48 protein-coding genes, 1 tRNA gene and 1 pseudogene (1 of these 50 running past the window's edge) are annotated in these 54,519 nt (G+C 67.8%); 31 read left to right on the top strand and 19 right to left on the bottom strand.

Annotation, left to right across the window (positions count from 1 at the left end; translation table 11 throughout):
• The 5 genes and pseudogenes from DR046_RS02750 to DR046_RS02730 form a co-directional block, all read left to right on the top strand.
• Positions 1–122: pseudogene (locus tag DR046_RS02750) on the top strand (IS5/IS1182 family transposase); the annotation flags it as partial.
• A 1,308-nt stretch (positions 123–1,430) separates the two neighbouring features.
• Positions 1,431–4,169, top strand: coding sequence for a class I SAM-dependent DNA methyltransferase (locus DR046_RS02745; RefSeq protein ID WP_115379666.1), 2,739 nt, complete (start codon positions 1,431–1,433; stop codon positions 4,167–4,169).
• A complete protein-coding gene (locus tag DR046_RS02740; RefSeq protein ID WP_115379664.1) occupies positions 4,166–5,632 on the top strand; it encodes an ATP-binding protein in 1,467 nt (488 codons plus the stop codon). The genes DR046_RS02745 and DR046_RS02740 overlap by 4 nt, the downstream gene beginning before the upstream one ends.
• A 175-nt stretch (positions 5,633–5,807) precedes the next feature.
• Positions 5,808–7,874, top strand: a complete 2,067-nt coding sequence (locus DR046_RS02735; protein ID WP_115379662.1) for a pseudomurein-binding repeat-containing protein — start codon at positions 5,808–5,810, stop codon at positions 7,872–7,874.
• Positions 7,867–9,048 (top strand): GIY-YIG nuclease family protein, encoded by a 1,182-nt coding sequence (locus DR046_RS02730; RefSeq protein WP_115379660.1) that lies wholly within the window; start codon positions 7,867–7,869, stop codon positions 9,046–9,048. The genes DR046_RS02735 and DR046_RS02730 overlap by 8 nt, the downstream gene beginning before the upstream one ends.
• Positions 9,049–9,217: 169 nt before the next feature.
• On the opposite strand, the gene DR046_RS24790 is transcribed toward DR046_RS02730, so the two are convergent.
• Entirely contained in the window at positions 9,218–9,415 is a 198-nt protein-coding gene (locus DR046_RS24790) for a helix-turn-helix transcriptional regulator (protein WP_115379658.1), read from the bottom strand.
• A 734-nt stretch (positions 9,416–10,149) separates the two neighbouring features.
• Here DR046_RS24790 and DR046_RS02720 point away from each other — a divergent pair.
• A complete protein-coding gene (locus DR046_RS02720) occupies positions 10,150–10,572 on the top strand; it encodes a hypothetical protein (protein ID WP_115379656.1) in 423 nt (140 codons plus the stop codon).
• Positions 10,573–11,247: 675 nt separating this feature from the next.
• Here the strand turns inward: DR046_RS02720 and DR046_RS02710 are convergent.
• Together DR046_RS02710 and DR046_RS02705 are read right to left on the bottom strand one after the other, a co-directional pair.
• Positions 11,248–11,523: a hypothetical protein gene (locus DR046_RS02710; protein ID WP_135227244.1), complete on the bottom strand. Its 276-nt coding sequence runs from the start codon at positions 11,521–11,523 to the stop codon at positions 11,248–11,250.
• A gap of 52 nt (positions 11,524–11,575) precedes the next feature.
• Positions 11,576–12,769, bottom strand: a complete 1,194-nt coding sequence (locus DR046_RS02705) for a tyrosine-type recombinase/integrase (RefSeq protein WP_115379650.1) — start codon at positions 12,767–12,769, stop codon at positions 11,576–11,578.
• Positions 12,770–12,882: 113 nt separating this feature from the next.
• Between DR046_RS02705 and DR046_RS02700 the strand changes: the two genes are divergently transcribed.
• Positions 12,883–12,954: transfer RNA gene (locus tag DR046_RS02700), tRNA-Ser, on the top strand.
• A 443-nt stretch (positions 12,955–13,397) separates the two neighbouring features.
• On the opposite strand, the gene DR046_RS02695 is transcribed toward DR046_RS02700, so the two are convergent.
• From DR046_RS02695 to DR046_RS02660, 8 genes are all read right to left on the bottom strand, one after another.
• Positions 13,398–14,819 carry an MFS transporter gene (locus tag DR046_RS02695; RefSeq protein WP_115379763.1) on the bottom strand — a complete coding sequence of 474 codons (1,422 nt, stop codon included), beginning with the start codon at positions 14,817–14,819 and terminating at the stop codon, positions 13,398–13,400.
• Between the two features lie 77 nt (positions 14,820–14,896).
• Entirely contained in the window at positions 14,897–15,667 is a 771-nt protein-coding gene (locus tag DR046_RS02690) for a GntR family transcriptional regulator (RefSeq protein ID WP_135227243.1), read from the bottom strand.
• Positions 15,668–15,798: 131 nt separating this feature from the next.
• The gene (locus DR046_RS02685; RefSeq protein WP_115379646.1) at positions 15,799–16,512 is read right to left on the bottom strand and encodes a cysteine hydrolase family protein; all 714 of its coding nucleotides are present in this window, start codon (positions 16,510–16,512) and stop codon (positions 15,799–15,801) included.
• A gap of 29 nt (positions 16,513–16,541) precedes the next feature.
• Entirely contained in the window at positions 16,542–17,615 is a 1,074-nt protein-coding gene (locus DR046_RS02680) for an ABC transporter ATP-binding protein (RefSeq protein WP_115379644.1), read from the bottom strand.
• A complete protein-coding gene (locus DR046_RS02675; RefSeq protein ID WP_306418021.1) occupies positions 17,612–18,733 on the bottom strand; it encodes an ABC transporter ATP-binding protein in 1,122 nt (373 codons plus the stop codon). Before DR046_RS02675 ends, DR046_RS02680 begins: the two co-directional genes overlap by 4 nt.
• A 10-nt stretch (positions 18,734–18,743) precedes the next feature.
• Entirely contained in the window at positions 18,744–19,652 is a 909-nt protein-coding gene (locus DR046_RS02670) for an ABC transporter permease (protein ID WP_115379641.1), read from the bottom strand.
• A 24-nt stretch (positions 19,653–19,676) separates the two neighbouring features.
• Positions 19,677–20,633: an ABC transporter permease gene (locus tag DR046_RS02665; protein ID WP_115379640.1), complete on the bottom strand. Its 957-nt coding sequence runs from the start codon at positions 20,631–20,633 to the stop codon at positions 19,677–19,679.
• A 99-nt stretch (positions 20,634–20,732) separates the two neighbouring features.
• Entirely contained in the window at positions 20,733–22,328 is a 1,596-nt protein-coding gene (locus DR046_RS02660; protein ID WP_167766842.1) for an ABC transporter substrate-binding protein, read from the bottom strand.
• 389 nt (positions 22,329–22,717) lie between these two features.
• On the opposite strand from DR046_RS02660, the gene DR046_RS02655 reads away from it, so the two are divergent.
• The 4 genes from DR046_RS02655 (at position 22,718) to betA (ending at position 28,440) form a co-directional block, all read left to right on the top strand.
• The gene (locus DR046_RS02655) at positions 22,718–24,421 is read left to right on the top strand and encodes an asparaginase domain-containing protein (protein WP_115379636.1); all 1,704 of its coding nucleotides are present in this window, start codon (positions 22,718–22,720) and stop codon (positions 24,419–24,421) included.
• Positions 24,422–24,743: 322 nt separating this feature from the next.
• On the top strand, positions 24,744–25,334 hold the full coding sequence (gene betI, locus DR046_RS02650) for a choline-binding transcriptional repressor BetI (RefSeq protein WP_115379634.1): 591 nt from the start codon (positions 24,744–24,746) through the stop codon (positions 25,332–25,334).
• The gene (gene betB / locus DR046_RS02645) at positions 25,331–26,782 is read left to right on the top strand and encodes a betaine-aldehyde dehydrogenase (protein ID WP_115379632.1); all 1,452 of its coding nucleotides are present in this window, start codon (positions 25,331–25,333) and stop codon (positions 26,780–26,782) included. The genes betI and betB overlap by 4 nt, the downstream gene beginning before the upstream one ends.
• Positions 26,782–28,440 (top strand): choline dehydrogenase, encoded by a 1,659-nt coding sequence (betA, locus tag DR046_RS02640; protein WP_115379630.1) that lies wholly within the window; start codon positions 26,782–26,784, stop codon positions 28,438–28,440. The genes betB and betA overlap by 1 nt, the downstream gene beginning before the upstream one ends.
• Positions 28,441–28,521: 81 nt before the next feature.
• On the opposite strand, the gene DR046_RS24570 is transcribed toward betA, so the two are convergent.
• From DR046_RS24570 to DR046_RS02630, 3 genes are all read right to left on the bottom strand, one after another.
• Positions 28,522–28,647, bottom strand: a complete 126-nt coding sequence (locus DR046_RS24570; RefSeq protein ID WP_280652819.1) for a hypothetical protein — start codon at positions 28,645–28,647, stop codon at positions 28,522–28,524.
• A gap of 115 nt (positions 28,648–28,762) precedes the next feature.
• A complete protein-coding gene (locus DR046_RS02635; RefSeq protein WP_115379628.1) occupies positions 28,763–29,998 on the bottom strand; it encodes an aspartate kinase in 1,236 nt (411 codons plus the stop codon).
• Between the two features lie 104 nt (positions 29,999–30,102).
• Positions 30,103–30,561 (bottom strand): DUF2267 domain-containing protein, encoded by a 459-nt coding sequence (locus DR046_RS02630; protein ID WP_115379626.1) that lies wholly within the window; start codon positions 30,559–30,561, stop codon positions 30,103–30,105.
• Between the two features lie 67 nt (positions 30,562–30,628).
• Between DR046_RS02630 and DR046_RS02625 the strand changes: the two genes are divergently transcribed.
• Positions 30,629–31,417 (top strand): DUF2189 domain-containing protein, encoded by a 789-nt coding sequence (locus tag DR046_RS02625; RefSeq protein ID WP_115379624.1) that lies wholly within the window; start codon positions 30,629–30,631, stop codon positions 31,415–31,417.
• On the opposite strand, the gene DR046_RS02620 is transcribed toward DR046_RS02625, so the two are convergent.
• From DR046_RS02620 to glmU, 3 genes are read right to left on the bottom strand one after another with little or no spacing between them, the layout of a single operon-like run.
• A complete protein-coding gene (locus DR046_RS02620; protein WP_115379622.1) occupies positions 31,399–32,022 on the bottom strand; it encodes a DNA alkylation repair protein in 624 nt (207 codons plus the stop codon). The two genes, DR046_RS02625 and DR046_RS02620, sit on opposite strands and share 19 nt — an antisense overlap.
• Before the next feature lie 49 nt (positions 32,023–32,071).
• Positions 32,072–33,877: a glutamine--fructose-6-phosphate transaminase (isomerizing) gene (glmS, locus tag DR046_RS02615; protein WP_115379620.1), complete on the bottom strand. Its 1,806-nt coding sequence runs from the start codon at positions 33,875–33,877 to the stop codon at positions 32,072–32,074.
• Positions 33,878–35,227, bottom strand: a complete 1,350-nt coding sequence (gene glmU, locus DR046_RS02610) for a bifunctional UDP-N-acetylglucosamine diphosphorylase/glucosamine-1-phosphate N-acetyltransferase GlmU (RefSeq protein WP_115379618.1) — start codon at positions 35,225–35,227, stop codon at positions 33,878–33,880.
• 85 nt (positions 35,228–35,312) lie between these two features.
• On the opposite strand from glmU, the gene DR046_RS02605 reads away from it, so the two are divergent.
• Positions 35,313–35,984, top strand: coding sequence for an HAD family hydrolase (locus tag DR046_RS02605; RefSeq protein ID WP_115379616.1), 672 nt, complete (start codon positions 35,313–35,315; stop codon positions 35,982–35,984).
• Positions 35,985–36,032: 48 nt separating this feature from the next.
• Positions 36,033–37,202: a DegT/DnrJ/EryC1/StrS family aminotransferase gene (locus tag DR046_RS02600; protein WP_115379614.1), complete on the top strand. Its 1,170-nt coding sequence runs from the start codon at positions 36,033–36,035 to the stop codon at positions 37,200–37,202.
• Between the two features lie 21 nt (positions 37,203–37,223).
• Here the strand turns inward: DR046_RS02600 and DR046_RS02595 are convergent, their stop codons facing one another.
• On the bottom strand, positions 37,224–37,742 hold the full coding sequence (locus DR046_RS02595) for a hypothetical protein (RefSeq protein ID WP_115379612.1): 519 nt from the start codon (positions 37,740–37,742) through the stop codon (positions 37,224–37,226).
• 77 nt (positions 37,743–37,819) lie between these two features.
• The gene (locus DR046_RS02590; RefSeq protein ID WP_115379610.1) at positions 37,820–39,589 is read right to left on the bottom strand and encodes a hypothetical protein; all 1,770 of its coding nucleotides are present in this window, start codon (positions 39,587–39,589) and stop codon (positions 37,820–37,822) included.
• 153 nt (positions 39,590–39,742) lie between these two features.
• On the opposite strand from DR046_RS02590, the gene DR046_RS02585 reads away from it, so the two are divergent.
• The 17 genes from DR046_RS02585 to DR046_RS02505 all read left to right on the top strand — a co-directional run.
• A complete protein-coding gene (locus DR046_RS02585) occupies positions 39,743–40,906 on the top strand; it encodes an isovaleryl-CoA dehydrogenase (RefSeq protein WP_115379608.1) in 1,164 nt (387 codons plus the stop codon).
• A 90-nt stretch (positions 40,907–40,996) separates the two neighbouring features.
• On the top strand, positions 40,997–41,428 hold the full coding sequence (locus DR046_RS02580) for a DUF1622 domain-containing protein (RefSeq protein ID WP_115379606.1): 432 nt from the start codon (positions 40,997–40,999) through the stop codon (positions 41,426–41,428).
• Between the two features lie 94 nt (positions 41,429–41,522).
• Entirely contained in the window at positions 41,523–43,130 is a 1,608-nt protein-coding gene (locus tag DR046_RS02575; RefSeq protein WP_115379604.1) for a carboxyl transferase domain-containing protein, read from the top strand.
• Positions 43,131–43,418: 288 nt separating this feature from the next.
• Positions 43,419–43,820: an ASCH domain-containing protein gene (locus DR046_RS02570; protein ID WP_115379602.1), complete on the top strand. Its 402-nt coding sequence runs from the start codon at positions 43,419–43,421 to the stop codon at positions 43,818–43,820.
• 252 nt (positions 43,821–44,072) lie between these two features.
• A complete protein-coding gene (locus DR046_RS02565; protein WP_115379600.1) occupies positions 44,073–44,585 on the top strand; it encodes a hypothetical protein in 513 nt (170 codons plus the stop codon).
• A 76-nt stretch (positions 44,586–44,661) separates the two neighbouring features.
• Entirely contained in the window at positions 44,662–46,608 is a 1,947-nt protein-coding gene (locus DR046_RS02560) for an acetyl-CoA carboxylase biotin carboxylase subunit (RefSeq protein ID WP_115379598.1), read from the top strand.
• Between the two features lie 135 nt (positions 46,609–46,743).
• On the top strand, positions 46,744–47,409 hold the full coding sequence (locus DR046_RS02555) for a glutathione S-transferase family protein (RefSeq protein WP_115379597.1): 666 nt from the start codon (positions 46,744–46,746) through the stop codon (positions 47,407–47,409).
• Complete coding sequence (locus DR046_RS02550; RefSeq protein ID WP_115379595.1) at positions 47,402–48,259, top strand: hydroxymethylglutaryl-CoA lyase; 858 nt, start codon at positions 47,402–47,404, stop codon at positions 48,257–48,259. Before DR046_RS02555 ends, DR046_RS02550 begins: the two co-directional genes overlap by 8 nt.
• Positions 48,256–49,038 (top strand): crotonase/enoyl-CoA hydratase family protein, encoded by a 783-nt coding sequence (locus DR046_RS02545; protein ID WP_115379593.1) that lies wholly within the window; start codon positions 48,256–48,258, stop codon positions 49,036–49,038. Before DR046_RS02550 ends, DR046_RS02545 begins: the two co-directional genes overlap by 4 nt.
• Positions 49,039–49,180: 142 nt before the next feature.
• Positions 49,181–50,308 carry a lytic murein transglycosylase gene (locus tag DR046_RS02540; RefSeq protein ID WP_115379591.1) on the top strand — a complete coding sequence of 376 codons (1,128 nt, stop codon included), beginning with the start codon at positions 49,181–49,183 and terminating at the stop codon, positions 50,306–50,308.
• Positions 50,309–50,367: 59 nt separating this feature from the next.
• Entirely contained in the window at positions 50,368–51,030 is a 663-nt protein-coding gene (locus tag DR046_RS02535; protein ID WP_115379589.1) for an SH3 domain-containing protein, read from the top strand.
• 52 nt (positions 51,031–51,082) lie between these two features.
• Complete coding sequence (locus DR046_RS02530) at positions 51,083–51,448, top strand: NADH-quinone oxidoreductase subunit A (RefSeq protein ID WP_115379587.1); 366 nt, start codon at positions 51,083–51,085, stop codon at positions 51,446–51,448.
• A gap of 453 nt (positions 51,449–51,901) precedes the next feature.
• The gene (locus DR046_RS02525) at positions 51,902–52,435 is read left to right on the top strand and encodes a NuoB/complex I 20 kDa subunit family protein (protein WP_115379585.1); all 534 of its coding nucleotides are present in this window, start codon (positions 51,902–51,904) and stop codon (positions 52,433–52,435) included.
• A gap of 28 nt (positions 52,436–52,463) precedes the next feature.
• Positions 52,464–53,069, top strand: coding sequence for an NADH-quinone oxidoreductase subunit C (locus DR046_RS02520; protein WP_115379583.1), 606 nt, complete (start codon positions 52,464–52,466; stop codon positions 53,067–53,069).
• Positions 53,066–53,269, top strand: coding sequence for a hypothetical protein (locus tag DR046_RS02515; protein WP_245190763.1), 204 nt, complete (start codon positions 53,066–53,068; stop codon positions 53,267–53,269). The genes DR046_RS02520 and DR046_RS02515 overlap by 4 nt, the downstream gene beginning before the upstream one ends.
• Entirely contained in the window at positions 53,269–53,658 is a 390-nt protein-coding gene (locus tag DR046_RS02510; protein WP_115379581.1) for a nuclear transport factor 2 family protein, read from the top strand. The genes DR046_RS02515 and DR046_RS02510 overlap by 1 nt, the downstream gene beginning before the upstream one ends.
• Before the next feature lie 10 nt (positions 53,659–53,668).
• On the top strand, positions 53,669–54,519 hold the 5' portion of the coding sequence (locus tag DR046_RS02505; protein WP_370815531.1) for an NADH-quinone oxidoreductase subunit D. 385 nt of this gene lie beyond the right edge of the window; only the first 851 of its 1,236 coding nucleotides appear in the window; the start codon lies at positions 53,669–53,671; its stop codon lies beyond the right edge, outside the window.

Genomic DNA, 54,519 nt, shown 5'->3' with positions numbered 1-54,519 from the left:
GGAAGCTCAAGAACAGTCGCCGCGTGGCAATCCGCTACGACAAGACCGCCACCAGCTTCCTCGGCTTCGTCGACATCGCATGCATCCGCTTGTGGATCCGACGTTTTGTCAACACGGCCTAATATCCGGCAATGCATGTTTTCAACTTCATTCGTCCGAATCCGCGGCCCGCGATTATCGGTAAGTCGCCAAGGCATCAACGCGGCTTCCAGCGTTCATTTCTCTTGTAATTATTTCTCGAGGTTGCCGCGCTACATTTCTTCAAGCCTAATCCGTTAGGAAGCGCCTACTCCCGCTATTGTTACAACTGATCATTGCGTCTTTTGCATTGGTGAGACGCGATTCCTGTTCCCTGAATATGATATGTTCATAGCGCGACTTTATCCTGGCACCCGGCTACCATTTGGCGAAGCGGATTCCATCTCCCGGCCTTTTCCTCCTCCGTCCTCTTCTATTTCCGAAAGTCGACTGGCCTGTTGCGGCCTTGTGTTTCCCAGTCATACCAGTGCGTGTTTTGTCAGGTCATGTCTGACGTATCCTCCTTGGCTCGAGCCGTCGCATGCCGCTTCGCTAGAAGCCTCGCCTGAGTTATCCTAGCCCATGCGAAAAAATTTTGGAGAAGGCGGGGTCGGATGCCGATTTGGGTGGGCGCGCAGCGAGTTAGTCGCATCTCGGGCGATAACAGTGGCTGTCACTGTCCGTAATCCCGTTCCTTAGGCCAGAATGGCGGGCTGCCTGTCGAGATTGTCACTGGTAAAACGCGAATGATGTCACGCCTCCTATTCTAGTTATAGGGAAGGAGTACATGTTTTTTTCATATTTCAAGCCTACTTAGGTCTTTTCACTGTCTTGAATTAAATTGTCGCCAATTCTGGACTTTTGGGGTGCTATCATATTCAGATAAAGTAGTCCTCAAGAATAGGCCAGAGGTTGAAGCCCATTCCAAATTACTCCAGCCGCTTGATCTCCTATGCGAAAGCCTCAGAGCATCGGGCCTGATCTCCGGGTCCCAGTCGGTATAGGCGCCCCGACCGTGGTTCCCTGATTTCGGAGGTGTTGTCATCGCGAGAGCGTCGATGATGGTGGCGCGCTACAGGCTCGCGCGGCTGATCACGGGTGGCGGAGCGGCGGTTGTGGTCGGCCGCGACCGGACTGGGCCTGGCGCGGAAGGTCTGGGCGGATTGGTGTCCGATCCGACAGATAGCGCTGACGGTCAGCGCAATCTCCAACGGCTCGCCGTAGTGCGACAGCTTCGGCATGCCCGCCGTCCGACCCTCGATACGTCCGTGCAGCGAGCTGTCCTTATCCGACTCGGCGCGTACCCTGACGGCACACAAGAAGGGGAACAACCGCAATGCCCGCGACTTCCCCCGTGCGCTTGTGGCCCGGCCCTGCCATGGTGGCCGAGGGCGCGACGAACGGGGACGCTGATGAACGCAGTCGAGATCGAGCAGGCCATCACGGAGCTTGCCGAGAAGCCCTTCGATGCATCTGAGTTCCCCTTCGCGTTCCTCGAAGCCTTCGGGAATAAGGCCACGACACTCAAACGCTTGCGTAACGGCACGTCGAACAAGTCGGACCTCGGCGGCGTGCTCCAGACTGGCAATATCCACATCCTCACAACCGAACCTGGCGGCGTCCCCGCGGCGATGGAGGCGCTGCGCACGAGCCCGGCAACGCTCAAGAAGCAGCACAAGGTCCGGTTCATCCTCGCCACCGACGGCCAGACGCTGGAGGCCGAGGCGCTGAACACGGCCGACGCTCCTGTCGTCTGCGACTACGCGGACTTCCCGAACCATTTCGGCTTCTTTCTCCCCCTCGCCGGCATCTCCACCGTCGAGAAGATCCGCGAGAACGCCTTTGATATCCGCGCCACGGCGCGGCTCAACAAGCTCTACGTGAAGCTGCTGGAGGAGAACCCGGACTGGGGCAGCGATGCGCGGCGCCACGACATGAATCACTTCATGGCGCGGCTGATCTTCTGCTTCTTCGCCGAGGATACGGACATCTTCCGCTCCTCCGGCCTGTTCACCGCCACGGTCGAGCAGATGTCGGACGACTCCAACACCGACTGGGTCATCTCTGAGATCTTCCGCGCGATGAACACCAAGATCAAGGACCGCGCGGCTCTTGGCCTGCGCCCTTGGGCCGATGCGTTTCCCTACGTGAACGGCGAGATGTTCTCGGGCTCCGTGGAGGTGCCGAAGTTCTCTCGCCTTGCGCGGCGGTACCTGCTGCATATCGGCCATCTCGACTGGACGCAGATCAACCCGGACATCTTCGGCTCCATGATCCAGGCCGTCGCCGATGAGGGGGAGCGCAGCGCGCTGGGGATGCACTACACCTCCGTGCCGAACATCCTGAAGGTGTTGAACCCGCTCTTCCTCGACGACCTGCGACGGCAGCTCAGCGAAGCGGGCGACAACGGGCGCAAGCTGTTGAACCTGCGCAAGCGGATGGCGCGGATCCGGGTGTTCGACCCGGCCTGCGGGTCGGGCAACTTCCTGGTTATCGCCTACAAGCAGATGCGTGGGATCGAGGCGGAGGTTAACCGGCGGCGGGGTGAGCTCGACCGGCCGACAGACATCCCGCTGACCAACTTTCGGGGCATCGAGATCAGGGACTTCTCGGCCGAGATCGCGCGGCTGGCGCTGATCATCGCGGAGTATCAGTGCGACGTGCTGTACCGCGGCCAGAAGGAGGCACTGGCTGAGTTCCTGCCGCTCGACGCGCGCAACTGGATCACCTGCGGCAACGCCCTGCGCCTCGACTGGCTGGAGATCTGCCCACCTACGGGGACGGGGGCGAAGGTGCGCTCGGGCGACCTGTTTGGGGTCGAGCCGGACCAGGCAGAGATCGACTTCGAGAACGAGGGCGGAGAGACGTATATCTGTGGGAACCCGCCGTACCTTGGCGACAAGTATCAGAACCCCGAGCAGAAGTCCGACCTGGCTGCACTAGTGAGGGGCAAGCCGCAAAAGGCAATCGACTACATTACCGGGTGGATATGGAAGGCTTCTGAGTTCCTCCGGGGACAGAGCGCCTTCGCCTTCGTCACGACGAATTCGATCAACCAAGGGGTTCAAGTGCCAGCAGTATGGCCTCGTGTGTTCTCTGATGGCAACGAAATCGTTTTTGCTCACAAGGACTTTAAGTGGTCCAACAATGCAGCGAACAATGCAGGTGTCATCGTATCCGCAGTCGGAGTCGCTCCGGTAGGGCAGGCAGCCAAGACCATATGGGAAGGTGAGCTCGAAAGATCAGTATCTTCGATTAACGCCTATCTCGTCGATGGCCAGTCCCTAATCGTCGCTTCGAGGTCTCGCAGCATTTCTGGACTGCCTCTCATGAATGCCGGTAATATTCCTCGGGATAAAGGTAACTTCATGCTGACTTCGGAGGAAGCAGGCGAGATCGTCGAGGCCGAACCAATTGCACGTCGAATGATCCGGCGTATTGTGGGATCGAGTGAGGCAATTAATGGAACCTTGCGCTATTGCTTATGGATCGACGATGATGACTATGCAATGGCCATGAGAATTCCCCAGATTGCAAAGCGCCTGAATGCAATTCGCGCGTACCGGGAGGCTGGAAGTGAGCGAGGGAAGCTGGGTGTGAACACGCCGCATCGCTTCGAGCGGGTGATCGTCGCTCAGTCTATTCAAATTGTCGTGCCGCGCGTTTCATCCAACAGAAGGGAGTTTCTCCCAGTCGACGTCTTGCCATCGAATGTCATCGTCTCGGACGCAGCGATGGCGCTTTACGATGCGCCACTGTGGAACGTGGCCATCCTTCAGTCGCGCCTGCATCTAGCTTGGATAACAACCGTCTGCGGTAAGTTGAAGACTGACTTCCGCTACTCTAACACCCTCGGCTGGAACACCTTCCCTGTCCCCACCCTCACCCAAAAGAACCGAGACGATCTCACCGCCTGCGCGGAGCGCATCCTGCTGACCCGCGAGGCGTACTTTCCCGCCACCATCGCCGACCTCTACGACCCGGAGAAGATGCCTGACGACCTCCGCGCCGCCCACGACGCCAACGACGAGACCCTGGAACGCATCTACATCGGCCGCCGCTTCAAGAACGACACGGAACGCCTGGAGCACCTCTTCGACCGCTACACCAGGATGACCGCTGCCGAGGGCGCGAGGAAGCGGGGCGCATGACCTTGGACCCCGTTCGCCAACTGGAACGCACGCGACGGCTGATCGACGACCTGCGCGCCCGGCCGTCGGAGACGGCTTGGCTGGAGTTCAAGGAGAACAAGGCGGACGGCCCCATGATCGGCAAGCTCGTCTCCGCGCTCTCGAATGCCGCCCGGCTCTCGGACCAGCACTATGCCTACATCGTCTGGGGCATTCGTGACGGCGACCATGAGATCGTCGGCACGGATTTCGAGCCGGGGACGAAGCGCGAGCAGGGCCAGCCCCTCGAGATGTGGCTGGCCAGCCGACTTCGCCCGTCCATCGCGTTGCAGTTCCAGACTCTGGAACACCGTGGCCATCGCCTGGTCCTCCTCTCGATCCCAGCCGCTCCGAGCGCGCCTGTCGAGTTCGACCGCACCGCCTTCCTGCGGATCGGGGAAGCGACGCCACGCCTGTCGGACCATCCGGAGCGCCTGGCGGCGCTATGGGGCAAGCTCCAGGCCTTCGCATGGGAAGCGGGGGTCGCCGCGCAGTTCCTGTCCGGCGACGATGTCCTCGCGCGCCTCGACTACGCCGGCTACTTCGATCTGACCGGCCGGCCGCTGCCCGACAACCGCGCGGGCATCTTCGAGAAGCTCGCAGCGGATCGGCTGATCCAGCAGGATGTCGGCGAACACTGGAACATCACCAATCTCGGCGCGATCCTGTTCGCGAAGCAACTCGACGACTTCGATACCTCCCTGGCGCGGAAGGCAGTTCGGTTTGTCGCCTATGGCGGCCAGGGCCGGGCGGACACCGTCACCCATCGGCAGGATAATCGGCGCGGCTACGCGGTCGGATTCAAGGGACTCATCGACTACATCGACGGCCTGTTGCCGCGAAACGAGTATATCGGCAGCGCCTTCCGCCAGGAGCGGCCCCTCTATCCTGCCATTGCCATCCGCGAGTTGATCGCGAACGCTCTGATCCATCAGGACATGACCGTCACCGGCGCTGGTCCGCTGGTCGAGCTCTTCTCCGACCGGATGGAGATCACCAACCCAGGCAAGCCGTTGGTCGACCCGTCCCGCTTCCTCGACGCTCCGCCCCAGTCTCGCAACGAGGCGCTGGCGGCTCTCATGCGCCGCATGAGGCTCTGCGAAGAGCAGGGGACCGGCATCGACAAGGTGATCACGGCGGTCGAACTGCATCAGCTCCCGCCGCCGGACTTTCGAACGGTCGGCGATGCTGTCCGCGTCTCGTTCTTCGCCCCCCGCGGGTTCGCACAGATGTCCCCTGATGAGAGGCTGCGCGCGTGCGCCCAGCATGCAGCGCTGAAGCACGAGAGCGGGCAGAAGATGACGAACGCCAGTCTTCGCGAGCGGCTAGGGATCGACCACGCCTCTCAGGCCTCAGTGATTATCCGCCACGCGCAGGACGAGGGTCTGATCCGGCCTGCCGACCCGGACCATCCCCGCGCCGGCTACGTCCCGGCCTGGGCGTAGGCCGGCATAGTTTTTGATCGGGTCTTGATTCCAAGAGGTCCGCACGAGGGAGAGAATTGAGAAATGCCTTACGGAACAAATGACTAGCTCTGATTCCGACGCCTTGAGGCTGTTGATCAGGTTTTAATCCTGGTAGCCGCCAAGACGCCCGTGGCAGCATAACTCCGAGAATTTCATGGTTGATCACGTCCCTTCCGTCTCCGTCACCTACGCCCGCACCGGAGCCACCCATGCCTCGAACGAGCTTGGCATGCGCCCGATGCAGGAACGCGCCTATGAGAAGCGGGGCGAGCAGTATCTGCTGATCAAGTCACCCCCGGCGAGCGGCAAGAGTCGCGCCCTGATGTTCATCGCGCTCGACAAACTGGCGAACCAGGGCATGCGCCAAGCCCTCGTTGTGGTGCCCGAGCGCTCCATCGGCGCGTCCTTCGCCGACGAACCTCTGTCGAAGTTCGGCTTCTGGGCGGACTGGACCGTCGAGCCCAAATGGAACCTCTGCGACGCACCCGGCGGCGACGACGGCAAGGTCGGCGCCGTGGGTCGGTTCCTGGCATCCGACGACCGCGTGCTAATCTGCACTCACGCCACCTTCCGCTTCGCCGTCGACCGCTTCGGGATCGAGGCCTTCGACGACCGCCTGATCGCGGTGGACGAGTTCCACCACGTTTCCGCCAACCCCGACAACAGGTTGGGTGCGCATCTCGGCGCTCTGATCGCCCGGGATCGCGCCCACATCGTTGCCATGACCGGCAGCTACTTCCGCGGCGACGCCGAGGCCGTGCTGTCGCCCGAGGACGAGCAGCGCTTTGACACCGTCACCTACACCTACTACGAGCAACTCAACGGCTACCGTTGGTTGAAGCAGCTCGACATCGGCTACTTCTTCTACACTGGGTCCTACGCCGACGACATTCTGGCGGTTCTGGACCCGGCCGAGAAGACGATCCTCCACATCCCTTCTGTGAACTCGCGCGAGAGCACGAAGGACAAGCACAAGGAGGTCGAGCACATCATCGACGCCTTGGGAGAATGGAAGGGCGTAGACCCAGTTACTGGCTTTCAAACGGTCGAGACGCCAGGAGGACAGACGATCAAGATCGCCGACCTCGTGGACGACACCGATCCTGCCCGCCGGAACCGCGTGCTCGCCGCGCTGAAGGACCCAGCCCACAAGGACAACCGCGACCATGTCGATATCATCGTTGCCCTTGGGATGGCGAAGGAGGGCTTCGACTGGATCTGGTGCGAGCACGCCTTGACCGTGGGCTACCGCGCCTCGCTGACTGAGATCGTGCAGATCATCGGCCGCGCCACCCGCGATGCCCCGAACAAGACTCGCGCTCGCTTCACCAACCTGATCGCCGAGCCGTCGGCCTCCGACGAGGCCGTAACCGAAGCGGTGAACGATACCCTCAAGGCCATCGCCGCGAGCTTGCTGATGGAGCAGGTGCTGGCCCCTCGGTTCGAGTTTGTACCCAAGACGCCCCAGAGCAAGCCTCAGGAGGGCGTGGACTATGGTCCCGGCGGCTACGACGAGGCGAAGACGAATGTAGGGTTCGTGTCGGATGGCCCACAGGCTGCTTTTCAGATAGAAATCAAAGGGCTGAAGCAGCCGACGACGGAGAAAGGCCGCTCTGCCTGCGAGGACGACATCAATGATATCATCGCGAGCTTCGTCCAGGACCGGCATACGGTCGAGAAGGGCCTCTTTACCGAGAAGGAGGACCTCGTGCCCGAAGAACTGACGGTCGTGCGCATGGGCAAGGTCATCAAGGACCGCTACCCGGAACTGCCCGAAGAGGACCAAGAGGCCATCCGTCAGCGGGCTGTCGCGGCACTGAACCTGACGCAGAAGGCGTCCGAGGAGGTCCGCAAGGCGAAGGCGGACCCCGACGAGCCCTCGCCCAACACGGCTTTGATCGATGGGGTGCGGAAGTTCGCGATGGACGTGCGTGACCTCGACATCGACCTGATCGACGCGATCAATCCCTTCGGCGAGGCTTATTCGATCCTCGCCAAGACCATGAACGAAAACAGCCTGAAAGCCGTCGCCGCGATCATTGCTGGCAAGAAGACCAGCCTCTCGCTCGAGGAGGCGCGCGACCTGGCGAAGCGAGCCAAGCAGTTCCACGCGGAGCGCGGGCGACTACCCTCGGTAACCGCCCAGGACCCGTGGGAGCGGCGCATGGCCGAGGGGATCGCGTTTCTTAAGCGCAGGGTAGAGGAGGCGCGCCGTGGCTGAGCAGAGTGACGAGGACCTACTCGCCGATCTCGGCGTCGAGATCGAGGCGGAGCCCCAGCGCGCCCGGAGCCCGCAGGAGGAGCGCGTCCTGGCGGGGTTTGAGGACATCCAGCGCTTCGTCGCGGAGCACGGCCGCATGCCGTGCCACGCGCCGGAGGGCGATATCTTCGAACGACTCTACGCCGTCCGACTAAGGCGACTCCAGGGACTGACGGAATGGCACGACCTGCTCAAGCCGGTCGACTACCAAGGCTTGCTGCCCGCACCATCGCTCCCGCCGGATGGCGGCGCCGAGGAGGACGATGACGCGGCGCTGCTCGCATCCCTAGGAATCGAGGAGGATGCGTCCGACCTCACGACCCTGCGCCACGTCCGGTCGACCGCACAGAAGAAGGCCGCTGAGGAAATCGCCCAACGCGATCCCTGTCCCGACTTCGACCGGTTCCGGCCCCTGTTCGAGGCCGTGCAGGCGGAACTAGACGCGGGAGTCCGAGAGACGAGGCCCTTTGAGGCCCGATCCGAGATCGAGGTCGGCCGCTTCTTTATCCTCAATGGCCAGAAGGCTTACGTTGCCGAGAAGGGCGACGAGATACGCAAGGACTACGACCAGACGGATGCGCGGCTTCGGGTGATCTACGACAACGGCACGCAGAGCGACTTGCTGATGCGGTCCTTGCAACGAGCGCTTCACAGAGACGCGGCCGGGCGCAGGATCACAGACCCTAACGCGGGTCCCCTCTTCGGCAGTGTACAGGAGGATGAAGACCAGCGGACGGGGACGATCTATGTCCTCAGCAGTCTATCCGATGATCCCTGGATCGTGGAGCGGCGGGACCTCTTCCACAAAATCGGCGTCACCGGCGGCACGGTCGCGCGTCGCATCGCGGACGCGGAGAACCAGCCGACGTTCCTGATGGCCGGCGTGAAAGTTGAGCGGACCTACGAGTTGATGAACATCACCCGGTCGCGGTTCGAGACGCTCATTCACAGAGTGCTCGAGCCCGCAAGGGCGGACATTGAGATCGTGGACCGCTTCGGCCGGCTGATCGTCCCGCGCGAATGGTTCCTCGTCCCGCTTTTCGTAGTAGATTCCGTGATCGATGCCATTGTCGACGGTTCCGTGGCCGGACTGCAGTACGATCCGAAGACTGCAGAGCTCGTCCGAGTGGGGTAAGGACTCGAAGCTCCCGATGTCCTCATAGTGAGGGATGATTAGTCTCGAATTCATGACTGCTAAGTGGACGATTGCGGCGAGCGCGACATCGGAGAGGAAGCGTCCACTTTGCAGTCGTAGCTAGATGGCGATGCTGCGGCCGCCCTTGAGCCTGAACGTTGGCTTTAACTCAGACCAGATCCCTAGGCCCGATCTCCCGCTCCAAGAGCCACTGGTCGAGGGCCTCGGGTCGATAAAGGACTCGGCGGCCAGCCGTCGTTCGAGGTGGACCCTTCCGAAGAACATGCCAGCGGTCGAGCGTACGCGGGGAGACACTGAGGCGCATGGCGGCCTCGTCACGGGTGAGCAGTGGTTCGTGCTTCGGCATGGGCCAGCATCCAGATGGGTCGGTTCCGAGGCCCATATGCGCCGGTCTCAAACCACATTGAAGGTGCCGAGAAGCCAAGTCCGACGGACTTGGCCCCGGTGGCTGCGGGATGACCCAAGCCACCGAAAAGGGAACCCTTTTCCTGCACCTAGGAGAGCGGCCTTCGATTGTATTTCAGAGGTGGCTGGGAACCTGCTCTCACGTGCCTTGCGTGTGGCGCAGGTAAGATGAGCGATCAACAATCGATCCCGGCGGCGGTGCCGCCTTGCCTATTCCGGGGTCCGTTGCCGGGGTCATCCCCTTGGCTGCCTGAAGTCCTGGGAGCTGCCTACCCCATGCCCGGACCTGATCCTGATGTCGTGCGGATCGAATGCCAGGATGGACGCTTACCTTCATCGTTCGTTCCCTATGGATGGGACGGCAGGGCCGGGCATCGTGCTCAGCGCGCGAGGGCGATCCAGCGCTGCGTGATATCCGGGAACTGGCGCTGCCGGTGGTGCGGCGATGCTCGTCCCGAGTGGTGCCGGGCGGATGCCGAGTATTGCCGGGAGGGATCCCGGAAGCGCGCCGCCATGGCGAGGGAGGCGGGCCCTGTTGGGGCCAGCTCCTGACGAATAACGTTGAACTGATCGACGTCGGATCAATGAGGCCAATCTCGCCTAGTCCTCATCGCTTGAGCTGGTTCGGACGGGTGCGATACATCCAGTATCTATACTTTCGGAGTGACAGATTCGATGAGCTACTTGGCCTTCCCGATCATCGGGGGCACCTACAAGGGTCATATGGGTATCGGGACGGGTGTGCTGTGGTCTGTTTCGTCGAAGCGGTTCCACGGCGTGATTTTCCAGAATCCCCAGAAGAAGTATTGGCCGCAGGACATCAAGCGCATTAAACAGATCGTCTCGAATGACGGGAAGGACTTCAACGGTGCTGCAGGGGTGGCGGCGGCGGGCGCGCTCTTCCTCGGTCCCGTCGGGGCGATCCTCGGCGCTATCGCTGGAGGCAACAGGACCGACCAGACCTACGGGATCGAGTTCACGGACGGTGCGAAGGTGGTCGTCCAGATCACCGGAGTAGTCGGCGACGCATTCGAGAAGACTTGGCGGTGCCTCTACCTCTACGCTAGGGAGAACGGCCTCATCGACGTCGATTTCTGAGCCAGTCAATCCGTCCTCGCTTGGCATACGCCGCCGCCAAGGCGGCCCGATCCTTCACTTGGTCGCGCACTACATTGCTGTCGTAGCCCTTGTGCTAGATCACCACGAGCACGTCTGGCGGCAGGCGCTGCAGCAGCGTCCGGCGGTGCCGTCGGCGACGTTGACGCCCGTGAGCGCTGGCCGAACGGAGCGGCACCAGCGGTCCGCGAGCGCCTGGACCTAAGTCGTCCACCGCCCGCGCGAGCTCCCGATGCCCTGCGCGACCTCCCTATTTTGCCTCCTCCGGCCGTGCGGTGCACGGAGACAACCGAGTTGTCGATGAGGACCTGCACAGGCCGGCTATCTACATCCGCCAGCGCCTCGAGTATGCGGAACCAATGGTCCTTCCCAGCCCACCGCCGTCATCGGTTACTGGGGGTCTTGCGCACGCCGTAGGGAGGGGGCGCACCCGCCCACCGGCACCCCGACCGCAGCACATGGACGACCCCAAAGATCACCCGCTGGTCATTCACCCGCGCCATGCGACGGACCTTGTCAGGCAGGTGCGGCCACGACCCATACATCTGCGCATCGCTCAGCCAGAACAGGTTCTCGGGCTAGGCCGCCGCCCCTCCAGGATAGCAACCATAAATCATGAACAGGCTGACGAGACCAGATGGTCAACGAATCCGGAGCCTAATGCACGGAGGCGTCCCCTACATTGTCCTCGAAATAGAACTTCTCGATAATCTCGCTAACGACGCCATCGATAGTATAGCCATTTGCAAGCATTGCGGCGCTAGCAGAGATGAGGTCCTCGATCTCCTCGGAGAGCTTCTCAGAGTCATTGGTACCATAATGGAGATCCAGCTCGATGGCGAGGTGCCGTGCGAGCTTGTTTACAATGCTCAACAGATCCTGGGTCGAACCGATGTCGGCTCCACCGACGTCATTGGGGTCTAGTCGCTTCATCATTGGGGCTCCAAAAAGTAGAAGTAGATCGATGAGTGTAGTTCTGCCAGATCTAGCTTTGGCTATGATCCTGATCCCCCGCCGCAGCTTTCCAGGCGGCGCCGACCAGTTCAGCGGCAGCTTTCTGTGGTGCATCCATTAGGTGTGCGTACCGGGCTGTTGTTTGAGGCTGCGAGTGCCCGAGCATTTCTCCGACCGCGGCTAGGCTGTATCCAGAGCTAATGAGGAGAGATGCGAAGCTATGGCGCAAGTCGTGCATTCGGAAGTCATCGAGATCAGCCTCTTTCCTAAGCCAGTTCCAAGGCTTATTTACATCGGGAATTGGTGTCCCGCCTTTCGTGGGGAACAGGTATTCCGACTGGTCGGCCGCTTCCGCTCTCATCTGTTGAAGCAGAGTGACCGCGGCATCTGATAACGCCGTACTCGACTCTGTCCTCGACTTCGTGCGTTCGGCCGGTTTCCGCCAGCGTGCTGGTGGCTGATCCCCCGCCGCAGGAATCTCGAACTCGTCCCAGCGCGCGCCGAGTACCTCTGATCGACGAGCTCCGGTTAGGGCCAAGAGAGTGATGGCATTCGCGGCCTGGCGGTTCGTCATGCGGCCCAGTGCAGCGACTAGGCGAGCCATTTCGTCTGGTGTAAGGTAGCGCCTGCGAGCCTTTTCTCGGTTCTGTTTAATGTTTGTGGCAACGTTGACTTTTACTAGCTCGCGAGAGAGGGCATAGCTGAAGGCCCTCCGGATGGAAGCTAGGACCCTGTTTGCTAGTATGGGTGCGGCCTGGGAGATCTTTCGGTGCAGATTGAGGACATCCAATCGTGTGACGGCCGATACCTTCTTGTTTCCCAGGGCCGGGATGATATGGCGGTCCCAGTAGGCCACCTGTTCCTTTCTGTGCTTCTCTGAAATGTCCGGGAAGTGGTCTCTCTGGTAGTCTGTCCATAGCTGCTTGACGGTCGGCGCGGCTGCGATGGCGTCGCGTTTCTCGAGCGGGTCCACGCCGTTGTCGACTTCCCGACGAAGCTTCTTCGCTGCCTCGCGGGCTTCAGCGAGGGTACAGGTTGCAGTGTCACTAATTCGCATCCGGCGTTCATGGCCGTGCAGCGAGTACCCGAAGACGAAGGTCTTGTGCCCGTTCGGAGTGATGCGCAAGGCCAGACCGGGGGCCTCGGCATCCCGGAACAGCACCTGCTTACCAGGGGTGCCTTCCAGCTTCTTTACTTCGGTCTGGGTGAGCCTGAGAGATGGCATGATGTACGGCCTGTGTACGTCTGTCTCCGTACACCAGGTGGATTTGGTGTCGTCTCATGTCAAGATGAACCCTGAGGAAACCTCATGAAAATATGGTTTTGAACAGAATTCATGCACCCTCGAATTGTCAGGCACACTGATTTGTAATCAGTAGGTCCGCGGTTCGAGTCCGTGTGGGGGCACCAAGCACAACGATACTTTCAGTTATTTTTGGCCGTCCGACGGGCCTGATCTCCGACTGCGACGGCACATGGAAGCAGGCTAATGTCGCGGATCGGCTACAACCGCACACTGGCGTCTTCCACCAGGCATTGCGGCCTTCCGGTATGCCAACCTTCAAGGCGTGAGCTATCCAGGGCGGCGGAAAAGGCTGTTAAGCTCGCCAAAAGCTAGACCACGCGCCGGGACACGATCTGCGGCCCCGACGGTGCCGCATGCCAAGGGGTAGACGGATGGAACCAGACGGTCAGCCATCCACGCTCACGCAGCGCGGCGTTACAAGCGGACCAGGTCGGGGGTGCGGCAGCGGCTCGGGGCGGGCCTCGACATGTCGCCCAGCCGTGCAGCTGGACCGGGATCTGGATCCCCGACAGGCTTCGTGCAGCAAGGCCCCTCCTGATTCCCGTCGCTATGTCGGACGGGATGTCCGAACCAGAGTGGCCGCGATGGCTACGACGCAAAAGGCGATAGCGAGGGCCATCAGGGGTTGAAGGGCGAAGTCGGCGGCCGCCCCGATCATCAGGGCAGCCAAGGCGGCACCGATCGATTGACCCAGAACCCGCGCGGTCGATTGAAGGCCGCTCGCGCCGCCACTGCGGTCTCGGGGAGCCATGGTCATGACGACCTTGTTGTTCGGAGCCTGAAACAATCCGAACCCGATGCCGCAGATCGTCAGGCGCCAGACCACGTCGGCATTGTCCGGCACCGGCGGCATGGTCGCCAGCGCGAGGAAGCCCAGCGCGAGGATGGCGAGGCCTGCGAGCGAGAGGTATTCCGGCGGATGGCGGTCGGACAGGCGTCCGGCGAGCGGTGCGATGACCGCGGTGGCCACTGGCCAGGGTGTCAGCAGCAACCCGATCTCCACTGCCGTACGCCCCGTCACACTGAAGAAGAAGGGTAGCGAGACGAACACGATGAACTGAGCCACGAAAGAGCAGACCGAGGCGATGATGGCCATCGAGAAGGGCCGTATGCGCAGCAGGTCGAGCGGCAGCATCGGTGCGACGGCCCCTTGCAGGCGCAGGGTCAAAGCCAGGAGCGCGAGGGCGGCGAGGGCGAACTTGCCCGCCACGAGCGCGGACCAGTCGCCGTGCCCCAGCGCGGTAAGCCCCGAGATCGTGAGACCGAAGGCGACGGCGTTGAGGCCCGCGCTGACCCAGTCGAAGCCCCGGCGCGATCCGGCCATGCGGGGCAAGGTGATGAGGCCCGAGAGCAGGATCACGAGGCTGAGCGGCACATTGATGAGGAACAGCCATTGCCACGAGGCCACGGCAAGGATCGCCCCCGCCACCGTGGGACCGGAGGCGGCCGAGACCCCGACGATCAGCGAAATGGCGGCGATGCCGCTGCCGATCCGGCTGGCGGGCATGATGTGGCGCACCATGGCAGCGTTGATACTCATGAGAGCGCCCGCGCCGAAGCCCTGAAGCAGGCGGGCGGCGTTCAGCATCTCGATGCTGGTGGCCTGGGCGCAGAGGAAGGAGGCCCCGCCAAAGAGGGCGACGCCGAGGAAATAGACCCGGCGGAAGCCGACCGATTCCCCCAACGCCGCGAAGGGCAGGAGCGAGATGACAACGGCGAGCTGATAGATGGTGACCACACCGATCGCCGTAGCCGGAGCGACCCCCTGCTCTCGCGCGATCGTGGGAAGCGCCACGTTCATGATCGAACTGTCCAGCACGGCCATCATGATGGCGATGCCGATGGTGACAAAGGCGAACGCGCGCTGGGGCTGGGGCAGACCGTCCTCGGGCGCGGGGCGGTGGCCGGGACCGGGCGCGGGGCCAAGCTCCGGTCCGGCCGCGCCCGCGTCGCTGTCAGGTCTGAACATCTTCACCGTGGCATCCTGTGATGAGGTCGGCAGGCCGTTGGCGCGCCGAAGGCGGTCGCGCGGCGGGCGGGTGCGGGTCAGGCGCTTCGGAACAGCGCGTCGGGATCTTCGGGGTCGTCGGACGGGGGCGCGGAGGCGTCGTGGCCGGACCCTTTGGCGTTCGCCGCGTCCGAAGCAGCGTTGCGCTGTTCGATCTTGCGCCACTGGCGGACGATGCGCTGGCCGTTCTGGTAGACATGTTCGCGGCACATGTCCTCGGCGCGGACCTGCTGGCCGCGCCGGATCGCATCGACGATGTTCACATGGGCGGCGTGGTTGATGGCCAGCGCATCGGGCTCGATCCAGCGGTAGCGGATCTCCTTGAGCAAGGGGATATCTTTGGTCCGGCGCAGCGCGGCCTCGGCATGGACGTTGGACGAGGCCCTGTCGATGGCCTCGTGGAAGGTTTCGTTGAGGCCCTGCCATTCGCTCAGGGTTTCGCGCGTCCAGATGCCTTCGTCGATTATCCGCTCGGAGCGCGAGAGGACGACGTGAAGCCGGTCGAGCTGATCAGGGGCGAGGCCGCGTTCGGCGGCGAGGCGCGCGGTCAGGCCCGAGAGGGTGGCGCGCAGGTCGTAGATCGCCTCGATGTCGGAGCTGTCGAAGGCCTGCACGGTGAAGCCGCTGTTAGGGGCGTATTTCAGCAGCCCGTCCTTCGCGAGGATGGCAAGCGCGCTACGGACGGGCGTGCGTGACACACCCAGCCGCGTGGCAAGCTCGACCTCGTTCATCCTTTGCTCAGCAGGAAATTCGCCTTCCAGGATGCCCTCGCGCAGGCGTCGTTCGATCATCTGGCTGCGTGTCGTCACGGTTATCTCCTCGATTCCACACCGAACGCTACCGCATCCGTCCGGGCACTACGCGCACCACAAGGTCTTTCCGGCATCCGGCATCCGGCGAACCCCGACCCGGGCGCGTGGCGCCCGGGTCGGACCAATGCCTATTCGGCCGCTGCCGGGGTGGCGTTGCGCCGCATGAGCGAGATCAGTTCGTCGGTGCTGAGGACGTCACCGAAGGTGGCGTAGATGCTGAGCAGGCTTGCATGATGCTCCCGGTCGGAGAGCGCGGCATTGGCATCCTCGACCATGATGGTCTTGTAGTTGAGCATCATGGCGTCCCGAGCGGTCGATTCGCAGCAGACATTGGTCACGGTGCCGGTGATGAGCACGGTTTCGATCCCCGAGGAACGCAAGCGGTCGTGCAGGTCGCTGGAGCCCTGGATCAGCGCGCTGAAGCGGCGCTTGTAGACGATGGCATCGGCGGGCTGGACATCGAGATCGGGATGAAGCTCGTGGCCGATGGCGCCCCAGGCCATATTGGCCTGCCGGGTCGCGGCGCGTTCGGGATCGTGATTGGTCATGGCGAACCAGTGGGACCATTCGGTGCGGGTCTGTTCGTCGATCGTGTTGCGGATCCAGAACACCTTGCCGCCCGCACTGCGTAGAGCGGCGGCGAGGCGGTTGACGTTGGGCACGACCGAGACCGCCTCGGGGACGTAGGCGGCGGCATGTTCCTCGACCATGAAGGCGTTCTGCAGGTCGACCACGACCAGCGCGGTGGTCGCCGGGTTGAAATCGGCGTGGATATGGGTCGTGCCGCGGCGTTCCATCACGCGGTCGAGGATGTCCTGTGGGATTTCGAGCTTGGGATGCATGGTCGGTCTCCTTCGGGGTTGGAAAAAGGTTACTGTCCGGCGACGAGTTCGCCGGGGGCGCGATCGGCTGGGGCGGGGTTTCTGGGGGACGGCTGGGCGTGGTGGCAGAGCAGGTGACCGAAGGCACCGCTTGGCGTGAGGCCGGGTTCTTCGCGCTGGCAGAGATCTGTGGCGCGGGGGCAGCGGGGCGCGAAGGCGCAGCCGCGCGGCAGGGCGCGCAGGTCGGGCGGGCTGCCGGGAATGGCCTCGAGGTCGCGGTCGCGGGGCTGGCCGCTGACGGTGGAAGCCAGCATGCCGCGCGTGTAGGGGTGGGCGGGCGCGAGCAGCACCTCTTCGGCGCTGCCGTACTCCACGATCCTGCCCGCATACATGACCGCGATCTTGTCTGCGATCTGGGCCGCAACGCCGAGGTCATGGGTGACGAAGATCGTGCCCATGCCCAGATCCTGCTGCAGCTGGCGCAGCAGGATCAGCACCTGGACCTGTACCGTGGCATCGAGCGCCGTGGTGGGTTCGTCGGCCAGAAGCAGCTTGGGATAGCACGAGAGCGCGACGGCGATCATCGCGCGCTGGCGCAGGCCGCCCGACAATTCGTGCGGATAGGCGCGCAGGCGGCGTTCGGGCGACGGGATGCGCACCAGTTCGATCAGTTCGAGCGCGCGGGCCATGGCGGCCTCACGGCTGGCCCCGGTGTGGCGCATGACGGTTTCCGCGATCTGGTCGCCGATGGTGTAGACCGGGTCGAGCGCGGTCATCGGTTCCTGGAAGATCATCGAGATGCCCGCCCCGCGCAGGTCGTTCAGCGCCCGGCGGGGCAGGGTCAGGACATTCTCGCCCAAGAAATCGACCCGGCCGGCGATCTCGGACCGCCCTTCGGGCAGCAGGCGCATGAGGGCGCGCAGCGTCACGGATTTGCCCGAGCCGGATTCGCCCAGGATGCAGAGCACCTCGCCCGCCTCGAGGGTGAAGGACAGGTCGCGCACGGCCTGCGTGCGCCCGGCTCGGCTGATGAAATCCACTTTGAGGCCGCTGACGTCCAGCAGGGGGGCCTGCGGCTGTCGGGGCGCGGCGGCCCCGGGCGCTGTCGTCTTGGCTGGGGTCATGGGATGGGTCCTGTGGCTGGAACGGGCGCGGCGCGACCGGGGATGGCGGCGCGCGAATGGCCCGAGGAGGGCGCGGCCATGTGGCAGGCGGCGGCGTGGTCGGGGTCTTGCGCCAGCGGGTTCAGCGCCGGCGCCGTCGTGGTGCAGAGCTTTTCGGCGAAGGGGCATCGGGTGTGGAACCGGCAGCCCGCGGGCGGATTGACGGGGTTGGGCGGATCGCCGGTGATCGGCGGTTCCGTGACCCGGTTGCGCGGGTCGGCATGCAGTTGCGAAGCGAGAAGCGCCTGCGTGTAGGGATGGGCGGCGGCGGAATAGATCCGGTCGACCGGCCCGATCTCGACCACTTCGCCCAGATACATGACCAGCACGCGGTCCGAGATGTACTGGACGACATGCAGGTCGTGGGAGATGAAGATGTAGGTGAGGTTGAAGTCGCGCTTGAGGCGGCGCAGCAGGTTGAGCACCTGCGCCTCGACCGATTTGTCGAGGGCCGAGACCGCTTCGTCGAGGATCAGCATGCGGGGGTTGAGCGCGAGCGCGCGGGCGATGTTCACGCGCTGCTTCTGCCCGCCGGAGAGTTCATGCGGGTAGCGCCCGGCGAAGAGGTGGGCGGGCAGCCCGACCTGGTCGAGCAGGCTGAGGGCATGGGCGCGCGCCGCGGACGGGGGCATGCCGTGGACGCGCGGCCCGTAGGCCACGGAGTCCTCGATCGGGAGGCGCGGGTTGAGCGAGGAGGCGCTGTCCTGGAACACCATCTGCAGGTTGCGACGCAACTCGCGCAGGCTGAGCCCGTCGCGGGCGCCTACCTCCTGGCCATCAAAGATCAGCTCGCCCCCGTCGGGCGGGATCAGGTGCATGAGCAGGCGGGCGAGGGTGGACTTGCCGCAGCCGGATTCGCCCACGACGCCCAGCGTCTCGCCCTTCTGGACCTGGAAAGAGATGCCGTCGACCGCCCTGACCGAGGCGACGCGGCGGTTCAGGAGGCCGCCGGTGATGGGGAAGTGCTTGCGGATGCCGCGGGCGATCAGCATCGGCTGGCGCGGCCCGCCCTTGTCGCGGGGATCGGGCTTTGGCGATCCCAGCGCGCGGGCGGCCTTCGGCTTGAAGAAATTCATCATCTCCCGCTCCTCACGACTTGATGTCCATGGCCTGGCGCAACCCGTCGGAGACGAGGTTGAACGACAGCGACACGATCAGGATGGCGATCCCCGGCAGGGCGCAGACCAGCGGCGCGACGTAGATGCCCTGACGCAGGCTGGAAAGCATCTGTCCCCAGTCGGCCGTCGGGGGAGAGACGCCGAGGCCGAGGAAGGACAGTCCGGCCGCAAGCAGGATCGAGACCGAGATCAGGCTGCTGGCGTAGATCAGCACCGGCGGCAGCACGTTGCCCACCACATGGGTCAGGATGATGGAGCGGGCCGGGGCGCCGCTTGCGCGGGCGGCATCGACGAAATCGTGGCCGCGGATCTGGCTGGCCGCGGTTTCCGCGATCCGGCAGAGCGAGGGGATGAAAACCAGCGTGAGAGCCAGAAGACCGCTGCCCATGCCGCCGCCGAGCGTGCCCGAGATCGCGACGGCGAGCAGGACCGAGGGGAAGGCGTAGAACACGTCCATGATCCGCATGACGATCATGTTCACGGCGCCGCCCATGAACCCCGCGACCACGCCGAGCAGCCCGCCGACGACGATGGCGATGGCCACAGGCAGGATCCCCATGAGCAGGCTGGTGCGCGCGCCCCAGATCAGACGCGACAGCATGTCGCGCCCAAGCTCGTCGGTGCCGAGCGGGTGCCCCTCGGTGCCGACGGGCTTGAGGCGGGCGAGCATGGAGGTGGCATAGGGATCGTATGGTGCGATCCAGGGCGCGAGAAGCGCCGCACCGACGGCGCCGAGGATCACCGTCATGAAGGCAAGCGTCACTCGGTCCTCGGACAGGCGCTCGCGCACGGCCGCCCAGTAGCTGCGGCGACCGTCGCGCGGCAGGGTCTCGGGGGTCGGGCCGGCGAGAGCATCGGGGCTGGTGGCGAGATCGGACATGACGAGGGCCTTTCTGCAGCGGGCTCAGGCGCGCTTGATGCGCGGATCGATCACCGTCTGGAGCAGATCGACGATGAGGTTGATCGCCACGAAGGAGAGGGCGAGGACGAGAATGGTTCCCTGCAGGAGGGGAATGTCGCGGGTCAGGATGGCGCGCGACATCACGAGGCCGGTGCCGGGCCAGTTGAATACCGTCTCGATCAGGATCGACCCCCCGATGAGGTAACCCAGCTGCAGGCCCATGACCGCCAGCATCTGCGGCAGGGCGTTGCGCAGCGCATGGCAGACCACCTGCATCTCGCCGAGCCCCTTGGCGCGCAGGAGCTGGACGTAATCCTGGCTGAGGGTGTCGGCGACGGCCGAGCGGGTCGAGCGGGTGACGACCCCGAGCGGGATCATCGCCATGGTCACCATCGGCAGGATGGCATAGCGCGCCTGATCCCACTGCAGCCAGCTGAAATGCTCGGACCCTTCGCCGCCCATGCCGGTCGCGGGCAGGAGCCGCCACTGGACCGCGAAGAGGATCACCAGCACGATCCCCATCCAGTAATTCGGCACCGACACCCCGATGGTCGAGATCGAGGTGGCGATCTTGTCGATCGGCCGTCCCAGGTTGAAGGCGGCAAGCGTGCCGAGGATCGTGGCGAGGACGAAGGCCGCGAGGATAGCGGCGATGGCGATGGCGAGCGTATTTCCGAGCGCACGCGTGACCTCGTCGATCACGGGGCGGTTCGATTGCAGCGAGATGCCGAGATCGCCGGTCAGGGCGCGGGCCAGCCAGTCGAGGTATTGCAGCACCAGGGGCTTGTCGAAACCGTAGAGGCGGCGGATCGTCTCGATATCCTCGGCGGTTGCGTCGGGCGGGATCAGCGACTGGATCGGGTCGCCGGGGGCCAGATAGACCAGCGAGAAGCAGATCACCGAGACGCCGATGGCGATGGGGATGGCGTAGAGCACCCGTTTTGCGGCGTAGACCCACATGCGCGATCCTCCTTGGGGCGGGCTTCGGTCGGGTCCGGCCTTGTTGGCCGGGAGGGGGCAGGCAGGGGGGGCGCGGCTCGCGCGCGCCCCCCGGAGGCGTCACTCCACGCGGATCGGCGTCATGTCCTGAAACCAGCTCTGGGCCTGGACGAAGTCCTGCACATGCGGGGCCATGGCGCGCGGGTTCAGGTCGCTGACCACGAAGATCTGCGCGGCATCGGCCACCACAAGTTCGTGGGCCTGGCGGATAAGGTCGTCCTGCTCGGCCGGATCGAAGCTCTGCAGGGCCGCGGCCATCAGTTCCTCGGCCTCGGCATGGTGGTAGCCGCCCCAGTTCGATCCGCCCGGCGTCTGGAAGCGCTTCATGAAGCTCTTCACGAATTGCAGGGGCTCCATCGAGGCGCTGGAGAAGTTGATCGCGTCGTATTCGGGATGGGCGACCGCGCCGCGGATGAAGACGCCGATCATGGTGTTCCAGTCAATCACCTCGAAGGTGACGTCGAAGCCCGCCGCACTCAGATGGGCCTGCATCAGCTCGTTCATCGGCAGGGGCTGCATCTGCCCGGAGCCGGCGGGCGAGATCCCGATGGTGACCTCGCAGGGAAGGCATCCGGCCTCTTCCAGCAGGGCGCGGGCCCGTTCGGGGTCGTAGCTGAAGCGGTAGGGTTCGCCGAAATTGCGCTGGTTGGTGGTGTGGGCGCCGAAGGCGGGCGTGGCGGTGCCGTTTAGAAGGGCCACCATCTCGTCGCGGTTGATGGCGTAGTTGGCAGCCTGCCTGACCCGCACATCGGCGAAGGGACCTTCGAGCACGTTCAGCCGGTAGGGCCAGTAATGCGGATATTCGTTCAGCACGACCGTCATGCCCGCGCCCTCGAGCGCGGGGATCATGTCGGGGGAGGGAGCCTCCACGAAATCGACCTGACCCGACAGGAGGGCGGCCGCGCGCGTCGTGGCTTCGGGCATCGGCAGCAGGACGAGGCGTTCATGCTGCGGGATGCGGTCGGGGTTCCAGTAGGCGTCGTTGCGCAGAAGTTCGAGCCGTTCGCCGGGGACCGCGCTGCCGAAGACATAGGGGCCAGTACCCGAGGGCGTGGCGGCATAGGCGGCGCGGTCGTTGCCCGCCGCCTCATAGGCGCAAGGCGAGACCATCAGGACGTAGACGAGGTTGTAGGGAAAGAGCGATTCCACGTCGGTGGTGTGGAGCGCGAAAGTCATGTCGTCGATCAGTTCCACCTCGGCGATGGTGGAGGTGCGCGAGCGGGCGCGGGCGAAATCGACCTGGTTGAAGCCAGGATGGCTCTCGTCGATCAGGCGCTGGTAATTCCAGACCGCGGCCTCGGCGTTCCAGGCGCAGCCGTCGTGGAAGCTCACGCCCTCGCGCAGGTCGAAGATCCAGCGGCTGGGGTTCTCTGGATCGATCGACCAGGCCTCGGCGAGACCGGGAATGATGTCTACTTCCTGGTCGGAGGTGCTGAGGTCCCAGGACACGAGACCTTCGTAGAGCGAATAGCCCACGAAGCGGTGACCCTCGAACCCCTGGTCGGGCATGCCGGCCCAGTCCGGCACGTCGCTGACGGTCATCGCCACGGTCAGAACGCCGCCCGGCAGGTCCTGAGCCAGGGCAGCCGGCGGTGAGCCCATTGCGAGAGCGGCCAGTGCCGCCGGGATCAGGCGCCGCCGATATCGGGTGATCATGTGCATCCGCGTTACTCCAGTTGCCAAACCATCGAGAGCGTTGGCAGCCGTCAGGCTGCTCTGCGCCGCCTCGGAACGACGGCGCTGCTGGACCGAGGCTTTGTGCGCAACGGACTACTTGGGAAGTAAAAGTATACAATCCTGAAAGTATTCTGCGGTGCAGCGCGAAATCGCCGGGGAAACGGGCGGCGTTGGGCATCGATGCCTAAAATGTGAACAATCGGTTTCCAGCAGCAATGACTGAGTAAGTAACCACTGGATGGAATCGGTCGCGCGCCTGTCATGAGGATCTGGCGTATCCGGCGTTCATGCAGTTGCAGCAGGATTGCATACAATACGGCACCTGACCCTCGCCGGGCGCCTTCGCAGAATTGAATGGAGAGAGAGCCATGCTACAGAAATCTCGCGTCCGGATCGCCCATCTGGCCGGACCGACCGCCACGATCCAGAACACGCCGCCGCTCGTGACGTCGAACAAGGCGCGGATGCGGGCGGGGCTGCCCGTGGTGACGGGCCCCGACGGCCAGCCGCACCAGTTCGACGCGCTACGAGCGCAGCGGCTGGCGGCACCCGCCAAGGTCTATGTCGAGCAGTTCTCGGCCCATCCGCTGGAGGTGGATGCGGCGGAGCTCTATGGCCCGCCTGATGGCTACATCGGACCCGACGGCCAGTTCAGCCCCGAGCGCCGGTCGCCCGAGGACAAGCCGGTCTACGAGATCGAACTGGCGCCGGAGGATGGTCTTTATCCCCTGCCCTACATGGCGCTGCAGGCCGATGGCACCCCTTGGGAGGAGGAGATGGCCGTTCCCTTCGGCGAGGAAGCCAAGGCGCGGCAGAGCTTCTTTCCCGACGGATCGCGGAGCTTCGAGGAGATCGACCGGCTTGGCATCGGCACCGAAGGCAAGGCGAGCCTGTTGTCGCAACAGGCCGACATAGACTTCTATCGCGTTCTGCCGCCCGGCGGCTGGAAGAAGGGTGTGCCCGCGAACCTGCGCACCGATGTCGGCGAGGGCGACATTCCCCCCGAGACGCGCGGCATCGATTTCAATGCCTACAAGCCCTATCACCTGTCGTCGGCCCCGTCGCGGCCTGCGCTGGCCAAGGCGACCAACGACACCCAGGCCATCGCCGACAGCGGCGAATACGACGGGCTGATCTGGACCCAGGGCAGCCCGCAGGTCGAGGAAACGGCCTATTGGTTCAACCTGCTGATCGACACCGAGTTGCCGATCTGCGGCAATGCCGCCCAGCGCCCGCAGGGGCAGATCAGTGCGGATGGACCCAAGAACATCGTCGATTCCGTCGCTTTCGTCCGGTCGGGCATCTGGCGTGACGCCGAGGGGCGCAACCGCTGCGGCGTGGTCGTGGTCCAGGAACAGCAGTTCTTCGCCGCGCGCGAGGTGGCCAAGGCTGATGCGCGGCCGGGCGGCTATGTCGCCACCGGCGGGCATGGCGGCATCCTCGGGCAGATCACGCACAAGGATGACCTGTGGCTGACCTATGTGCCGGCCTACAGGCACACCTGGTGCTCGGATGTGAACATCACGAAGCTGCCCGCGAGCACACATGCCGCCACGACGCGGGACGGAGCGCTGCGGCATGTGGAGGTCGCGATCAAGGACGAGGCGGGGCGGCTTCTGCCCTCGGCGATCCCGTCGGTCTCGATGATCAAGGAGGGCAGCTATTCAGACGAAGAATACGGGTTCGGGCCGGACGATGCCGCGGATCTGGCGGCGCTGATCTCGCACAAGCTGTCGCTGGGGCGACTGGCCGGGTTCGTCACTGAGGGGTTGGTGCCCTACGGCCGGTTGCCGTCATCGGCGCGCGAGACGCTTCTGGAGCAGGCGGTCTTTGCCGGGCTACCGGTTGTCCGGGTCGGGCGGGGCCATGCGGAGGGATTCGCAGATCCCGCCCCGCTGGCGATTTCCGGGTCGAACCTGACGGCCACCAAGGCGCGGCTTCTGCTGATGGCCTGCCTGATGAAGTTCGGCGCGCTTCCCATCGCGGCCGATCCTGCCGACCCGACGCCCGAGGAACGCAAGGCCACCATTGCGGCGATCGAGGCGTTCCAGGACGTGTTCAACACACACTGAGACCGAGGAACAGAACAACGCGCACGGCAGGCGCCGTGCGCGCTTTCCGGACATTCCAGCTTCGGTTTTTCCGGATGCGGGGCCATGTGCGTAAAGGCCTTGAAGGCCGGACTTTTCCCCTTCCGGCCAAGCGTTAGCCGAGGGCCTCGTGCAACAGGGCCAGTCGGCAGGAACCCATGCGCTGTTCCTGCTTCCGGCGGCTCTCCGCCCCGGATTGGGTGATCTCGCCGCCTAGCCCCCAGCCACCAGGCAAGCCAGCGGTTCTTGATTGACTGCTCAGTCAATAACCGCCATGACGCGCCCGTACGCATCAGGAGGCGGCATGCCCAAGCTCGGAATGGAGGCGCCGCGCCGCGCGGCGCTGGTGGATGCGACGATCGCCGAGATCGGCGCGCGCGGGTCGCTCGACGTCACGGTCGGCTCGATCGCGCGGCGGGCGGGCATGTCCTCGGCCCTCGCGCATCACTATTTCGGTTCCAAGGACCGTATCCTCGCCGCCGCCCTGCGCCACCTGCTGCGCGAGCTCGACGCCGCCCATGCGCGCGAGCGGGCCGAGGCGCACACCCCCCGCGCCCGGCTGAGCGCCGTGATCCGCGCCTGCTTCGCGCCCGAGGGCTTCCGCCGCGACGCCGTGGCCGCCTGGCTCGCCTTCTACGTCTCGGCCCAGGAAGGCGGCGAGGCCCGGCGCCTGCTGCGGGTCTATCGCGGGCGGCTGCGCTCGAACCTGCTCGCCGCGCTGCGCCCGCTGACCGACCGGCCGGAGGACCTGGCCGAGACCGCCGCCGCGCTGATCGACGGCCACTACATCCGCGAGGCGCTGCGCGACGGTCCCGCCGACGGCGCCCGTCTCGCCGCCCGCGTCGAGCAGGCGCTCGACACCCTTCTAACCACGCGCCCGGAGATCCCGCGATGAACGTCCAGCCCGAGGCCAGCCATTTCGTCGACGGTGCCTGGCTGGAAGACGAGGCCGGGACGGCGATCCCGGTGATCTATCCCGCCACCGGCGAGACCATCGCGCGCGTCCATGCCGCGACCCCCGCCGTGATCGAGTGCGCCCTCGCCTCCGCCACCCGCGCGCAGGCGGCCTGGGCCGCCACCGACCCGGTCGAGCGCGGCCGCGTCCTGCGCCGCGCCGCCGACCTGATCCGCGCCCGCAACCGGGAGCTGTCGGAGCTGGAGACGCTCGACACCGGCAAGCCCCTGCAGGAGACGCTTGTCGCCGACGCCGCCTCGGGCGCCGATGCGCTCGAATATTTCGGCGGGCTTGCCGCCGACCTGCGCGGCGAGACGCTGCGCTTCGGCGCCGACTGGGCCTATACGCTGCGCCGCCCGCTGGGCGTCTGCGTCGGCATCGGCGCCTGGAACTACCCCACGCAGATCGCCTGCTGGAAGGCCGCCCCCGCGCTCGCCGTGGGCTGCGCGATGGTCTTCAAGCCCTCCGAGACGACGCCGCTCTGCGCCCCGAGGATCGCCGAGATCCTGGTCGAGGCGGGCCTGCCCGCCGGGCTCTTCAACGTGGTGCAGGGGGCAGGGGAGGTGGGTGCCGCGCTGACCGCCGACCCGAGGGTGGCGAAGGTCTCGCTTACGGGCTCGGTGCCGACCGGCCGGCGCGTCTATGCCGCTGCCGCTGCCGGGATGAAGCAGGTCACGATGGAGCTCGGCGGCAAGTCGCCCCTGATCGTCTTCGACGATGCCGCGCTCGAGGACGCCGTCTCCGGCGCGATCAACGGCAATTTCTATTCCTCTGGGCAGGTCTGCTCCAACGGGACGCGGGTCTTCGTGCAGGCGGCCCTGCACGACGCCTTCCTGTCGCGCCTGACCGAACGGCTGGCGGGTCTGCGCCCCGGCGACCCGCTGGACGAGGCGACGAATTACGGGCCGATGACCACCGAGGCGCAGATGCGGATCGTCCTCGGCCATCTCGACCGTGCCCGCGCCGAGGGCGCGCGCACCGTCACGGGCGGGGCCCGGATGGACCGCGACGGCTTCTGGATCGAGCCCACGGTGCTGGCCGACCTGAAGGACGACATGGCCTGCGTACGCGAGGAGATCTTCGGCCCCGTCATGTCCGTCCTCTCCTTCGACAGCGAGGAGGAGGTCGTCGCCCGCGCCAACGACACCCCCTTCGGCCTGTCGGCGGGCGTCTTCACCCGCGACCTGGCCCGCGCGCACCGCGTCGTGGCGCAGCTGAAGGCGGGGACCTGCTGGATCAACCAGTACAACCTCACCCCGGCGGGCCTGCCCTTCGGCGGCTCCGGGGCCTCCGGCATCGGGCGAGAGAACGCGCGCGTCGCGCTGGACCACTTCACAGAGGTGCAGTCGGTCTATGTCGGCATGGGCCGGGTCGAGGCGGCCTATTGATGCGCGCCGACTACGTCGTCGTCGGCGCCGGCTCCGCCGGTTGCGCCATCGCCTACCGGCTGGCCGAGGCGGGGAAGTCCGTCCTCGTGCTGGAACACGGCGGAAGCGACGCGGGTCCCTTCATCCAGATGCCCGGCGCGCTGTCCTACCCGATGAACATGCCGCGCTATGACTGGGGCTACCGCTCCGAGCCCGAGCCGAACCTGAACGACCGCCGCCTCGCCTGCCCGCGCGGCAAGGTGATCGGCGGATCGTCCAGCATCAACGGCATGGTCTATGTCCGCGGCCATGCGAGGGATTTCGACCATTGGGCCGAGCAGGGCGCCGACGGCTGGGCCTATGCGGACGTGCTGCCCTACTTCAAGCGGATGGAGTGCTGGGACGATTGCGGCCATGGCGGCGACCCGTCCTGGCGCGGCGCCGACGGCCCGCTCCACGTCTCGCGCGGGCGGCGCGACAACCCGCTCGTGCGGGCCTTCGTCGAGGCCGGGGAACAGGCGGGCTTCGGCCGGACGGACGACTACAACGGCGAACGGCAGGAAGGCGTCGGCCCGTTCGAGATGACGGTGAAGGGCGGCCGCCGCTGGTCTGCCGCGAACGCCTATCTGCGGCCCGCGCTGAAGCGCCCCAACTGCAAGCTCCTGCGCGCCTTCGTCCGCCGCGTCGTCATCCGTGACGGCCGCGCCACCGGGGTCGAGATCGCGCGCGGCGGCCGCGTCGAAACCGTCGAGGCGGGCACGGAGGTGATCCTCGCCGCCTCGGCCATCAACTCGCCGAAGCTCCTGATGCTGTCGGGCATCGGCCCCGCCGCCCATCTGGCCGAGCACGGCATCGACCTCGTCGCCGACCGGCCCGGCGTGGGCGGCAACCTTCAGGACCATCTGGAGGTCTATGTCCAATGGGCCGCGACCCGGCCGGTCAGCCTGTTCCGCTACTGGAACCTGTTCGGCAAGGGCTATGTCGGCGCGCGCTGGCTGTTCACGCGGACGGGTCCGGGCGCGTCAAACCAGTTCGAGAGCTGCGGCTTCGTCCGCTCCCGCGCGGGCATCGACTACCCGGACGTGCAGTTCCACTTCCTGCCGATCGCCGTGCGCTACGACGGCCGGGCCGCGGCCGAGGGCCACGGCTTCCAGGTCCATACCGGCCCGATGCGCTCCGAAAGCCGGGGCACGGTCCGCCTCGCCTCCGCCGATCCCGAGGCCCCGCCATCGATCCGCTTCAACTACATGAGCCATGACAGCGACTGGCGAGACTTCCGCGCGGCGATCCGGCTCGCGCGCGAGATCGTCGGCCAGCCCGCCTTCGATCCCTATCGCGGGCACGAGATTCAGCCCGGCGCGGCGGCGCAGTCGGACGAGGCGCTCGACGCCTTCATCCGCGACCACGCCGAAAGCGCCTACCACCCCTGCGGCACCGCCCGCATGGGCCGCCGCGACGACCCGCTCGCGGTCGTGGACCCGCAGTGCCGGGTGATTGGCGTCGAGGGCCTGCGCCTCGCCGACAGCTCGATCTTCCCGCGGATCACCAACGGCAACCTCAACGCGCCCTCGATCATGGTCGGCGAGAAGGCCGCCGACCACATCCTCGGCCGCCCCCCGCTCGCCCCCTCGAACGCGCAGCCCTGGATCCACCCGAACTGGCGAACGGCGCAGCGCTGAGGGACCCGAGGACCGCACGGCTCGACCGAGAGTCCCCTTTGGCGTCGCCCGGAATGCCACCGGGGGAGCGCCTTGGCACGGTCAGTCCGAAGCGGCCCGCTCGGGCAGGTCGAGATCGGCCACCATCGGGCGGGGCCGCTCGACTCCGAGGGCGGCCAGCGCCAGGGCGAGGATGGCGACGATCCAGACAGGAGAGACGTTCGGCATCATGCCGTCACGATTCCCCGCGATTCGTGCCGCAATGTGGACGGATTGCGGCGACACCGGGGCAGACGCCCCCAGCCTCGATGCAAATGTCACATGAGCGGAGGCGCGCCTGCGGTCAGGCGCGCTCCAGCCCGAAGGCGTCGTGCAGGGTCTGCACCGCCAGCTCCATGTATTTCCGGTCGATCAGCACGCTGATCTTGATCTCCGAGGTGGTGATGACCTTGATGTTGATGCCCTCGTCGGAAAGCGCCTTGAACATCCGCGCCGCGACGCCCGCATGGGACCGCATCCCGATCCCCACGACCGAGACCTTCGACACGCCCTCGTCCGCGATCAGGTCGTGGAAGTTGATCGTGCCCGCCGCCCGGGCCGTCTGCACCGCCTTCTCGGCGCGGGCGACCTGGTCGACCGGCAGGGAGAAGGTCATGTCGGTGCGCCCGTCCTCGGCGATGTTCTGGACGATCATGTCCACGTTCACCCCCGCCTCGGCCAGCGGCCCAAAGATCGCCGCCGACACGCCCGGGCGGTCGGCCACGCTGACCAGGGTCATCTTCGCCTCGTCGCGCACGAAGGCGACCCCGGCGACCACGTTCGATTCCATGATGTCCTCCTCGTCGCAGACCAGCGTCCCGGCCGTGTCCGACGGTTCCTCGAAGCTCGACAGCACCCGCAGCTTCACCTTGTAGCGCATGGCAAGCTCGACCGAGCGGGTCTGCAGCACCTTGGCCCCCAGCGAGGCCAACTCCAGCATCTCCTCGAAGGCGATGCGGTCCAGCTTGCGCGCCTTGCGCACGATCCGCGGGTCGGTCGTGTAGACCCCGTCCACGTCGGTGTAGATGTCGCAGCGCTCGGCCTTGTGGGCGGCGGCGAAGGCGACGGCGGTGGTGTCCGACCCGCCGCGCCCCAGCGTGGTGATCCGGCCCTCGGCGCTTATTCCCTGGAACCCCGCGACGACGGCGACCTTCATGCCGCGTGTGAAACGGTCGTCGAAATTCGCGGTCGGGATGTCGGTGATCCGGGCCGAGCCATGCGCCGACGACGTCTTCACCGGCACCTGCCAGCCCTGCCAGGACCGCGCGTCGATCCCGTTCTCCTGCAGCACCAGCGCCAGCAGGCCCGCGGTCACGTTCTCGCCCGAGCTGACGACGGCGTCGTATTCGCGCGCGTCGTAGAAGGGCGAGGTCTCCCGCACCCAGCCGACCAGCTCGTTGGTCTTGCCCGACATCGCCGAGACGACGACGATCACGTCGTAGCCCTTCGCGACCTCCAGCCCGACGCGTTTCGCGACCCGCCGGATGCGGTCGAGATTGGCGACGGAGGTCCCGCCGAATTTCATGACGAGTCGCGGCATCGCGGCCTCCGGCGTCGATCGGTCCGGCGCCCGTTAGCGGAGCCGCGCCGCAGGGGCAAGATCGCCCGGCACCGCGCCGCGCCGACGCGGCGATCGGGCCGCAGTCAGACGATCCGCTGCTCCAGCTCCGCCGGGTCGTCCACCTCGACATGCCAGAACGCCGCCGCCTCCGCCGGCAGCCGCGCCAGCACCCGCTCGAAGTCGCGTCGGTTGGTGGACCGCCGGATCGCCCAGGCCGTCGCTTCGATGGCGGTCTCGGGCGTCAGGTTGTGGTTCACGCGGACGCGCCGCACCTCGGCGATCAGCTCCGCCCGCGGGGCGAAGGGAACAGGCGGCGCGCTCACGTCCCAGCCCGCGACGAAGATCGCGCGCGGCACGCAGGGCAGGACGGTGGCGAAGTCCAGCCCCTGCGGCGCGGTCAGGCGCCGCCGGAAGACCTGGAAGACGGCGTCGATGGCCGTATAGGCCATGTTGTCGGACGAAAGGGACATCCGCTCCTTCGCATCGTCCAGGATCGCGCGCCACTCGCGCGAGGCATGCCGGTAGGTCCACGGCATCGGCATTGACGGACACCCCCTGCAGCGGTTCAGATGACGCCAAGGTTAGAGACATCGAACGGGGGCTGTCGAGATGACGGGCGGCGAAACCCTTGATCCGGATCACACCGGCACCCGCGCGGGACCCGCGCCGGTCCCGGCCGGCCTCCGTCTCCCGGACCTGACTGCCAGCCTGCGCGACGGCGCGCGGGACTTCGCGCGCGCGCCGCTCTTCGGGCTGTTCTTCGCCTCGGCCTATGTGCTGGGCGGGCTGGTCCTGACCGGGCTCGGCGCCGGCCCGCTGACCTGGACGCTGGCGATGTGCCTCGGCTTCCCGCTGGCCGCGCCCTTCCTCGCCGTCGGTCTCTACGAGGTCTCGCGCAGGCTGGAGGCCGGGCAGCCGCTGAGCTGGGCCGCGATCCTCGGCGTGGTCTGGAACGAGCGCAACCGCCAGATGCCCTGGATCGGCGCGATGATCCTGATCTACCTGCTCTTCTGGTCGTTCCTGTCGCACATGATCTTCGCGCTGTTCATGGGGCCGACCGCGCTGCTGGGCCCGCCGACGGATCTCGCAGCCTATACATCCGGCGCGGGGCTCGCGATGGTGCTGACGCAGCTTGTCCTCGGCGGGGCCATCGCCTTCCTGCTCTTCGCGCTGACCGTGATCGGCCTGCCGATGCTGCTCGACCGGGAGATCGACTTCGTCACCGCGATGATGCGCAGCCTCGCCGTCACCCGCGCCAACCTCGCGACGATGCTGGCCTGGGCCGCGCTGATCGCCGTCGCGACGCTGGTGGCGATGATCCCGGCCTTCCTCGGCCTTCTCGTGGTCATGCCGGTGCTGGGCCATGCCAGCTGGCATCTCTATCGCCGCGCGACCTGAGCCGCCCGCTCCGGATCGTGCTTCGCCAGCGCGGCGACCCAGCCGTCGATCGCCTGCCGGATGACGGGGCGGCTGTCCTCTGCCATCGCACCCGCCAAGGCCAGCACCCGCTCGCGCGCCGCGGCGTCCGCCTCGGACGGATGCCGCGTCCTGGCGAAGCCGGTCGTCGCCGCGAAGACACTGCGCCGGGTCCAGACGTTCGACGCGGCGGCCCAATCCTCCAGCACCGCCAGCCGCTCCGGCTCCGCCGCCAGCCGCCGCCCCAGCGCCGCCGCTCCCGCGTCGGCCAGCGCGCGGCAATCGAAGCGGTAGACCCAGCGCGACAGCAGGTCCCAGGCCCCGTGATCGGGCCGCATCCGCGCCTGCGTCAGCAGCCGCAGCGCCAGCAGCCGCGCATCCAGCACCTCCGCCCGCCAGAACGCATCCGCCAGCAGCACGCGCCTGTCGACGCTCGTCGCTTCGCGGATCTCGTCCGACAGCGCGCGCAGGACCTCGGGCGCCACGCCCCAGGCCTCCCGCTCGGTGCGGTTCGCGGCGCGGGCCCTGGCGGCGCGCTCCGGGTCGCCCGCGTCGCGCAGGCGCGAAAGCACGTCCTCGGGCGTCATCCGCGACGTCCGACGCGGATCACCCGCTGGTCACCCATGGATCACCCCCTCATTCCACCGTCACCGACTTCGCCAGATTGCGCGGCTGGTCCACATCCGTCCCCTTGTGGACCGCCGTGTGATAGGCCAGCAACTGCGCCGGAACCGCATAGAGGATCGGCGCGAGAACCGGGTCGATCCGCGGCAGCACCAGCACCTCCCAGACGCCATGGGACGCGGCTTCGGCCCCCCTGGAATCCGTCACCAGCAGGACCTTGCCCTCGCGGGCCATGACCTCCTGCATGTTCGACACGGTCTTGTCGAAGACCGCGTCCATCGGTGCGAAGACGACGACGGGCAGGGTGCGGTCGACCAGCGCGATCGGGCCATGCTTGAGTTCCCCGCTGGCATAGGCCTCGGCGTGGATATAACTGATTTCCTTCAGCTTCAGCGCGCCTTCCTGGGCCATCGGATACATCGTGCCGCGGCCGAGGAACAGGATGTCGGTCGCCTCGGCCAGCCGCATCGCCAGCGCCTCGCAGCGCGGCTCGATGGCCAGCGCCTGGCTCACGAGGCCGGGCAGGGCGCGCAGGGCGGCCACCAGCTCCGCCTCGCGCGCGGCGTCGATGGTGCCGCGGGCCACGCCCGCCCGGACCGCCAGTGCCAGCAGCACCGTGAGCTGGTTGACGAAGGCCTTGGTCGAGGCCACCCCGATCTCGACCCCCGCCCGGATCGGGAAGGCGAGATCCGATTCCCGCGCGATGGAGCTTTCGGGGACGTTCACCACCGACAGGATTCTCCTCGCCTTTCCCTTGGCATAGCGCAACGCGGCCAAGGTATCCGCCGTCTCGCCCGACTGGCTGACGAAGAGGGCCGTGGTCTCCGCCCCGACGGGCCCCTCGCGATAGCGGTACTCCGAGGCGATATCGACCTCGACGGGCAGGCGGGCCAGCTGCTCGAACCAGTATTTCGCGACCGCACAGGCGATCTGCGCCGTCCCGCAGGCGACCATCTGCACGCGGTCCGTCGCGTCCCAGTCGTAGTCGAGCGGCGGCGCGACCCGGTCGCCGTCGAGATAGAGCGCCAGGACATCCGCAAGCGTCTGCGGCTGCTCGTGAATTTCCTTGGCCATGAAGTGCCGGTGGCCGGCCTTCTCGATCCGCGCGGCGTCGACGCGGATGCGGGTCATCTCGCGATGGGTCTGGTTGCCCTCGGCGTCGAAGAACCGGGCCCCGGCACGCGTCACCACGGCGCGGTCGCCCTCCTGCAGGTAGGTCAGCCGGTCCGTCAGCGGCCCCAGCGCGATGGCGTCCGAGCCGACGAACATCTCGCCCTCGCCATGCCCCACGGCGAGCGGCGAACCCGCACGCGCCGCGATCAGCAGGTCCTCCTCCCCGTCGAACAGGAAGCAGAGCGCATAGGCCCCTTCCAGCCGATCGACGGTGGCGAAGGCGGCATCCTTCGGGCCAAGCCCCTGGTCCAGGTACGTTTCGCACAGCCGGACCACGGTCTCGGTGTCCGTCTCGCTCTCCCACGGGCCGCCAAGCTCGCCGCGCAGGGCACGGAAGTTCTCGATGATCCCGTTATGGACGACCGCGACGCGCCCCGCGCGGTGCGGGTGGGCGTTGGCGACCGAGGGCCCGCCATGGGTGGCCCAGCGGGTGTGCCCGATCCCCGCCTGCCCGCGCAGCGGCTGCTCGACCAGCAGGTCAGCGAGGTTGACGAGTTTGCCCACGGCGCGGCGCCGGTCCAGTCGTCCGTCCGCCACGGTTGCGATCCCGGCGCTGTCGTAGCCGCGATATTCCAGCCGCCGCAGCGCGTCGACCAAGATAGGCGCGGCCTGGTGGTCGCCCAATATGCCGATGATCCCACACATCTATTGCGTCCTCCGGGCCTTCTCGGCCTTCAGTTTCGCCATCAGCCGGGCGGCGAGCCCGGGCTTGTTCACCTGCTTGGCTCGCCCAAGCGCCAGGTCGCCGTCCGGCACGTCCATCGTCACCACCGAACCCGAGCCGGTCATAGCACCTACCCCGACCCGCACCGGCGCGACCAGCGCCGTGTTCGAGCCGATGAAGGCGTCCGCGCCGATCTCGGTCCGGTGCTTGAACACCCCGTCGTAGTTGCAGGTGATCGTGCCCGCCCCGATATTGGCGCGCGGGCCGATGGTGGCGTCGCCGACATAGCTCAGGTGGTTGATCTTGGCGCCTTCGGCGACCTGCGCAGACTTCACCTCGACGAAGTTGCCGACCTTGGCGTTCCGGTCCAGCTCCGCCCCCGGGCGCAGGCGGGCATAGGGCCCGACGACGCAGCCCTCGGAGACGTGGCATCCCTCGAGGTGCGAGAAGGCGCGGATCGTCGCCCCGCTCTCGACGGTGACGCCGGGACCGAAGACGACATGCGGCTCGACCACGGCGTCGCGCCCGATGACCGTGTCGAGGGCTAGGAAGACCGTCTCCGGCGCGATTAGCGTGACGCCGTCCTCCAGCGCCCCGGCCCGGGCGCGCGCCTGGAAGGCAGCCTCGGCGGCGGCGAGGTCGGCGCGGGTGTTGACGCCCATCGTCTCCGCCTCGGGGCAGGTGACGATCCGGGCCGACATGCGCCCCGCGCGTGCGAGGCCCGGCACGTCGGTCAGGTAGTATTCCTTCGCTGCGTTGTCGTTGCCGACCTGGTCGAGCAGCGCGAAGAGCGTTTCCGCATCCGCCGCCAGCACGCCGGAATTGCAGAGCCGGACGGCCAGTTCCTCGGGCGTCGCGTCCTTGGCCTCCACGATCCGCTCCAGCCGGTCGCCGGTCGCGATCAGGCGTCCGTAGCGGCCCGGATCGGCGGCCTCGAAGCCCAGCACGACCACGTCGGCGCCCTCGGCGCGCGCGGCCAGCATGGCTTCCAGCGTCTCGGGCCTGATGAAGGGCGTGTCGCCATAGAGGACGATGACGTCGCCCGAGAATCCCGCCAGCGCCGCGCGCGCCTGCAGGACGGCGTGGCCGGTGCCGAGCTGCTCCTCCTGCCGGACGACGACGACGTCCTCGTCATGGTTGCGCGCAACGGTCTCCACCGCGTCGCCGCCATGGCCTGCGACGACGACGACCCGGTCGGGCGCAACGGCCGCTCCGGCGGTCAGGGCGTGGACCAGCAGCGGGGCGTGGGCCACCTCGTGCAGCACCTTGGGCCGGTCCGACTGCATCCGGCTTCCCTGGCCGGCGGCGAGAACGATCAGGGCTGTGGGCATGCGGCGCCTTTCACTTCGGTCGCCGCCGTTCTACCTCGCCCATGACCTGCCGCAAGCCGCGGCATCGGCGAAAGGGCACCGAACGATGAAACGTTGTGTAGTCTTCGATCTGGACGGGACCCTCTGCGACACCTCCGCCGACCTGCTGGCCGCGGCCAATGCCGCCCTGCGGCGGCTGGACCGGCCGGAGCGGCTGGACCCGGAGGCCATCGAGGACCAGGCGACGGCGCTGCGCGGCGGCAAGGCGATGCTGCGGCTGGCGCTGTCGCGGTCGGGGCCGGTGGACGAGGCCGTGGTCGATGCCGCCTATCGGCCACTTCTCGACGCCTATGCCGAAGCGATCTGCGTCGAGACGCGGTTCTATCCCGGCGCGCGCGAGGCGGTGGAGCGGTTGCGCGCCCGCGGCGACGCGGTGGCGATCTGCACCAACAAGCCCGAGGCGCTGGCCGTCGCGCTGATGGCGGCGCTGGGGGCCTCGGACGCCTTCGACGCCATCGTCGGGGCCGACACGATGCCGGTGCGCAAGCCCGACGCGCTGCCCCTGCTGGCCGCGATCGAGCGAGCGGGCGGGGTGCCCGCGCGCGCGGTGCTGGTCGGGGATACCGACACGGACCGCAAGACCTCGGCCGCGGCGGGGGTGCCCTCGATCCTCGTGACCTTCGCGCCGGGCGGCGCCGCTGTGGCGGAGCTGCGGCCCGAGGCGCTGCTGCACGATTTCGGACAGCTCGAGAACGCGCTGGCGCTGGTCGGGCTTTGACGGGCAAGACCCGTTGACGCGGGGCGTGCGCGCCGACAGGCTGACGCAATGGAAACCTTCGCCAAGCCCTTCACCCGGCAGGAGCCGATTCCCGAGGAAGCCATCGCCGCGGCCGTCAACGTCCTGCGCTCCGGCGCGCTCCACCGCTACGGGGCGAGCCCGAGCCGCGTCTCCGCGCTGGAAGAGGTCTTCGCCGCCCAGACCGGCGCGGCCCATGCGCTGGCCGTGGCCTCGGGCGGCTACGCGATGGGCTGCGCGCTCCGGGCGCTGGGGGTGGGGCCGGGCGATCCGGTGCTGACCAACGGCTGGACGCTGGCGCCAGTGCCGGGCGCCATCGCCGCCGTCGGCGCCCGCCCGGTGCTGGTGGAGGTGACCGAGGATCTGGTGATCGACCTCGACGACCTGGCCGCCAAGGCGGACCGCGCGAAGGTCCTGATGCTGAGCCACATGCGCGGCCATATCGCGGACATGCCAGCCCTGATGGCGATCTGCGACGCGCACGGCATCGCCGTGATCGAGGATTGCGCCCACACGATGGGCGCCGCCTGGGAGGGGCGGCCCTCGGGGCGGTGGGGCGCCATCGGCTGCTTTTCCTGCCAGACCTACAAGCATGTCAATTCCGGCGAGGGCGGTCTGATCGTCACCGATGACGCCGATCTCGCCGCGAAGATGATCCTGCTGTCGGGCAGCTACATGCTTTACCCCCGCAACGGCACCGCCCCTCCGGACGAGGTGTTCGCCCGCCACAAGGGGATGATGCCCAACGTCTCGGGCCGCATGGACGAGCTGCGCGCCGCGATCCTGCTGCCGCAGTTGCGCGATCTGGCGACGCAGGCGGAGCGCTGGAACGACCGCTACCGCGCGCTTGAGGCGGGGTTTCGCGACGCGCCGGGCCTCTCGGTCATCCCGCGCCCGCAGGCGGAGGCCTATGTCGGCTCCTCGATCCAGCTTCTCGCGGACGACCCGGCCCGGCTGCCGGCCTTCGTCGAGGCGTGCGGCGCGCGGGGCGTGGAATGGAAGTGGTTCGGGGCGAAACAGGCGGCGGGCTTCACCTCGGCCCATCGCCACTGGGAATATGTCGAGGCGCAGGCGCTACCCCGCACCGACGCGGTTCTCGCCCGGCTGATCGACCTGCGCGTGCCCCTTACCTTCGACCTCGCGGACTGCGCCATGATCGCGCGGATCACCGGGGAGGAGGCCGCCCGGCACCTCGTCTGAACCCGGGGCCCCGTCGGCCCTTCAGGTCGCCGCGCCGATTTCCTCGTCGGGCCCGTCCTCGGCGCGCGGCTTTGCGAAAGCCTCCTGCGCAAGCTGCCATGTGTCGGAATGGTCGTCGATGTCGCGCAGCAGGTCGCCCGGCGACTTGGCATGCGGCATGTTGAGCCCCAGCGCATGGGCCACCAGTTCCGAGCAGAACCACTTGTCACGCGCGTTCTTGCGGAAGTTGAACAGCTGCGACAGCACCATCGTCCAGAGCTCGTAGGGCTGGCCCAGCTTGGCCTCGGCCCGCGCCCAGGCGTCCGCGGGCGCCCAGGGCACGGCGTAGATGTCCCACTTCCCGGGCGTGAGCCGGATGTCCTTGATCCGCACGCCTCCGTCCCGCCCCGACGCCGAGATGCAGCGCACCGTGTCGCCCCGCCGGGGCGTCCGGTCGGTCAGGATCAATTCGCAATGGCTGAACGGAGAGCGGGTGGCCCAGCGCACGATGCGGTCGGCCATCGTGCCCTTGCCGCGATAGAAGGCGACGTAATAGCGCATGGCCTGAACTCCTCGGGTTTCAATGCGCAAACGGTGGGCCGGGTGTGCGCAAGGGTCAAGTACGGGATTCCGCGCTTTCAGGGGCGGGGGGCGAGGGCAGCGATCCTTCTGCCCAGCGCGCGCTCGGTGATCTCTGTCGTGCCGCCCGCGTCGTGGAGCGTGGCACCGTCCCGCTCCGGCCGCGTCACTGCCATCGCACCGTCCCCGATGAAGGTCAGTGCGCCCTCGCCGGTGCGCAGTACCCCGGCAGCAGCCGGAAGGCGCAGCACCAGCAGGCCCGAAACGCGCATCCGCGTCTCCGGGCCGAGGCGCAGCCCATGGAGGCCGGGCCGCCGCACGCCGGTCCCGTCCACCTCCAGCAGTCCTGCCACGTCGAGCGTCGCGCCGCCGAACACCCGGCGCGTCTTCTCGTGACCGGGGGAGAGGAGAATCAGTGCGTCCTCTTCCTCCGCGGTCGCCCCGGGGCCGAGGATCAGGTGATGGGCGCCCGTCACGGTCACCGCGCCGCTGTTGATCCGAAGGCCGCAATGGCCCTGGGCGGCGATCCGCCCTGTCCCGGCGAGCGACAGCGCCGCGGCACGCACTGCGACGGGCGCCGTCCGGCAGCTGCCGGAGTAGTCGGAGATCTGGGCCATCGGATAGTCCGCCCGCGTGGTCCCGTTCAGCCAAAGATCATCCTCGACCTGTCCACTGCTGTAGTCCGCGAAGACCGAAAGGCCGCGTCCCGTTCCGTCCAGCGTGAGGCCCCTGACGGCAATTTGGCGCCCTCGGATCGCGACCGCCGGACTTTTTCCGCCGGAAGCGGCGATACGCTCGAACGTGACATAGCGAGCGTCGTGATGGGTGTCCCACGGGGCGAGCTCATGCGGCCCTGCGCTGCCGTCGCGGACCAGCGCGCCCTCGCTCGTGCCGAGGCCGATCAGGAAGGCGGGACGACGCTCGCCGCGCCGGGCCGGGCCGATGCTGGTGGTGAAGAGATGGCGGGTGTCGCGCCCCCGTAGCCCGTGGACCAGGGTGCTCCGCGCACCGCCTTCCGCCACGCCATAGCCGAACCGGCCCTGCGACGGATCGTTGGCGAGGTTCTCGGTCCGGCAGTCGAGAACCTGCGCGCCCTGGGTGCCCGTCAGTCGGATCGCGGTGTCGTAGCCGCGGGCGACGTGGACCCGTTCCAGCCTGGGGCCGATATGGCCGGCGATGACGATCGTCGGTTCGTGCCATCCGTCCCGCTCTGGGGGATGCGCCCAGATCCCGCCGGTGATCGTGACGGGATCGGCATGCGCCCAGACCATCCGGGGCGAGAAGCGCGCAGCCCAGGGCCAGACCGCCGGCTCGTCGCCGGGCGCGGAGCGCGGATCGATCCCGCGCCGCTGCCGGAGCGGCCTCGCCAGCGCAAGTCGGGACCGCGTCGAACCCTCGCCGATCTCGGCCCATTCCGCGATCGGATAGACACGATCGTCGGCGCCCCTGTCCCTCTGGTAGGGCTCCAGCGCATCCGAGATCACCTTTATCCAGCTGCCCGGCGCGGGCAGGGGCGCTTCGGGTGGCAGGGCGACGGGCAAGTGCAGGCCGCCCTCGTAGGCTTCGGTCAGATCGAAAGGCCCTTCCAGCCTCGCAGAGGCGTGGAGCCCTGCAGGCTCTGCATCGAGGAAGATTTCCGCATCGCCGAGTTCGAGGCCGAGGGCACCGATCGAGCGCACGCGATCGGTCAGGCGGTACACGGCGCCCGGGACCGCCCGGACCGTCGCGCCGCCTTGCTGCGCGGACCAGTCCACCGCGCGCTGGAATGCCGCGGTATCGTCGGTCCGTCCGTTCCCGCTGGCACCGAACTGATCGAGAGACTGGGTCATGGGCGAAAGCTCCGCTCGCGTCAGGTCTGCCCCCTCACCTAGCGCGCGCGGAGGAACGAAAAGGCGGCGAGCACTGGACGACGGCGCCGCCGACCGCTATTAATTGAACGAACGTTTAATTCCCCGCGAGGGGCGACAGACCGGGAGGCCGCCATGTTCACCGCCACCATGCGTTTCGACGAGGGCGAGGACGTCGCCGCGCTGCGCGAGATGGTCCATCGCTGGGCGCAGGAGCGCGTGAAGCCGATGGCGGCCGAGATCGACCGCACCAACACCTTCCCCTCCGAGCTCTGGCGCGAGATGGGCGAGTTGGGCCTGCTTGGCATCACGGTGCCCGAGGCGGATGGCGGCGCCGGGATGGGCTATCTCGCCCATACCATCGCGGTGGAGGAGATCGCGCGCGCCTCGGCTTCGGTCAGCCTTTCCTACGGCGCCCATTCCAACCTCTGCGTCAACCAGATCGCGCTGAACGGCACCCCGGAGCAGAAGGCGAAGTACCTGCCCGGCCTGATCTCGGGCGAAAATGTCGGCGCGCTGGCCATGTCCGAGGCGGGCGCGGGCTCCGACGTGGTGTCGATGAAGCTGCGCGCCGAGAAGCGCAACGACCGCTACGTCCTCAACGGCACGAAGTACTGGATCACCAACGGCCCCGACGCCGACACGCTGGTCGTCTACGCGAAGACGGACCCCGAGGCCGGGTCGAAGGGCATCACCGCCTTCCTGATCGAGAAGGCGATGACCGGGTTCTCGACCTCGCCCCATTTCGACAAGATGGGGATGCGCGGCTCCAACACCGCTGAGCTGGTCTTCGAGGATGTCGAGGTCCCCTACGAGAACGTCCTCGGCGAGGAGGGCGGCGGGGTGAAGGTTCTGATGTCCGGGCTCGACTACGAGCGGGTCGTCCTGTCGGGCATCGGCACCGGCATCATGGCCGCCTGTCTGGACGAGATCATGCCCTACCTGCGCGACCGCAAGCAGTTCGGAAAGCCGATCGGAAGCTTCCAGCTGATGCAGGGCAAGATCGCGGACATGTACACCGCGATGAACTCCGCCCGCGCCTATGTCTATGCGGTCGCCAAGGCCTGTGACCGGGGTGAGGTAACGCGCCAGGACGCGGCGGCCTGCGTGCTCTATGCCTCGGAGGAGGCGATGAAGCAGGCGCACCAGGCCGTTCAGGCGATGGGCGGGGCGGGCTTCATGAACGACAGCCCCGTCAGCCGCATCTTCCGCGACGCCAAGCTGATGGAGATCGGGGCGGGCACCTCTGAGATCCGCCGGATGCTGGTCGGGCGGGAATTGATGGGAGCGATGGGGTGATCCCGCCCCGGTCCGTCCCCCGCCCGGCTGCGCAGCTGAAACCCTCCGGCGGCTCGGGCGTTTGCCCCTCGGCCAGAGAGGGAGCGGACGATGGAAGGCACGGAGCAGGACGACGCGGAGCAGCTGCTCGGCTGGCTCGGCTACGACCGCGAGGCGGGCGTTCTGCACGGGCAGTTGGACTGGCTGGTGCACCTGCTCGACTGGGCGGTGGTGGTGATCGACCTGCTCGCCATCGCGATCCTGCTGATCGGGGCGACCCGCTTCGTGGTGGGCTTCCTGCGCGCCGAGATCCAGCGGGAGGGCGTGCGCCGGGTCAAGGGCATCAACCGCGAGCGGGTGGAGCTGGGCCGCTACATCCTCGCGGGGCTGGAGTTCCTGATCGTCTCGGACATCATCCACACCGCGCTCAGCCTCAAGATGATCGACCTGTTCTTCCTCGGCCTGCTGGTCGTGATCCGCTCGCTGATCTCCTACTTCCTCGACAAGGAGCTGGAGCAGGTGAAGAAGGAACTGGGCAGCTAGGGGGCGATCCGTCGCTCCCGGTATACGGCGCCGCGACGACACCTCCGGCGCGACGGCCCTGCCGCGCCCGCACCGGCGAGGAAGGAGTCGTCGCATGAAGCTCACCTCCACCCTCATCGCCGGGTCCGACCAGGCGAAGGCCAACCGCACCGCGCATCTCGCCGCCCTGGAGGAGATCCGCGAGGCGGCCGCCATCGCCCAGGGCGGCGGAGGCGAGAAGGCGCGCGAGCGGCACCTCTCCCGCGGCAAGATGCTGCCGCGCGACCGGGTGGCGGGGCTGCTCGATCCGGGGTCTCCGTTCCTCGAGGTCGGGGTCTTCGCCGGTCACGGCCTGTATGACGGCGCGGCGCCCGGCGGCGGGGCCATCGCGGGCGTGGGCCGGGTGCATGGCCGCGACGTCATGGTCGTCTGCAACGACGCGACCGTGAAGGGCGGGACCTACTACCCGATCACCGTCAAGAAACATCTGCGCGCGCAGGAGATCGCCGAGGAATGCCGGCTGCCCTGCATCTACCTCGTCGACAGCGGCGGCGCGAACCTGCCCAACCAGGACGAGGTCTTCCCCGACCGCGACCATTTCGGGCGCATCTTCTACAACCAGGCCCGCATGTCGGCGAAGGGGATCGCGCAGATCGCCGTCGTCATGGGCTCCTGCACGGCGGGGGGCGCCTATGTGCCCGCCATGTCCGACGTCTCGATCATCGTGCGCGAGCAGGGGACGATCTTCCTCGCCGGACCGCCGCTGGTGAAGGCCGCGACCGGAGAGGTCGTGACCGCCGAGGATCTGGGCGGCGGCGACGTGCACACGCGGCTGTCGGGCGTGGCCGACTACCTCGCCGAGGACGACGCCCATGCGCTGGCGCTGGCGCGGGACGCCGTACGCTCCCTCGGATCTGTTAACCATCTGTCAATGAATGGATTTCCCCGCGGGGAAGACCCGGCCTACGACCCCGAGGAGCTGCTCGACGTCGTCCCCGCCGACCTGCGCACGCCCTACGACATCCGCGAAGTGATCGCCCGGCTGGTCGACGGCTCCCGCTTCGACGAGTTCAAGGCGCGCTTCGGCGAGACGCTCGTGACCGGCTTCGCCGAGGTCTACGGCCAGCCGGTCGGCATCGTCGCCAACAACGGCGTGCTGTTCTCGGAGGCCGCGCAGAAGGGCGCGCATTTCGTGGAGCTCTGCTCGCAGCGGCGCACACCCCTGGTGTTCCTCCAGAACATCACCGGCTTCATGGTCGGGCGGAAATACGAGAACGAGGGGATCGCGCGGCACGGTGCGAAGATGGTGACCGCTGTCGCCACGACCTCGGTACCGAAGATCACCATGCTGGTCGGCGGGTCGTTCGGCGCCGGAAACTACGGGATGGCCGGGCGCGCCTACCAGCCGCGCTTCCTCTGGACCTGGCCCAACTCGCGCATCAGCGTGATGGGCGGCCCGCAGGCGGCGGGTGTCCTCGCCACCGTCAAGCGCGACGCGATGGAGCGGGCCGGTCAGGACTGGTCCGCCGAGGAGGAGGCGGAGTTCAAGCGCCCGACCGAGGAGATGTTCGCGCGGCAGTCGCACCCGCTCTATGCCTCGGCCCGGCTCTGGGACGACGGGATCGTGGACCCGAGGAAGTCGCGCGAGGTGCTGGGGCTGTCGCTTCGGGCAGCGCTGAACGCGCCGGTGGAGGAGACCCGGTTTGGCGTGTTCCGGATGTGACGAGCGGTCCGGCTTCGCCGGATCGCAGGCCCCGGTGGGGCCTGCGAAGCGAGGAACCGTGCGCCGCAAGGCGTGCGGTCGCGCGGAGCGCGATTGGCGGTCCGGCTTCGCCGGATCGCAGGCCCCGGTGGGGCCTGCGAAGCGAGGAACCGCGCGCCGCAAGGCGTGCGGTCGCACGGAGCGCGATCGGCAGTCCACCCCAGACGCCGCTCGGGCCGAGAGGACAGGATTTCAGCAGGTTGCGCCCGCGATGACGAGCAGCCGCACTTCGCCTTGGAAGGTGGTCGCATGACCGACCTGGAGGCCATCAAGGCCCGCTACCCCGGCGCGCAGGCCTTCCGCTTCGGCGACGGGCCGGAGCTCTGCGCCGAGCTTACGCAACTCGTCATCGACGGCCGCAAGACCGCGACCTGCGGCGCCCTGCGCGATTTCACTCCCGAGGACCGGCCGGAGGTCGGGCGGCGCGACATCGCTTGCCTCTGGGACTGGACCCCTGCCGCCGTGATCGAGACCGTCGACGTGGTCGAGCGGCCCTTCGACGAGGTGCCGGAGGCCTTCGCCCTGGCGGAAGGGGAGGGCGACTTCCAGGCCTGGTGGGACGGCCATGTCCGCTTCTTCGAGCGAAACGGCGGCTGGTCCCCCGATCTGCCGCTGCTCTGCGAGCGCTTTCGTCTGGTGGAGGTGCTGTGACGATGCCCCCGTTCCACCGCGTTGCCGAGCCGGACTGGCGCCAGGTCCGCCGGACCTGCCGACCGGCGGCCGACCCCGCGGCTCCCGGCGCGCCGGACGACGGCGCCCGGCTGCGAGCCGGTGATGCGGGGCACGGAAATCGGCTTCCCCAGCCCCGGCATCTGCCGATCTGCTGCGGGATCGTCGCGCAGGCGCCGCAAATCCGGCCCGTTTCGCCGAAAAAGGGCCGTGAAGCCCCGATAGGCGAGTGCCATGAATGCTTGGGATCAGGACAGGCGGCGCAGCGGCGGGGCGGGATGGGTCCTCGACGACAGCGGCGAGTGGGTGGCGGCCTCGGCGAAGCCGGAGCTGCCCGCGGATGTCTCCGCGACCGCGATGCCTGCGCTGCCGCGGCGCGCGGGCCGGGGCCGCGGAATCCTGCGCGCTGTCATGACGGTCTTCGTGATCCCGGCCATCGCCGCGGCGGCGGTGCTCTCTGTCTGGAAGGGTCCGGGCGGAGAGATCGCCCTGTCACGGATCGAGCCCCTGGTCGCCTCCTTCCGGGAGCGGCGCGCGGAGGCCCCGGCCCCCGTGGACGCCGCGGCGCCCGTGACGGGCGTTTCCGTCTCGCCGCGGCCGACGGCCCGGGCACCGGGGCCGGTTCCGGACGAGGGCCTCACCGGCTTCACGTCCCATGCGCTGCCGGGCCGTCCCGACTGCGCCTCGGTCCGCCGCGGGATGGCGGACGAGATCGTGTTCCACCGCGCGGGCGGCTGCCCGGACTGACCCTCGCCCCACTCGGGGGTGACGGACGGGCCGAGGGCCCGCGCCCGACCCATTTCCGACATCCGAGGGGGCTCCGATGTTCCGCAAGATCCTGATCGCCAACCGGGGCGAGATCGCCTGCCGCGTGATCGACACATGCCGCCGCATGGGCGTGGCCACGGTCGCCGTCCATTCAGACGTGGACGCGGGCGCGCGTCATGTCGCGATGGCGGACCAGGCCGTCTCGCTGGGCGCCGCCGCGCCCGCCGACAGCTACCTGCGCGGCGATGCCATCATCGAGGCCGCCCGCGCGACCGGGGCCGAGGCGATCCATCCCGGCTATGGGTTCCTCTCCGAGAACCCCGATTTCGTGGAGGCGGTCGAGGCGGCGGGTCTCGTCTTCATCGGCCCCTCGGCGCGGGCGATCCGCGCGATGGGTCTGAAGGACGCCGCCAAGGCGCTGATGGAGGAAGCGGGCGTGCCCGTCGTCCCCGGCTATCGCGGCGACGACCAGGCGCCGGAGCGGCTGGCCTCGGAGGCCGAGGCGATCGGCTACCCGGTACTGATCAAGGCCGTGGCGGGCGGCGGCGGCAAGGGGATGCGCCGCGTCGACCGCGCCACCGACTTCGCCGACGCGCTGGAGGCGGCACGCTCCGAAGCGGCCAAGGCCTTCGGCAACGACCGGGTGCTGGTCGAGAAATACGTCGCCACCCCGCGCCATATCGAGGTGCAGGTCTTCGGCGACGGCACCCGGGCGGTGCATCTGTTCGAGCGGGACTGCTCGCTCCAGCGCCGCCATCAGAAGGTCATCGAGGAGGCGCCCGCCCCCGGCATGACGCTGGAGATGCGCACCGCCATGGGCGAGGCCGCCGTCCGCGCTGCCGAGGCCATCGGCTATTCCGGCGCGGGCACCGTCGAGTTCATCGTCGACGCCTCGGAGGGGCTGCGTCCGGACCGGTTCTACTTCATGGAGATGAACACGCGGCTGCAGGTCGAGCATCCGGTGACCGAGGCGATCACCGGCGTGGACCTCGTGGAATGGATGCTGCGCGTCGCCTCGGGCGAGCCGCTCTGGCTCGCGCAGGAGGACCTGTCGATCACCGGCCATGCCTTCGAGGCGCGGCTATACGCCGAGGATGCCGCGGCAGGCTTCCTGCCCGCGACCGGGACGCTGACGCATCTGGCCTTCCCGCCGGGCGCCCGCGCCGATACGGGCGTCCGCCCCGGCGACACGATCAGCCCGTGGTACGACCCGATGATTGCCAAGCTCACGGTCCACGGGCCGACCCGCGCGGTCGCGCTGATGCAGCTGGAACGCGCGCTGGCTGGAACCCGGGTTGCGGGCACGGTCACCAACCTGTCCTTCCTGCGCAAGCTCTCGGCGCAGGAGGATTTCGTCCGGGGCGACGTCGATACCGGGCTGATCAACCGCCATGTCGCCGCGCTGGTCGCCGCGCCGGTCCCCTGCACGCGGGCGCGGGCGCTGGCCGCGCTGGGGGCGTTGGGGCTGGACGAGGGCGCGGGCTTCGAGGGCGTGCATCTCTGGGCGCCGCTGCGCTGGCGGCAGGTGCTGGAACGGGGCGAGGAGGAGATCGACGCGACCGTCGAGGCGCTGGGGCCGGGACAGTTCCGGGTCGCCGTCGGGGACGCGGTCCACGAGGTCCGGCGTGACGGCGGCTGGTCCGTGGACGGTGCGCGCGTGCCTGCCGAGATCGGCCGCGCCCCGGGCGCCGTCCACGTCTTCTGGGGCAACGTCTATTCCTTCGGCGTGCCGGATCCTCTCGCGGTCGCCGGGGCGGCGGGCGCGGCCTCGGGCGTGGTCGAGGCGCCGATGCCCGGCCTCGTCAAGGCGGTCTTCGTCAAGCCCGGGGCCAAGGTCGCCCGGGGTGCCCGGCTGGCCGTGCTGGAGGCGATGAAGATGGAGCACACGCTGGTCGCGCCCCATGACGGCACCGTGGCCGAGGTGCTGGTCGCCCCCGGCGCGCAGGTCGAGGCCGGGGCGGCGCTGGTGCGGATGGAGGAGGGGGGCGCAGGCGATGAATAGCGGTCGGTGCCCGCAGACGCAGGCCACGGGGCGGCAGGAGTCGCCTGGCAGCGCCGTCGAGGGGGGCTCTGCCCCCCGTCGCCTGCGGCGACTCCCCCCGGAGTATTTCGGGCCACGAGAAGGAGGGGAGCGGGGATGAGCCGGATCGTTCTGCATCACGTGCCGGCCTCTCGGTCGTTCCGCGTCCTGTGGATGCTGGAGGAGCTGGGGCTGGAGGCCGAGATCGTGCCGCACACGATCACCGGGGGAAGCCTGCGCGCGCCGGAGGTGCTGGCGGTGACGCCCGCGGGCCGCGTCCCGGCGCTGGAGATCGACGGGCAGGGCCTGTTCGAGAGCGGGGCGATCCTCGAATACCTTGCGGAGCGGCATCCGGAGGCGGGGCTCGGGCGGGGGCCGGGATCGGGCGAGCGGGTGGCCTGGCTGCAGGGGCTGCATTTCGCCGAGACCATGGCCTCGCTGATCGAGAACCTGAACCTCAACCACGTCTTCCTGCGCCCGCCCGCGCGGCCCTCGCCGGCGGTGGTGAAGATCCTGACGGCGCGGCTGCGCGACACGCTGCGCGCGCTGGAGGGGAGGCTGCGCGAGGACGGGTATCTGCTGGTAGGCGGCTTCTCGGCCGCCGACGTCATGCTGGGCTTCAACCTCTGGGCGGCGCCGCGCTTCGTGCGGATGGACCCGTTCCCGAAGATCGAGGCCTACAAGGCGCGGCTGGCGGCGCGCCCTGCCTTCGCCGCCGCGCGGGCGAAGGATGGGGAGCAGGCGTTCTACGATCGCGAGTTCTACGAGGTGCCCGATGCCTGATCCCGTCGAGATCTTCGAGGTGGGGCCCCGCGACGGGTTGCAGAACGAGGCGCGGGCGATCCCGGCGGCGGAGAAGATCGCGCTGGTCGACATGCTGTCGCAGGCCGGATTCCGGCGGATCGAGGTGGCGAGTTTCGTCTCGCCGAAATGGGTGCCGCAGATGGCCGACGGGGCCGAGGTGCTGGCGGGCATCGTGCGGGCGCCGGGCGTGCGCTATGCCGCGCTGACGCCCAACCTGCGGGGCTACGAGGGCGCGCGGGCGGCGCGGGCGGACGAGGTGGCGATCTTCGCCTCCGCGTCCGAAGGCTTCTCCCGGGCGAACCTGAACGCCACCATCGCCGAGAGCCTCGCGCGGTTCGAGCCGGTGGTCGAGGCGGCGCGGGCGGACGGGATGCCGGTCCGGGGCTATGTCTCCTGCGTGACGGATTGTCCGTTCGACGGGCCGGTGCCGCCCGGCGACGTGGCGCGGGTGGTCGCGGCGCTGCGGGCGTTCGGCTGCTACGAGGTGTCGCTGGGCGACACGATCGGACGAGGGACGCCCGAGGCGGTAGACGCGATGCTGGGCGCCGTGAGCGGCGAGTTCGACACCGCGAACCTGGCCGGGCATTTCCACGACACAGGCGGGCGGGCGCTGGAGAATGTCGACGTGGCGCTGGCGCGGGGGCTTCGCGTCTTCGACGCCGCCGTGGGTGGTCTGGGCGGCTGCCCCTATGCGCCGGGGGCGGCGGGGAATGTCGCGACGGAAGCGCTGCTGGCGCATCTGGAGCGGCGGGGCCATGCCACGGGGCTCGATGCCGGGATCGTGGCCGAGGCGGGACGGATGGCGCAACGGATGAGGGTCGGGGCATGAGCTACGAGACGCTGGAGGTGGCGCGCGACGCGCGTGGGGTGGCGACGGTGACGCTGGCGCGGCCGGACGTGCACAACGCGCTGAACGCGGCGATGATGGACGAGTTGACGGACTTCGCCCGGAGCGTCGCGCTGGGCGAGACCCGGGCGGTCGTCCTGACCGGCACGGGGCGCAGCTTCTGCGCGGGGGGCGATCTCGGCTGGATGCGCGCGCAGTTCGACGCGGCGCCCGAGACGCGGGCGGCCGAGGGCCGCAGGCTGGCCGGGATGCTGCAGGCGCTCAACACCATGCCGGTGCCGCTGATCGGACGGGTGCAGGGCGCGGCCTTCGGGGGCGGGGTCGGCATGGCCTGCGTCTGCGACGTGGCGGTGGCCGTCGATACGGCGCTCTTCGGGCTGACCGAGACGCGGCTCGGGCTGATCCCGGCCACCATCGGCCCCTACGTGATCGCCCGAATGGGCGAGGGGCGGGCGCGGCGGGTCTTCATGTCGTCGCGGCGTTTCGACGCGGCCGAGGCGCGGGATCTGGGCGTGATCGCACGCGCCGTCCCGGCCGAAGAGCTCGATGCGGCCGTCGAGGCCGAGGTCGCGCCCTATCTCTCCTGCGCGCCCGGCGCCGTGGCCGAGGCCAAGGCGCTGGCCCGCAGCCTGGGCGCGGTGATCGACGAGGAGGCCATCGCGGCGACCATCGACGCGCTGACCCATCGCTGGGAAGGGGAGGAGGCTGCCGAAGGCGTCGGCGCCTTCTTCGACAAGCGAAAGCCGCGCTGGGCGCAATAGCGCGGGTCGACCCGCGCGCCGTCTCCGGTCGACCGGAGGCGGGGCCGGTGGCGGCGGGCGGCGGCGCCAAGGGGCGCTTGGCCCCCGGGCGCCGGTCCTGTAGCCTGACGGGCAACCCCTCGTCAGAAGGACATGCAGGCCGATGCTCACCCGACGCAGCTTCACGCTTTCGCTCGCCGCCATCCCGCTCGCCGGATGCGGCGGCGCGCAGCCGATGACGTCCGTTCGCCCCGCCGCGCGGGATTCCGACCCGGACCTCGTGCCGCGCACCACCCCCGGCTGGACCGCCTGGGTCGAGAGCTTCAAGCGCCGCGCCGCAGGCGAGGGCATCCGGGCGGACGTGCTCGACGCCGCGTTCCGGGGGCAGGGCTTCGTTCCGGGCGTGGTCAGCCGCGACCGCAACCAGACCGAGTTCCGCCGCAGCTTCGAGGACTACCTCGCCATCATTGCCGGGGAGGAGCGCGTCGTCGAGGGCCGCGCCGCCTTTGCCGCGCAGCGCGGGCGGCTTGAAGCCATCGAGGCGCGCTACGGCGTGCCCGCCGAGATCGTCGCCGCGATCTGGGGCGTCGAGAGCCGCTACGGCCAGCGACGCGGGACGATCCCCGTGATCTCCTCGACCTCGACGCTGGCATTCGACGGGCGGCGGGGGCGGTTCTTCGAGCAGCAGCTCGTCGCCGCGCTGCGCATCCTGCAATCGGGGGACACGACGCCGCAGCGGCTGGTCGGGTCCTGGGCGGGGGCGATGGGGCACACGCAGTTCATCCCCACCTCCTACCAGGCCTTCGCGGTCGACTTCACCGGCGACGGGCGCCGAGACATCTGGTCCGAGGACCCGTCCGACGCGCTGGCCTCGACCGCGGCCTACCTGTCGCGCAACGGCTGGCAGCGCGGCGCGCTGGTCTCGCGCGAGGATCCGGGCGGCAACCTGCGTACGGATGCGGGCGGGCCGGTCTTCCGCACCGGGCCGAACCACGGCTCGATCAAGCGCTACAACAATTCCGACAACTACGCGCTGGGCGTGGCCTATCTGGCGGGGCGGATCGCGGGGGGCGGGCCGCTCGCGCAGGGCTTCGGGCCCGACCGCTACGGGCTCGACATCGACGACCGTAGGGAGTTGCAGCGCCGGCTGACAGCGGCGGGCTACGATACGGATGGCGACGACGGCGTGATCGGCCCGAACAGCCGCGCCGCCATCGAGGCCTTTCAGCGCGCCAATGGCCTGGCGGTGACGGGCGATCCGTCCCCCGGTCTGCTGCAGGCGCTGCGCTGACGGTTGCCACGGCCTCGCCGGGGCGCATCTCTTGTCCGGTCGTTACCCGAGGGGTCGCCATGCTTCGCCTGCTCGCCTGTCTTGCCATCCTGATCGCGTCGCCCGCGGCCGCGCAGCCCATCCGCAACCTCGGCTCCGCGCCCGCCCCGCTGCGCAGCGGGCCGGACGCCTTCGGCCCGGTCGTGGGCGAGCTGGCGCCCGGAGCGCCCGCCGAAGTCACGCGCTGCGACTGGTCGGGCCGCTGGTGCCTCGTCTCGACCGACCGGGAGGTCGGCTGGCTCGACATGGAGTTGCTGCCCTCCAGCCAGAGCGCGGGCGCCGGGGTCCGGCCCCTGCCGCTACCGGGCGAGATCGAGGTGACTCCGCTGCCGGGGGAGAGCGGCGTCGGGCTCGATCCGGAGGCCACGCCCCTGCCACGTGCGATCCTCGACGCCGTGCCGCCCGGCGCGGCCTCGCGGCTAGACCCCGTCGCGGGGACGCGGCCCCCGCTGCTGCTGTCGATGACCCGCCCGATGCGCAACGTCACCGACGGGATCGTGAACCTGCGGGCGGGGCCGGGGACGGACCACGCGGTCATCGGACAGCTCGACCCGGGCGAGGGCGGCCCGATCGAGACCTGCAACGCGACCGAGCAATGGTGCCTGATCCGCACGCCGGACGGGCCCGGCTGGGTCAAGATGACGCTCGTCGGTGCGGCGCGCCATGTCATTACCGCGCGTTGACGTCTGCGCCCGCCCGGCCTAGACCAGGACCGCAAGCGCGCGGAGGCCTCTCATGTCGATCATGCTCATGGAATACCTGCCCATCCTGATCTTTCTGGGCGTGGCCATCGGGCTCGGCCTCGTGCTGATCCTCGCGGCGGCGCTGATCGCGGTGCGCGCGCCGGACCCCGAGAAGGTGTCGGCCTACGAATGCGGCTTCAACGCCTTCGACGACGCGCGGATGAAGTTCGACGTGCGCTTCTACCTCGTGGCGATCCTGTTCATCATCTTCGACCTCGAGATCGCGTTCCTGTTCCCCTGGGCCGTGTCCTTCGCGGGCCTGACGGACGCCGCCTTCTGGTCGATGATGGTCTTCCTGACGGTTCTGACCGTGGGCTTCGCCTACGAATGGAAGAAGGGCGCGCTCGACTGGGAGTGATGCTGGAGGGCGGCCCGCCGCACCGCCGGCGTTTCGCAGCCTGCGCCCCAGCGGGATATCTTCGTCGGGAAGGCAGGGGCAATGGCCCCGGACGCAACCTCGATTCTATGACCTGTGCCGCAATATGCGCCGGGGAGTGGATGACCGGTCAGGACGAACCTGCGCTTCTCCGCCCGGTATACTCGGCTGGAACGGCCTCCTGGGACTCAAGCCCCTTCTCCTTCTGCCTAACCGAAAGACCTCCGCCCCAACCATCCCACATCGAGGGCGCCTCCGGCGCGGCGTCAGGCATTCTGCGGCCAAGCCCGGGCTACGTTCGGTCGCAGGGGGGAAGCGGTCCGGCCTCCTTATATGTTCTCCGAGCCCGCGTTGACCCTGTCTGGGCCGCGCGGTAGACCGCAGACCACCCCGGGGCGCCCCCAGACCGCGCCTCGACATAGCCAGGAGCGAGCCATGGGCGTGCAGACATCCCTGAACACCGCAGGCGGCGACAAGGAGCATGCGACGCAGCTCCTCAACCGGGAGCTTCAGGACAAGGGCTTCCTGCTGACCTCGACCGAGGACATCATCAACTGGGCGCGCACCGGCAGCCTGCACTGGATGACCTTCGGGCTGGCCTGCTGCGCCGTCGAGATGATGCATACCGCCATGCCCCGCTACGACGCGGAACGCTTCGGCATGGCGCCCCGCGCCTCTCCGCGCCAGTCGGACCTGATGATCGTGGCCGGCACGCTGACCAACAAGATGGCCCCCGCGCTGCGCAAGGTCTACGACCAGATGCCCGAGCCGCGCTATGTGCTATCGATGGGCTCCTGCGCGAACGGGGGCGGCTATTATCACTACAGCTATTCCGTGGTGCGGGGCTGCGACCGGATCGTGCCGGTGGACCTCTATGTTCCGGGATGCCCGCCGACGGCCGAGGCGCTGCTCTACGGGCTGCTGCAGCTTCAGCGGAAGATCCGCCGGACGGGGACACTCGTGAGATGAGCCGCGCGGAAATGGAAGGATCGCTGCGATGACCCAGCAACTCGCCGAGCTGATCGATCACGTGAAGCTGCGCCAGCCGGACCTGGTGGCCGACTGGACCATCGCGCGGGACGAACTGACCGTGGAGGCCCAGCCGACCGACATCCCCGCGCTGGTCGACTTCCTGAAGACCGACGAGCAGTGCCGCTTCGCCTCGCTGGTGGACATCACCGCCATCGATTATCCGGGCGACGAAAAGCGCTTCTGCGTCGTCTACCACTTCCTGTCGATGTACCGGAACCAGCGCATCCGGCTGAAGGCCTATGTGCGCGAGGAAGAGATCGTCCCCTCGATCATCGACATCCATCCCTCGGCCAACTGGTTCGAGCGGGAGGTGTTCGACATGTTCGGCATCCTCTTCTCGGGCCACCCGGACCTGCGCCGCATCCTCACCGACTACGGCTTCCGCGGCTATCCGATGCGCAAGGACTTCCCGACGACGGGCTATACCGAGGTCCGCTACGACGAGGTGCAGAAGCGCGTCGTCTACGAGCCGGTGAACCTGACGCAGGAATACCGGATCTTCGACTTCCTCTCCCCGTGGGAGGGTGCGGAATACATGCTGCCGGGGGACGAGAAGGGGGGCAAGGCATGATGGGCTCCTATGGCATGGGCCTGGGCGGTTTCGGCTGGATGCTGATCCTCGGCGCGCTGGTCGTGATCCCGTTCTGGAAGCTGCTGCCCCGCTTCGGGATGCCGAGCTGGCTCGGCCTCCTGGCGATCTTCCCGCTCGTGGCGCTGATCCTTCTCTGGGTCATGGCCTTCAAGGACGACAAGCCCCGGGGCGTCTCGTGATGGTTGGTGTCGTTTCCTCCGAGGCCGCCATCCGTGCCTTGGCCGAGGCCTATTGCGAGGGCGTCTACCACGCCCGCCCCGAGATCTTTGAAGAGATCTGCCACGATCGGTTCCAGATGACAGAGATCACCGCCGAGGGCGGCGCGAATTTCTGGGACAAGGCGTCCTACCTCGCGCGTGTGCGCGGGCGGTCTGCCTTCCCGGGCGAGGTCTCGGCGGAGATCCTGAGCATCGACGTGGCGGGCGACGAGATCGCGCGCGTCCACCTTTGGGTCGACGTGCCGCCGCGCCGCTATGAGGACCATCTGGGGTTCGTGCGGGTGGAGGGAAGCTGGAAATTGCTGACCAAGGTGTTCCGCACGATGGGCGCCTCGGACCTGAAAGTTTGAGGAGACCGACATGATGGACGGTGACCTGACATCCCCGCGCGGCTACGAAGACGCCCTCACCGGCGAGCAGAAGATCCGCAACTTCAACATCAACTTCGGACCGCAGCACCCGGCGGCGCACGGCGTGCTGCGTCTCGTGCTGGAGCTCGACGGCGAGATCGTGGAGCGGTGCGACCCGCATATCGGCCTGCTCCACCGCGGCACCGAGAAGCTGATGGAGAGCCGGACCTACCTCCAGAACCTGCCCTATCTGGACCGACTCGACTATGTCGCGCCGTTCAACCAGGAGCATGTCTGGTGCATGGCGATCGAGAAGCTGACCGGCACGCCCGTTCCGCGGCGGGCGCAGCTGATCCGCGTGCTCTACGCCGAGATCGGGCGCATCCTGAGCCACCTGCTCAACGTCACCACGCAGGCGATGGACGTGGGCGCGCTGACGCCGCCGCTCTGGGGCTTCGAGGAGCGCGAGAAGCTCATGACCTACTGCGAGCGCGCCTCGGGCGGGCGGATGCACATGGCCTATTGCCGGCCCGGCGGCGTGCACCAGGACATAACCACCGACCTGATCGACGACATCGAGGCGTGGTGCCAGCACTTCCCGACGGTGCTCGACGACATCGACGGGCTGCTGACCGAGAACCGGATCTTCAAGCAGCGCAACGTCGACATCGCCATCGTCTCCGAGCAGGAGGTGATGGACTGGGGATTCTCGGGCGTGATGGCGCGGGGATCGGGCCTCGCCTGGGACCTGCGCCGCGCGCAGCCCTACGAGTGCTACGACGAGTTCGAGTTCCTGATCCCGACCGGCAGGAACGGCGACTGCTTCGACCGCTACCTCGTCCGGATGGAGGAGATGCGGCA

Origin of the sequence: Jannaschia formosa, assembly GCF_003340555.1 — a bacterium.
Lineage (GTDB): Bacteria > Pseudomonadota > Alphaproteobacteria > Rhodobacterales > Rhodobacteraceae > Jannaschia > Jannaschia formosa.
The sequence above is the reverse complement of the archived record's forward strand: the minus strand, read 5'-3'. Positions and strand labels throughout refer to the sequence as shown.

Excerpts from the sequence above, each read along its gene's own strand:
- DR046_RS02525 (WP_115379585.1), top strand. The coding sequence starts at position 51,902 with ATGGGCGTGCAGACATCCCTGAACACCGCAGGCGGCGACAAGGAGCAT.
- DR046_RS02620 (WP_115379622.1), bottom strand. The coding sequence starts at position 32,022 with ATGACGCCCGAGGACGTGCTTTCGCGCCTGCGCGACGCGGGCGACCCG.
- DR046_RS02575 (WP_115379604.1), top strand. The coding sequence starts at position 41,523 with ATGAAGCTCACCTCCACCCTCATCGCCGGGTCCGACCAGGCGAAGGCC.
- betB (WP_115379632.1), top strand. The coding sequence starts at position 25,331 with ATGAACGTCCAGCCCGAGGCCAGCCATTTCGTCGACGGTGCCTGGCTG.
- DR046_RS02590 (WP_115379610.1), bottom strand. The coding sequence starts at position 39,589 with ATGACCCAGTCTCTCGATCAGTTCGGTGCCAGCGGGAACGGACGGACC.
- DR046_RS02745 (WP_115379666.1), top strand. The coding sequence starts at position 1,431 with ATGAACGCAGTCGAGATCGAGCAGGCCATCACGGAGCTTGCCGAGAAG.
- DR046_RS02705 (WP_115379650.1), bottom strand. The coding sequence starts at position 12,769 with ATGCCATCTCTCAGGCTCACCCAGACCGAAGTAAAGAAGCTGGAAGGC.
- DR046_RS02540 (WP_115379591.1), top strand. The coding sequence starts at position 49,181 with ATGCTCACCCGACGCAGCTTCACGCTTTCGCTCGCCGCCATCCCGCTC.
- DR046_RS02535 (WP_115379589.1), top strand. The coding sequence starts at position 50,368 with ATGCTTCGCCTGCTCGCCTGTCTTGCCATCCTGATCGCGTCGCCCGCG.
- DR046_RS02555 (WP_115379597.1), top strand. The coding sequence starts at position 46,744 with ATGAGCCGGATCGTTCTGCATCACGTGCCGGCCTCTCGGTCGTTCCGC.
- DR046_RS02560 (WP_115379598.1), top strand. The coding sequence starts at position 44,662 with ATGTTCCGCAAGATCCTGATCGCCAACCGGGGCGAGATCGCCTGCCGC.
- DR046_RS02570 (WP_115379602.1), top strand. The coding sequence starts at position 43,419 with ATGACCGACCTGGAGGCCATCAAGGCCCGCTACCCCGGCGCGCAGGCC.
- DR046_RS02740 (WP_115379664.1), top strand. The coding sequence starts at position 4,166 with ATGACCTTGGACCCCGTTCGCCAACTGGAACGCACGCGACGGCTGATC.
- DR046_RS02600 (WP_115379614.1), top strand. The coding sequence starts at position 36,033 with ATGGAAACCTTCGCCAAGCCCTTCACCCGGCAGGAGCCGATTCCCGAG.
- DR046_RS24790 (WP_115379658.1), bottom strand. The coding sequence starts at position 9,415 with ATGCCGAAGCACGAACCACTGCTCACCCGTGACGAGGCCGCCATGCGC.
- DR046_RS02630 (WP_115379626.1), bottom strand. The coding sequence starts at position 30,561 with ATGCCGATGCCGTGGACCTACCGGCATGCCTCGCGCGAGTGGCGCGCG.
- DR046_RS02655 (WP_115379636.1), top strand. The coding sequence starts at position 22,718 with ATGCTACAGAAATCTCGCGTCCGGATCGCCCATCTGGCCGGACCGACC.
- DR046_RS02545 (WP_115379593.1), top strand. The coding sequence starts at position 48,256 with ATGAGCTACGAGACGCTGGAGGTGGCGCGCGACGCGCGTGGGGTGGCG.
- DR046_RS02720 (WP_115379656.1), top strand. The coding sequence starts at position 10,150 with ATGAGCTACTTGGCCTTCCCGATCATCGGGGGCACCTACAAGGGTCAT.
- DR046_RS02695 (WP_115379763.1), bottom strand. The coding sequence starts at position 14,819 with ATGTTCAGACCTGACAGCGACGCGGGCGCGGCCGGACCGGAGCTTGGC.
- DR046_RS02595 (WP_115379612.1), bottom strand. The coding sequence starts at position 37,742 with ATGCGCTATTACGTCGCCTTCTATCGCGGCAAGGGCACGATGGCCGAC.
- DR046_RS02680 (WP_115379644.1), bottom strand. The coding sequence starts at position 17,615 with ATGACCCCAGCCAAGACGACAGCGCCCGGGGCCGCCGCGCCCCGACAG.
- betI (WP_115379634.1), top strand. The coding sequence starts at position 24,744 with ATGCCCAAGCTCGGAATGGAGGCGCCGCGCCGCGCGGCGCTGGTGGAT.
- DR046_RS02635 (WP_115379628.1), bottom strand. The coding sequence starts at position 29,998 with ATGCCGCGACTCGTCATGAAATTCGGCGGGACCTCCGTCGCCAATCTC.
- DR046_RS02735 (WP_115379662.1), top strand. The coding sequence starts at position 5,808 with ATGGTTGATCACGTCCCTTCCGTCTCCGTCACCTACGCCCGCACCGGA.
- DR046_RS02585 (WP_115379608.1), top strand. The coding sequence starts at position 39,743 with ATGTTCACCGCCACCATGCGTTTCGACGAGGGCGAGGACGTCGCCGCG.
- DR046_RS02580 (WP_115379606.1), top strand. The coding sequence starts at position 40,997 with ATGGAAGGCACGGAGCAGGACGACGCGGAGCAGCTGCTCGGCTGGCTC.
- DR046_RS02515 (WP_245190763.1), top strand. The coding sequence starts at position 53,066 with ATGATGGGCTCCTATGGCATGGGCCTGGGCGGTTTCGGCTGGATGCTG.
- DR046_RS02520 (WP_115379583.1), top strand. The coding sequence starts at position 52,464 with ATGACCCAGCAACTCGCCGAGCTGATCGATCACGTGAAGCTGCGCCAG.
- DR046_RS02710 (WP_135227244.1), bottom strand. The coding sequence starts at position 11,523 with ATGAAGCGACTAGACCCCAATGACGTCGGTGGAGCCGACATCGGTTCG.
- glmU (WP_115379618.1), bottom strand. The coding sequence starts at position 35,227 with ATGCCCACAGCCCTGATCGTTCTCGCCGCCGGCCAGGGAAGCCGGATG.
- DR046_RS24570 (WP_280652819.1), bottom strand. The coding sequence starts at position 28,647 with ATGCCGAACGTCTCTCCTGTCTGGATCGTCGCCATCCTCGCCCTGGCG.
- DR046_RS02605 (WP_115379616.1), top strand. The coding sequence starts at position 35,313 with ATGAAACGTTGTGTAGTCTTCGATCTGGACGGGACCCTCTGCGACACC.
- DR046_RS02550 (WP_115379595.1), top strand. The coding sequence starts at position 47,402 with ATGCCTGATCCCGTCGAGATCTTCGAGGTGGGGCCCCGCGACGGGTTG.
- betA (WP_115379630.1), top strand. The coding sequence starts at position 26,782 with ATGCGCGCCGACTACGTCGTCGTCGGCGCCGGCTCCGCCGGTTGCGCC.
- DR046_RS02565 (WP_115379600.1), top strand. The coding sequence starts at position 44,073 with ATGAATGCTTGGGATCAGGACAGGCGGCGCAGCGGCGGGGCGGGATGG.
- glmS (WP_115379620.1), bottom strand. The coding sequence starts at position 33,877 with ATGTGTGGGATCATCGGCATATTGGGCGACCACCAGGCCGCGCCTATC.
- DR046_RS02675 (WP_306418021.1), bottom strand. The coding sequence starts at position 18,733 with ATGATGAATTTCTTCAAGCCGAAGGCCGCCCGCGCGCTGGGATCGCCA.
- DR046_RS02510 (WP_115379581.1), top strand. The coding sequence starts at position 53,269 with ATGGTTGGTGTCGTTTCCTCCGAGGCCGCCATCCGTGCCTTGGCCGAG.
- DR046_RS02685 (WP_115379646.1), bottom strand. The coding sequence starts at position 16,512 with ATGCATCCCAAGCTCGAAATCCCACAGGACATCCTCGACCGCGTGATG.
- DR046_RS02530 (WP_115379587.1), top strand. The coding sequence starts at position 51,083 with ATGTCGATCATGCTCATGGAATACCTGCCCATCCTGATCTTTCTGGGC.
- DR046_RS02670 (WP_115379641.1), bottom strand. The coding sequence starts at position 19,652 with ATGTCCGATCTCGCCACCAGCCCCGATGCTCTCGCCGGCCCGACCCCC.
- DR046_RS02665 (WP_115379640.1), bottom strand. The coding sequence starts at position 20,633 with ATGTGGGTCTACGCCGCAAAACGGGTGCTCTACGCCATCCCCATCGCC.
- DR046_RS02625 (WP_115379624.1), top strand. The coding sequence starts at position 30,629 with ATGACGGGCGGCGAAACCCTTGATCCGGATCACACCGGCACCCGCGCG.
- DR046_RS02660 (WP_167766842.1), bottom strand. The coding sequence starts at position 22,328 with ATGATCACCCGATATCGGCGGCGCCTGATCCCGGCGGCACTGGCCGCT.